General features: G+C 47.0%; 36 protein-coding genes and 1 tRNA gene (1 of these 37 cut by a window edge). 24 read left to right on the top strand and 13 right to left on the bottom strand.

The window, feature by feature from the left end; all coding sequences use genetic code 11:
* Positions 1–135: 135 nt before the first annotated feature.
* On the top strand, positions 136–819 hold the full coding sequence (locus H8K52_RS04830; protein ID WP_186921746.1) for a hypothetical protein: 684 nt from the start codon (positions 136–138) through the stop codon (positions 817–819).
* 54 nt (positions 820–873) lie between these two features.
* On the top strand, positions 874–1,176 hold the full coding sequence (locus tag H8K52_RS04825) for a hypothetical protein (RefSeq protein WP_186921745.1): 303 nt from the start codon (positions 874–876) through the stop codon (positions 1,174–1,176).
* A gap of 115 nt (positions 1,177–1,291) precedes the next feature.
* Here H8K52_RS04825 and asd read toward each other — a convergent pair whose 3' ends face one another.
* On the bottom strand, positions 1,292–2,131 hold the full coding sequence (gene asd / locus H8K52_RS04820) for an archaetidylserine decarboxylase (RefSeq protein WP_186921744.1): 840 nt from the start codon (positions 2,129–2,131) through the stop codon (positions 1,292–1,294).
* A gap of 608 nt (positions 2,132–2,739) precedes the next feature.
* Here asd and H8K52_RS04815 point away from each other — a divergent pair.
* From H8K52_RS04815 to H8K52_RS04785, 7 genes are all read left to right on the top strand, one after another.
* A complete protein-coding gene (locus H8K52_RS04815) occupies positions 2,740–3,288 on the top strand; it encodes a peroxiredoxin (protein WP_186921743.1) in 549 nt (182 codons plus the stop codon).
* Between the two features lie 250 nt (positions 3,289–3,538).
* On the top strand, positions 3,539–4,063 hold the full coding sequence (locus H8K52_RS04810) for a carboxymuconolactone decarboxylase family protein (protein ID WP_186921742.1): 525 nt from the start codon (positions 3,539–3,541) through the stop codon (positions 4,061–4,063).
* Positions 4,064–4,276: 213 nt separating this feature from the next.
* Complete coding sequence (locus H8K52_RS04805) at positions 4,277–4,963, top strand: phytanoyl-CoA dioxygenase family protein (protein WP_186921741.1); 687 nt, start codon at positions 4,277–4,279, stop codon at positions 4,961–4,963.
* Between the two features lie 123 nt (positions 4,964–5,086).
* Positions 5,087–6,094 carry an SAM-dependent methyltransferase gene (locus H8K52_RS04800; protein ID WP_186921740.1) on the top strand — a complete coding sequence of 336 codons (1,008 nt, stop codon included), beginning with the start codon at positions 5,087–5,089 and terminating at the stop codon, positions 6,092–6,094.
* A gap of 27 nt (positions 6,095–6,121) precedes the next feature.
* Positions 6,122–7,933, top strand: a complete 1,812-nt coding sequence (locus tag H8K52_RS04795) for a tetratricopeptide repeat protein (RefSeq protein WP_186921739.1) — start codon at positions 6,122–6,124, stop codon at positions 7,931–7,933.
* Between the two features lie 668 nt (positions 7,934–8,601).
* Positions 8,602–9,633, top strand: coding sequence for an isopenicillin N synthase family dioxygenase (locus tag H8K52_RS04790; RefSeq protein WP_186921738.1), 1,032 nt, complete (start codon positions 8,602–8,604; stop codon positions 9,631–9,633).
* A complete protein-coding gene (locus H8K52_RS04785) occupies positions 9,621–10,289 on the top strand; it encodes a LysE family translocator (RefSeq protein WP_186921737.1) in 669 nt (222 codons plus the stop codon). Before H8K52_RS04790 ends, H8K52_RS04785 begins: the two co-directional genes overlap by 13 nt.
* 69 nt (positions 10,290–10,358) lie before the next feature.
* On the opposite strand, the gene H8K52_RS04780 is transcribed toward H8K52_RS04785, so the two are convergent.
* Together H8K52_RS04780 and H8K52_RS04775 are read right to left on the bottom strand one after the other, a co-directional pair.
* Positions 10,359–10,724, bottom strand: coding sequence for a VOC family protein (locus H8K52_RS04780; protein ID WP_186921736.1), 366 nt, complete (start codon positions 10,722–10,724; stop codon positions 10,359–10,361).
* Between the two features lie 24 nt (positions 10,725–10,748).
* Entirely contained in the window at positions 10,749–11,243 is a 495-nt protein-coding gene (locus H8K52_RS04775; RefSeq protein ID WP_222613676.1) for a response regulator, read from the bottom strand.
* 230 nt (positions 11,244–11,473) lie between these two features.
* On the opposite strand from H8K52_RS04775, the gene ybiB reads away from it, so the two are divergent.
* The 5 genes from ybiB (at position 11,474) to dnaG (ending at position 16,600) form a co-directional block, all read left to right on the top strand.
* The gene (gene ybiB, locus H8K52_RS04770; protein WP_186921734.1) at positions 11,474–12,457 is read left to right on the top strand and encodes a DNA-binding protein YbiB; all 984 of its coding nucleotides are present in this window, start codon (positions 11,474–11,476) and stop codon (positions 12,455–12,457) included.
* Positions 12,458–12,525: 68 nt separating this feature from the next.
* Positions 12,526–13,746 carry a BaiN/RdsA family NAD(P)/FAD-dependent oxidoreductase gene (locus H8K52_RS04765; protein WP_186921733.1) on the top strand — a complete coding sequence of 407 codons (1,221 nt, stop codon included), beginning with the start codon at positions 12,526–12,528 and terminating at the stop codon, positions 13,744–13,746.
* Positions 13,747–13,890: 144 nt separating this feature from the next.
* Positions 13,891–14,103: a 30S ribosomal protein S21 gene (gene rpsU / locus H8K52_RS04760; RefSeq protein ID WP_186891961.1), complete on the top strand. Its 213-nt coding sequence runs from the start codon at positions 13,891–13,893 to the stop codon at positions 14,101–14,103.
* A 169-nt stretch (positions 14,104–14,272) separates the two neighbouring features.
* Entirely contained in the window at positions 14,273–14,719 is a 447-nt protein-coding gene (locus H8K52_RS04755) for a GatB/YqeY domain-containing protein (RefSeq protein ID WP_186921732.1), read from the top strand.
* A gap of 84 nt (positions 14,720–14,803) precedes the next feature.
* A complete protein-coding gene (gene dnaG / locus H8K52_RS04750; RefSeq protein WP_186921731.1) occupies positions 14,804–16,600 on the top strand; it encodes a DNA primase in 1,797 nt (598 codons plus the stop codon).
* Positions 16,601–16,822: 222 nt separating this feature from the next.
* Here dnaG and H8K52_RS04745 read toward each other — a convergent pair whose 3' ends face one another.
* Positions 16,823–17,689: a hypothetical protein gene (locus tag H8K52_RS04745; RefSeq protein ID WP_186921730.1), complete on the bottom strand. Its 867-nt coding sequence runs from the start codon at positions 17,687–17,689 to the stop codon at positions 16,823–16,825.
* Between the two features lie 85 nt (positions 17,690–17,774).
* Here H8K52_RS04745 and rpoD point away from each other — a divergent pair, with 85 nt between their 5' ends.
* Complete coding sequence (gene rpoD / locus H8K52_RS04740) at positions 17,775–19,943, top strand: RNA polymerase sigma factor RpoD (protein WP_425507524.1); 2,169 nt, start codon at positions 17,775–17,777, stop codon at positions 19,941–19,943.
* A gap of 218 nt (positions 19,944–20,161) precedes the next feature.
* Positions 20,162–20,239 (top strand) — tRNA-Ile (locus H8K52_RS04735).
* A 297-nt stretch (positions 20,240–20,536) separates the two neighbouring features.
* Here the strand turns inward: H8K52_RS04735 and H8K52_RS04730 are convergent.
* From H8K52_RS04730 to H8K52_RS04710, 5 genes are all read right to left on the bottom strand, one after another.
* Entirely contained in the window at positions 20,537–21,580 is a 1,044-nt protein-coding gene (locus H8K52_RS04730; RefSeq protein WP_186921729.1) for an arginine N-succinyltransferase, read from the bottom strand.
* The gene (locus tag H8K52_RS04725; protein WP_186921728.1) at positions 21,577–22,587 is read right to left on the bottom strand and encodes a GlxA family transcriptional regulator; all 1,011 of its coding nucleotides are present in this window, start codon (positions 22,585–22,587) and stop codon (positions 21,577–21,579) included. The genes H8K52_RS04730 and H8K52_RS04725 overlap by 4 nt, the downstream gene beginning before the upstream one ends.
* 68 nt (positions 22,588–22,655) lie before the next feature.
* Positions 22,656–23,774 carry a succinylglutamate desuccinylase/aspartoacylase family protein gene (locus tag H8K52_RS04720; protein ID WP_186921727.1) on the bottom strand — a complete coding sequence of 373 codons (1,119 nt, stop codon included), beginning with the start codon at positions 23,772–23,774 and terminating at the stop codon, positions 22,656–22,658.
* 8 nt (positions 23,775–23,782) lie between these two features.
* Complete coding sequence (locus H8K52_RS04715) at positions 23,783–25,033, bottom strand: M20 metallopeptidase family protein (RefSeq protein ID WP_246464275.1); 1,251 nt, start codon at positions 25,031–25,033, stop codon at positions 23,783–23,785.
* A 74-nt stretch (positions 25,034–25,107) separates the two neighbouring features.
* Entirely contained in the window at positions 25,108–26,373 is a 1,266-nt protein-coding gene (locus H8K52_RS04710) for a cyanophycinase (RefSeq protein WP_186921725.1), read from the bottom strand.
* A gap of 305 nt (positions 26,374–26,678) precedes the next feature.
* On the opposite strand from H8K52_RS04710, the gene H8K52_RS04705 reads away from it, so the two are divergent.
* From H8K52_RS04705 to H8K52_RS04690, 4 genes are all read left to right on the top strand, one after another.
* On the top strand, positions 26,679–29,435 hold the full coding sequence (locus tag H8K52_RS04705; RefSeq protein ID WP_186921724.1) for a TonB-dependent receptor: 2,757 nt from the start codon (positions 26,679–26,681) through the stop codon (positions 29,433–29,435).
* Positions 29,436–29,524: 89 nt separating this feature from the next.
* A complete protein-coding gene (locus H8K52_RS04700) occupies positions 29,525–30,943 on the top strand; it encodes a transporter permease (protein WP_186921723.1) in 1,419 nt (472 codons plus the stop codon).
* Positions 30,944–30,954: 11 nt separating this feature from the next.
* Entirely contained in the window at positions 30,955–32,115 is a 1,161-nt protein-coding gene (menC, locus tag H8K52_RS04695) for an o-succinylbenzoate synthase (protein ID WP_186921722.1), read from the top strand.
* A gap of 238 nt (positions 32,116–32,353) precedes the next feature.
* The gene (locus H8K52_RS04690; RefSeq protein ID WP_186921765.1) at positions 32,354–33,802 is read left to right on the top strand and encodes a DEAD/DEAH box helicase; all 1,449 of its coding nucleotides are present in this window, start codon (positions 32,354–32,356) and stop codon (positions 33,800–33,802) included.
* Between the two features lie 89 nt (positions 33,803–33,891).
* Here H8K52_RS04690 and gluQRS read toward each other — a convergent pair whose 3' ends face one another.
* The 4 genes from gluQRS to H8K52_RS04670 all read right to left on the bottom strand — a co-directional run bounded on the left by gluQRS (position 33,892) and on the right by H8K52_RS04670 (position 37,185).
* Positions 33,892–34,773 carry a tRNA glutamyl-Q(34) synthetase GluQRS gene (gluQRS, locus tag H8K52_RS04685; protein WP_186921721.1) on the bottom strand — a complete coding sequence of 294 codons (882 nt, stop codon included), beginning with the start codon at positions 34,771–34,773 and terminating at the stop codon, positions 33,892–33,894.
* 100 nt (positions 34,774–34,873) lie between these two features.
* Positions 34,874–35,662, bottom strand: coding sequence for a DUF2145 domain-containing protein (locus tag H8K52_RS04680; protein ID WP_186921720.1), 789 nt, complete (start codon positions 35,660–35,662; stop codon positions 34,874–34,876).
* Positions 35,662–36,144 carry a hypothetical protein gene (locus H8K52_RS04675; protein ID WP_186921719.1) on the bottom strand — a complete coding sequence of 161 codons (483 nt, stop codon included), beginning with the start codon at positions 36,142–36,144 and terminating at the stop codon, positions 35,662–35,664. Before H8K52_RS04675 ends, H8K52_RS04680 begins: the two co-directional genes overlap by 1 nt.
* 159 nt (positions 36,145–36,303) lie before the next feature.
* Positions 36,304–37,185: a sulfurtransferase gene (locus H8K52_RS04670; RefSeq protein WP_186921718.1), complete on the bottom strand. Its 882-nt coding sequence runs from the start codon at positions 37,183–37,185 to the stop codon at positions 36,304–36,306.
* Between the two features lie 449 nt (positions 37,186–37,634).
* On the opposite strand from H8K52_RS04670, the gene H8K52_RS04665 reads away from it, so the two are divergent.
* From H8K52_RS04665 to H8K52_RS04650, 4 genes are all read left to right on the top strand, one after another.
* Positions 37,635–39,761 carry a serine/threonine-protein kinase gene (locus H8K52_RS04665; protein WP_186921717.1) on the top strand — a complete coding sequence of 709 codons (2,127 nt, stop codon included), beginning with the start codon at positions 37,635–37,637 and terminating at the stop codon, positions 39,759–39,761.
* Between the two features lie 40 nt (positions 39,762–39,801).
* Positions 39,802–41,136 carry a hypothetical protein gene (locus H8K52_RS04660; protein WP_186921716.1) on the top strand — a complete coding sequence of 445 codons (1,335 nt, stop codon included), beginning with the start codon at positions 39,802–39,804 and terminating at the stop codon, positions 41,134–41,136.
* An 88-nt stretch (positions 41,137–41,224) separates the two neighbouring features.
* On the top strand, positions 41,225–41,581 hold the full coding sequence (locus H8K52_RS04655) for a hypothetical protein (RefSeq protein ID WP_186921715.1): 357 nt from the start codon (positions 41,225–41,227) through the stop codon (positions 41,579–41,581).
* Positions 41,582–41,698: 117 nt separating this feature from the next.
* A protein-coding gene (locus H8K52_RS04650; RefSeq protein WP_186921714.1) for a phosphotransferase crosses the window boundary here: on the top strand, positions 41,699–42,271 show its 5' portion. The gene runs 522 nt beyond the window's last position; only the first 573 of its 1,095 coding nucleotides appear in the window; the start codon lies at positions 41,699–41,701; its stop codon lies beyond the right edge, outside the window.

Below are 42,271 nucleotides of genomic sequence, written 5' to 3'. Positions count from 1 at the left end.
CAATTCGCATACAATCCCCTTAATCAATCGACTCACAGTCGGTTCAGTCCAACAAGGTTTATCCGCCGCAATGATCGCGGATTCTTATTTTTGCGTTTCCGGTGCGGCGGATAAACGCTATTCGTTATGCATCTTATGCTTAGAAAATTACTCGCTGCCGTTGGCCTTAGCTTTGCTGCTTCTGGCGCAGTCGCGGGCACTCATTATTCGCCATACTCCAACGAAGCTATCAATGCAATTTACAACTTACTATTTTGCGACAACGCAGATGGGTTTAAGAGTAAACTTGGCGAGACGCCCACTCGTTGGCAATCAATTTTATTTTCTTCGCCATCTGATTTCGCAGCGCTGGAAGCGCTAGCTTCTGACGCGTCGGCGGAGGGACGTGTTCGATTTTTGGCTTATTCGCGTCTTCGTGAGCAAGGAAAAATTGTTCAGCCAAAAATTTTGCTTGGTGTAATTATTGAAGTACCATTCACAGGCGGTCTCGATACACTCGCCGCGTTCTCGGAGGGTGGTGTGCGTTATATTAATCAGTCTGGCAAGCTCGTTGTCATAGAAGGTGCTGAGAGTTTTCTGCCAATGGTAAAGAAATTATTTTCCGTTTCAGAACCAGTTGTGTCACAGATAGGGCCGTGGGCCAAACCTCGGTTAGCCCCCCCAAAACAGGGGAACGTACGATTAACATTTTTGGTCTCGGACGGTCTCTACTTTGGCGAGGGCCCGATGTCCATGATGCAGAGTGAGGCGATGGCGGGTCCGATAATTAATAATGCAGCTGAGTTACTTCAGGCTGTTGTTGCAACAGGCTCGAAATGAAAATGCATAACTTAACAATCGACTGGGACGCTTCGCGCCGGTCATTTCGGCGTTATGCGTCCTGAAATTAAACGCTTGTTGTTGCTCGGACCGTTGCCTTCGGAAGATGATGCAACTGTAGATCATCTTCGCTTGATTGAAGATATTTTGAAGACTGTGAGCAAGCCTTTAACGAATGACGAAGCTCGCGCATTGGTTAGCCTTTTTGGTTCTGATGGATGTTTCGGTGTGGCATGGTCATTTCTGCACTTAATAGAAACCGCTCCTGGTTGGCCGCTACTAGATTGTTTAGTCAATCTGGAAAATGAATGGATTGCATCACTTCGGGATCGCGCTATTCGAGGTGGAGTTTTATGAATTTCTTGTCTAACGAAATGAGCACTTGGCATAACTTGATGGTCGACTGGGAATCGCCAATGACAAATTCTTTATTTAATAATTTTCCGGTGACGGCGATCGCGACACTTCAGCGTTAAGCCCCCATCTCCTCACCCAAACGCACAGCCCCCGCAGGTTTCCAGCTAGGATTAAATTGCATACTATCCTTAGCAAACAACATGACGACGGTTGAGCCCAGTAGGAAACGTCCCATCTCTTCGCCTTTTTTCAATTCTATCGTTTGATCGGCGTAAGTCCATTCGCGGACTTCGTGTGTGCGTGGTGGATTGACGATGCCGTGCCATGCCGTTTGCATGCTGCCGACGATGGTTGCGCCTACCAACACCAATACAAATTCTCCATGCGGGCAATCAAACACGCAGACTACCCGCTCATTGCGCGCGAACAAGCCAGGCACGCCGCGAGCGGTGGTTGGGTTGACCGAGAATAATTCACCAGGCACGTAAATCATGCGCTTTAAACGACCATCGCAAGGCATGTGAATGCGGTGATAGTCGCGCGGGCTCAAATAGATATTGGCGAATTGGCCGTCGTGATATTTTGCGGCAAGACTCGCGTCACCACCGACTAAGGCGGTGGTGGAAAAATAATGGCCTTTGGCTTGAAAGATTTGTCCTTGCTCTATCGTGCCAAATTCACTGATCGCGCCATCGACAGGGCAGGCGTATTTTGAGGCTGTGATAGGGCGCGCGTCGGCACGAAGTGGGCGGGTGAAAAATTCGTTGAAGCTGGCGTAGCTGGCGGTGTCAGGATTCGCGGCTTCTTGCATGTTCACATTGTATTTTTTGACGAACCAATTGATCAGGCGGGTCGTGCGTTTGCCCCCGCGATCATTGGCAACCAGACCGGCGAATGCGGTCAATAAATATTTAGGCAAAAAATATTGAGGGAGAACGGCTAAACGATCAGACACGGCAAACTCGTCAAATAAATAAAGATCCGCGATTATAGCGGCTTAGTGCGGTAAAGCCGTGGTTTTAGGGGCTAATATTCCCTCTCCCGCATGCGGGAGAGGGTTAGGGTGAGGGGAGTTCAGAAACTGTATCGCTGTTTTGTAACTCAAAGTGGTGAAAATATGGCGCTGTTTAAGTTTCTAATTCTGGTCAATCAAATCTGAAACACCGTCAAAGCATGCTTTGACTCCCCGCCGCTGTATTTCCAATTTGCCGCTTGCGGGAGAAGGGGGATTTAAACCAAAGCTGTGGAGAAATCCATTTGGGTTAGTGGTGGGACCTAATGACATAAGTATTGTGCGCGGCTAGCTTTAAACGCGATTCAACACGCAACCCATGTCATACTGCCTTCATGAAAGCAATTCATGATGCGTTGTTGCAGTCTGTCTTAGGCGTAAGCTAAAGGTGGTTTAGTAATAATCTATTGGATTTGATGAATTGATAGTGATAAGCTTCGTCCCAGTTGTGAATTTAAACCGAATTCGTCGATGAGTGAATTGCGCAGGACTTGAAAAATCGCTCTTCGGCAATAAATGAAATACTCATGTTAATTTTTCTGGAGAAATCAATGAAAACAGTTGGACAAAAACTCGATGCATTCAGCGTACCAGCAACAAAGCCAGGCTTTAATCATCACGAAGAAAACGGCGTATCCGCTTTCGAAACGATTACTGAAGCGTCTTTCCCAGGTAAATGGAAAGTTATCTATTTCTATCCAAAAGATTTCACATTTGTTTGCCCAACTGAAATCGTCGAATTCGCAAAATTGACAAATGATTTTGCTGATCGCGATACCGTGTTGATGGGCGGTTCTACAGATAATGAATTCTGCAAATTGGCATGGCGTCGTGAACACAAAGATCTGGACAAGTTGAATCACTATGCATTCGGCGACGCGACAGGTTCTTTGGTTGATATGTTGGGTGTACGTGATGTGAATGCTGGCGTGGCTTTGCGCGCAACGTTCATCGTGGATCCAGACAATGTCATTCAACACGTTTCTGTGAACAACTTGAACGTAGGCCGTAACCCAACTGAAATCTTGCGTATTTTGGATGGTTTGCAAACGGATGAGTTGTGCCCATGTAATCGTACAGTAGGCGGTTCGACACTATAAATTCAATTGTAGGGGACATGGCGTTGTTGCTTGTCCTCGCAATACTTGTGTATTGCTGTGGGAAGCGCCTTGCCCTGTCCTCCTAAAATTGAATTTCTAGTTGCCGAACAGGTCTAGCTTTGGCATTCATTACGAAGAAGTCTTCGACAATGTGCAGTTACGAAGCACTTACTTTTAGCGGTTGCTTCAGCTAAAGTACAGTCAACCCGCTCCGGCGGGTTTTAAAAACGCTTTTTGATAGGTGAAAACTATGGAATTTCTTACTTCAATTAAAAATAGCATTCCTGATTATGCTAAAGATATTCGTTTGAATGTGGACAGCACGATTGCGCGTTCTAGTTTGGAAGGTAACGATGCTGTAGCGGTTGCCTTGGCGGCGGCGTTTGCGACGAAGAATAAAACTTTGATCGACTTGATCAAAAACTCGGGTCATATCGCGCCAGAAGAAGTGCAGGCGGCGATGACGGCGGCGGCTTTGATGGGTATGAATAATGTCTGGTATCCGTTTGTGGAAATGGCCGACGATGAAGATTTGAAATCGCAAGGCGCGCAATTGCGCATGAACGCTTATGCGACCAACGGTGGTGTCGATAAGCGCCGCTTTGAAATGTATGCGCTGGCAGCGTCTATCGTTGGTAAATGCCATTTCTGCGTGAAGTCGCATTTTGATTTGTTGCGTAAAGAAGGCATGTCAACGACTCAGTTACGTGATGTTGGTCGGATCGCAGCGGTGATCAATGCTGCGTCGCAAGTGATGGCGGCAGAAGGTCTCTAAATTTAGTTTTTCTCTACTTCGTTAGGAGCTACTCAGATGAAATCAGATTTCGTTCATGTTGTGCTGCAAATCTTGGTTGAGATGGGTAGTGCAAAGTAAGTGATGACACAAAGCCGCCATGTGCGGCTTTTTTATTTGATCTTGCAGTTCATACAAATTGACAGCATCCCTTGCTTGGATTGTTTTACACTCTCAGTTTTTGACTGATCCTGTATGTTCAACAGTGAATTCAAAACTCAGGGATTTTTTGTTACGCCGCCATTATTGAGCGAGATTGAGTTAGCCCAGCTTTCTGACCATCTAGCAGCAATCATTTCCAACTCGGCTACGCCTAAAGCAGGCGACCGTCATTTACTTGGTAACATGTGGTGTTCGCAACTTGCGCAAGTCATCGGGCAGCATGCTTTGTTGCGCGATGTCTTACCTGCGTATTATCGCGCGGTGCAATGCAGTTTGTTTGAAAAATCTGTTGATAATAATTGGCTAGTCGCTTGGCATCAGGATTTAAGTATTCCAGTTGCAGAAAAAGTGGACCATCCCGCCTTGAACGCTTGGTCAAATAAAGATGGATACTGGTTTGTACAAGCACCAGTTGAGGTTTTGGAGCAACTCGTTGCAGTGCGTCTGCACGTGGATGTTTGTACCGAGTTTGACGGTGCTTTGAAATTGATCCCCGGTTCGCATCAATACGGCAAACTCGATACAACGCAGGCCAATATTTTGCGTGCATCAAGCGGAGAACGTCTATGTGCGGTCGAGCGCGGTGCTGCCTTGGTGATGCGTCCCCTGGCATTGCACGCTTCATCAAAAGCGAGCGGGCACAGTCGACGTCGTGTGTTGCATTTTGTTTTTGGCCCACAAGATTTGCCTTATGGTCTTCATTGGCATTATGCTGTTTGACTTGCGCGGAGAATAATTGTTCAGCGCGAGGTGTATTTCATTGCATCGACTACTTCACACAACCCCAATCAAACTTTTGAAGCCCTTACATTGATGTCAAATAAAGACACTTTGATCCAGCTTGTGGACACTATTCGAAGTCCAGACAGACCCGCATCAAGTTTATATCAGCAGGTCAATGCTTTGGCCGATTTGTTAGAGAGTATGGGGCGATATCCACGACACCTAGATGATGATATTGCGAAAGGTGAGACACGAACAGAGCACGGATTAGCTTTGTCGCCTCATGCGGCTGCCTTGTGTGCGAAAGATTTTGTGCGAACTGTGCAATTCATGCGTGGCGTTTATCGAGCCGTCTGCGCGCAAAATTTGACGAATCTCGCGCGACCGGTGAATTTGCTTTACGTGGGTTGTGGTCCGTATGCTTTGTTAGTGCTACCTTTGATGCTGCGTCTGACGTCACAACAGGTACAGATTAGTCTGATCGATATCCATGTTGATTCCATGGAATCCGTGTTGCGCATAGTCGGACAATTAGAATTGCATCTGCATATTGTAGAAACCACGATCATTGATGCCGCGACCTATCAGATCGACAGCACACGAAAACCCGACATCCTCTTGTTGGAGGTGATGCAAGCGAGTTTAGAAAAGGAACCGCAGCTTGCTTTGACCCGGCATTTGATGCGACAAGTACCTGATGCCTTATTGATACCTGAACAGATTGAGGTGTCACTTAGCTTTTTGAATCCACGTAAGGAATTTTCATTGCAGAACGTGGATCAGCCATTGAGTTCTTTAGATCGCCATCGCATTCATGTGGGATCGATACTGAGTGTCGATTGTCACTCTATTCGTACTTGGGAAAGCTTAGGAGGCTCGCATTTGCCCACTGGGCGTTTGCAAATGCCTTTGGAAATTCCAGATGGATACAGACCGAGGTTGTTAACGACCATTACTGTCTATCAAGACATTGTGATTGGAATTTATGATTCTGGGTTAACCTATCCACGCAGCCTGAACGTGGTTTTTCGTGCTGGTGATTATTTGAATTTTATTTATGAATTAGGCGCAAGTCCAAAATTGGTGGTCGAAGTCGAGTCAAGTCTCGGTTCTGCAAATAACACTTAAATCTGATGGAGTAGAAAGGGAAAAATAATGCAGCATCCGGATTTTGACGAATTTAAGAGAAGTTATCGAGCAGGAGAATACGCGCAAGCTTTGTCTTTCATAGATCGCTTGATGTCGAGTTTTCCGCAATCAGCCGCCTTGTTTTGGCATCGGGTTAACTGCTTGGAAAAATTGGAAAGATATGCTGAGGTGCCACCGGCATTAGACGGCGTTTTACAGCGTATGCCCGATTATGCTGCAGCCTTAATGAAGCGAGTTGACTATACAGACTGGTATTTGGATCAACAGGCTCCATTACATGGTGATGATGAGGATGATCTGGGAGATGAAAGTGTCTCAACCGCGGTAGCGAATGCAAGAACTGCACGCGCTGCAGCTCAGCTTAATTTGGAACACCGAAATATTGCAGATTTGCGCAAGTTATTGAATCGCACCGACGCGTCTGGAGCAGCTGAGGGAAAAACTGCTTTGAGCAATTCCGAGATTGCACAGGCCAATTTTTTATTGGCGAACGTTTTGCGTAATCGCGAATCAGGGGATGTCGGTCAACATGAATTAGAGGAAGCACGTGACTTGCTGAACAAAGCAATTACATTGTGTCCTGCACAGATTGATTATCGATTGGCGCGTGCTGATGATGCCAGAAGACTGGCTTGGGTTGACGTGCAAGATGACGTGGCGCGACTCGATACCGATTCTGCACTGGTTCGTACTTATTCAGGCATCTATTTCAAGCGAGCAGAATTGGAAGCTGCCGTAGTCGATTATCGGTATTGCTGGGAACAAGCAAAAGTGCCAGGTCATGCGATGAAGTTGGCAACTATCTTGCATGATTTGGGACGCTATGACGAAGCCCTGCAAGTTTATGATCAGGTTTTGACGCAGATGCCAATAGATGCGCCGCATCGTGAATATTTTATCGAGAAGCGTAAACTCTCCGAAAATAGTGGTGCTGGCGAGCGTGAACATATGGCGCAGTTACTACTCAACAGCCTCGATGACGATGGTAAAGACCGGAGTCTCCACGATAGTATGGCAGCGCAAGCCATGGTAGGTGCAGCAGAGGCGATCCGTCATGGTGCTTCGGTATCAGATGCACTGGCAGCACATATCAGCGACGATCCTGATACCATGCAAGCGATGAATATAGCGCGCCAGATTTTGAGTGTCGCCCATGAAGCAAAGCCAGAGCTGGTTGCGGTAGATGCCAGCGATTATCCTAGGTATCAGCAAAAACATTGCCAACGAGCCGAGAAAGCGGCGCAGGCAATAGGACTGATTAAGATTGCGGATGCGGAAGCGATGGGTTTATTTACGATGTTAGGTCAGCACGTGATGCTGCGTTTTTTTAGGGATGACAGCGGTGAATTAGGTTTGGCATCTTTTACGATGAAACCCAAATGGCCAGGACTGATAGGTTTTTTATTGATGTTCTTGAGCGGAAAATGGAAGCAGCACCGGATGATAGAGTGTGTCACTACGTTTGATGACGGTGGAATGATCACCACACAGCCGCATAGTATTTCTCCATTCGAATACGGCGGAAAAATCATACAGAACAAATTACCTGCAAAGGCGAGTCTGGCCGATTTGGTGACCGCGCATCGAGGAAGCGTTGCGAGTTATTTGCAACAAAATCCATCGGTGAAAAGCGTCCGCGTAACAGATTTGGCTGGTGTCGAAGCACGCTGGATCGCTGGGCAAGAGGCCAAAGCAGCGTATCGAGAATCAATCAATTATGTCAGCGATGCGGAGTTGCAAATAATGCTGGGCTCACATTATGAGCGTTTTGCTGACAAAGTACGTGAACAGCTACGTTTAATGACCGTGTATTCCTGAAGAGAAAAGCGGTCAATGTAAGATCTTATAAATCAGCATCAGTGATAACAAAGCTTCTTAGAGAGAATCGTGAATGCCACTGATGTTGGTTTATGAAAATTAGTTCATCTAGCCCTTATGTGCTTTCTAAGCGCCGTCATGGCTTTCAGTAAATTACCTTGCGCGTCATCCCCATCTAAAGCCCAGCTAAAATAATCCATCTAGCACCTGGGTTTTGGCATAACTCGATTTGGTGCTGATGAGGCTAGGAACGTCATAACTCTATGGTTGTTTGATGACAGTATTGGTGTAACGTGTGGTGCGTTTTGTCCCCGAACTCTATCGTCTTCAAGGTCAGCCTCGTCATTATCTGAAGCTGTGGTAGTACACTGTGATGCAGGCCATCATCTTTAGAATCTGCTGTCACATCCTCCCAAGCGCGACTATAAAATGGAATGTCGATCACAATTTTGGCTTTTGGCATACCACTGGCAATGAGTGTTGTGACCACGTTATCGCCGTTATATTTGATTAAATCTGGCCATTGAAATGAGTTTTGTAATCTCAGCGTTATGAGTATGAATGAGCCTTAATGGGAAATTGGATGAAAACACAACATTAGCATTTTATGCTTTCTATATTTTTTCTCTTTTTGATATCATGAATTTTTTTCAAGTGGGAGAACTTATATGGTTCCAATCATCGACCTTGCGGAAGTGCGGCGCTATCCGAATGATGCTACTTTGGTTCGCTCACTCGATTTAGCCCTAGCGCAAACAGGCTTTTGTTACCTCAAAAATCACGGTATAGGTGCAGACCTGATCGCGGCGGCTCAAGCCTCTGCCATGCATTTTTTTTCGATGCCAGAAAAAATTAAGTGTCAGTACGATATTGCCAATGCACCACGCCATTCTGGATACGTAGGCTTCGCTGAAAGTGGCTTGTATGCCGATGAAGCCTCGCGCTTATATGAAGCTTACGATATAGGCTTGGAATTGCCGGCGGATGATCCGGATTTTTTGGTTGGTAATATTTTTTATGGACCCAATACCTGGCCAGATTTGTTAGGCTTTAAACAGACGGTTTATGCTTACTACGAAGCGATTAGTCAGTTGGCAAAATTGCTGACGCATACGATAGAGGCTGCGTTAGGGCTGCGTATGCATACATTGACAAATATGATGCGTAAGCCAACTGCGCAACTGCGCTTAATTCACTATCCAGAAAATCAAATTGCCTGCCGTGAGGCTGATAGTCACAGCATGATGGGCGCGCACACGGATTATGAATTTTTCACGCTCTTGCATCAAACGATGCCAGGCTTGCAAACAATCAATGTCAGTGGTGAATGGCTAGATGTCCCACCGATTCCGGGAACGCTAGTGATGAATGTCGGCGATATGGCGGAAGTGATTTCTGGTGGTCGCTATCGTTCCAACCCCCATCGCGTTTTGAATACCGGAAGCCAACGATTTTCTATGCCATTTTTTGCGGCATTTGATTACCAATCAGTGATACGACCTATGGTGAATGAGCACAAAAATGATGGAACAAGTTTGATTGCGGGGGAACATTTATTGCAACAAGTTTCGCAGGATTTCTCGTATCTGCGCTTGAAGGGGAGTGAAGAGAAACAGTCCAAAATTCTAGAAGCAAAAATAGTGCAGGCACAACAAACGCGAAATCCATTTTTGGAAGGAAAAATAACATGGACCAATTAAGCATTGCGCTCACTGTGATCGGAGCAGGTTTATTACTAAGTGCATCACCGGGGCCGTCGATGGCATATGTGCTCTCGCGTAGTGTGCAGTTTGGGTCTAGCGGTGGACTAGCATCCTCATTGGGATTGGCAGTTGGTGGCATGATACATGCCTTGTTTGCCGCTTTAGGTTTGAGTTTGGTCGCGATGCAGTTTCCTTGGTTGCTGCAGCTGATTAAATACGTAGGCGCCGCGTACTTGGCTTATTTGGCCTACGACTCTTTGCGCGCAGCATTTGCGAAATTAGATAATTCTGCTTCGACCGATAATCCGATAAGCGACGCCGATGCGATAGTTCAAACTAGAGAAGAATTTTCTCGTCAAACGTTTTGGCGCTTATTTTCCAATGGTGTATTAATTGAATTGAGCAATCCGAAAACCATCATTTTCTTTTTGTCTTTTATGCCGCAATTTGTTAGCCAGCATTCGACGATAGGTATGTTCCTTTTGTCGTCTCTGATCCCCATCACCGCCATTCCAGCTGATTTGTTAGCGATATTTGCAGGGGGCGTAATTGCCAATCGTGTACGGTCACACTATTGGTTAGTGCGAGGAGTGAATATTGCTGTCGCACTCGTGTTGGCGGGAATCGCTTTGATGGTTTTATTTCTCGATTAAACTGACGTTTTTCGCTTTTGCCAATGAATCAATGTGCGCGGTGTGCTGAGAGATTTGACAGTTTCTCGTTTAGCGCACTGCACTAACATCAAAATGGGAATTTTGAATGATGCCGAAGCGATTCCCAAATGGATCTTGAACCGCTGCTACCAAGATGCCACCACCAACTTCGGTGACTGGCTCAAGTTCTTGTGCGCCTAGCTCTAGTAATTTTCGCATCGCAAGAGTGGCGTCATCGACTCCCCACAAAGCCTGTGCGCCATGAATGCCTGGTATGCCGTCGGGAATTAAGCCGAGTTCAAATCCGCCGACATTAAATCCTACATAAAAAGGCTCGTCAAAATAAGGTGCCTGGCCCAAAACTTGGGAATACCAGTCTTTGCCTGCGGCTAAGTCTGCGACGGGGTAAATGGTAGTACGTAAGCCTAAGATCATTTTGTTCCTAGCGAATGTCTGAGTTTAATTTGATGCGCTGATGGCGCTTGGTTTGTTCGAGGCGACTACGACGTCAAGCATCTCAATGATCTTTTCGCGCGTGATGGGTTTTTCAAAACTAGCATGGACTTTTAAGCCCTGAATCCGGGCGATTTTTTCTGCCAAATTGAGTATCGGGCCATTGTAATTCGCCAGTGCCCAGTGATTATCAATAGGCGGGATTAAATTGTGGCCTGAGATAATTAGTATGTCTGCTTGGCAGCCATCTAAGGCCAAATGGCTTAATAATTCCATGCCGCCTAATTGTGGCATACATAAATCGCAAATAATTAGATTCGGACGCGGTTGTGTTTGTCGATAGGAGTTTAAGCCTTCGAAACCATTTAAAGCCAAAACAACGGATGCAACGCCGAGATCACGTAAAGTGACTTTCATTAGTTCTAGTAAAAATTCATCGTCGTCGACCAAAAGTACATGCAATTTGGCGTAGTCTGCATTTGCGCCAGGATTTTTCGTCATCATGATGAGGTGGGCATGTGGTTAGGATAGTGTCAACAAGTATAGCGAAACTTGATCAAAAACGACAATGATTTCCCTTTTTACTTCTGCTTATTGTCTGTCTGTCGTGGCGTCGAGACAGATTCTGAGATTCCTGAACAGGCAACCGATTGTGATTGAGGCTATTCGGAAAAATTCGATAGTCCGCGTAGTGTTTGATATCGAAGGTGGACTCGGTGTAAGCTTCGCTTATGAAAAATACACAAGATAAATTGAGCGCTCAGCCCTTTGCAGCTGCCGCGTATATTAAGGAAATTGGTCGCGGAAAAGAAGGTGCACGTGACTTGTCACGAGAGGATGCTTATCAACTATATGCAGCCATGTTGGATGCACGTGTTTCGGATTTACAGATGGGTGGTATTTTGCTGGCAATGCGAATCAAGGGCGAATCAATTGAAGAAATCGCCGGTTTTCTTGATGCCGCCGAGGATCGGATGCAGAAACTGGATGCGCCCACTGATAGAGAATATGCGCCGATTGTGATCCCTAGTTATAACGGTGCGCGTAAACGTCCAAATTTGACTCCTCTGCTCGCAATGCTGCTGGCACGCGAGGGTGCGCCAGTGTTGGTGCATGGACTGACCCAAGATCCAGGGAGGGTTAGCAGTGCTGAGATATTTGCAGCATTAAATGTCGATTTGGCACAAAGTACGGAGCAGGCACAGCAACACTTGATGCTGCGAAATTTAGCTTTTGTTCCAATTTCGGTGTTGGCACCATCGATGAATACCATTTTACTGATGCGTCAGGTATTAGGTTTGCGAAATTCTACGCATACTCTGGTGAAGATTTTGCAAGCATTTAATCAAGTCGCCTTGCGCTTGACTTCATACACACATCCTGAATATCAAATCATGCTGGATCGCTATTTTCGTGAGTTGGCTCCGCACGATCGGGGGGCTGTATTGCTGATGCGTGGTACCGAAGGTGAGACGGTGGCAAGCACCGGTCGAGCCCAGCAAATCGATAGCTACCATCTAGGTGTATGCAAGACGGTGCAAATGACCGCCTCGCAATTGATTGCAGAACCAGAAAGTTTGCCTGAGTGGTTGGACGCGACCAGTACCGCAAAGTGGATTGTCGAGGTATTGGAAGGGAGTATTCCTGTGCCCGCGAATATCGCGCAACAAGTGCAGCATTGTTTGCAACTCGCTAAAGCACTTAAATCTGGATGATCATGTGAGGCACGATTTTTCTATTACAATGCGCGCCTGATTTACATCTTTAATTTTGAAAGTGCATGATGCTTGTTGAAAATGGGCTGCAATATGATGTCGTGGTGATTGGTGCTGGTGCTGCTGGCATGATGTGTGCAGCCGTCGCAGGGCAAGCGGGGAAGCGTGTGTTAGTGATCGATCATGCCAGTAAGCTCGCTGAAAAAATTCGAATTTCTGGCGGCGGTCGTTGTAATTTTACGAACCTACATGCGACGCCCAGTAATTTTTTGTCAGAGAATCCCCACTTTTGCAAAAGTGCGCTGTCACGTTACACCCCACAAGATTTCTTATCTCTGGTAAAACGCTACAAAATCGCTTTTCATGAAAAGCATAAAGGCCAATTATTTTGTGACGATAGCGCCGAAGACATTATCCGCATGCTGAAAGCGGAGTGTGATGTTGGTAAGGTTGAATGGCGTATGCCCTGCAGTATTCGTGAGCTGACGAAGACAGAGCATGGTTTTCTGGTTCACACCGAACGCGGAGTGGTGAATGCTGCCAATGTGGTGATTGCAACAGGTGGACTCTCTATCCCTAAAATTGGCGCGACCGACTTCTCGTACCGAATTGCCAAGCAGTTTAATTTGAAAATCGTCGAGCCTAGACCTGCATTAGTACCGCTAACGTTTGATGCGACAAATTGGGAGCCATTTGTGCCTATGGCTGGAATCTCACTGGAAGTGGATGTCGAGACCGGGGTGAAGAAAAGCAAAATGGTGTTTCGTGAAGATTTGTTATTTACGCATCGTGGCTTATCAGGTCCGGCAATCTTACAAATATCAAGCTATTGGCAGCCTGGACAAACTATTCGCGTTAATTTACTGCCTGAATTGGATGTTGCTGAAGAATTAATATCGGCAAAAAGCACAACAAAAAAGAATCTGGCGAATTTTTTAGCGAGTTATTTGCCAGCGCGCTTGGTGGATGGTCTATTAGCGGCACACGGATTTGACGGGAATCTGAAAATCGCCGATACGCAAGATAAGCGTTTACGTCTATTAGGTGAAAAGATGAATCGTTGGGAGTTGCTTCCCAATGGTTCCGAGGGATATAGAAAGGCGGAAGTGACCCGTGGTGGGGTTGATACCCGTGAGTTATCTCAGCAGTCGATGATGGTGAATAATGTTCCAGGCTTATACTTCATTGGCGAAGCGGTCGATGTTACCGGGTGGCTTGGTGGCTTTAATTTTCAATGGGCTTGGGCATCTGGTGTGGCAGCTGGCAAAGCAGCGTCGGCTCGTGTTTAAGCTGGGATTTACTCATTAGGCATTTAGTTATGCGGACATTTCGCCACACTTTTTTGCATAAGTTTTCATCACTTGACTTCCCAATTCAAAAAAATCCTGTTATGATTTCGGTCTTCCTATAATTTTAACTGGTTCCGAACTTACATGACCACAATTCGCCTTAAAGAAAACGAGCCGTTCGAAGTCGCCATGCGTCGCTTCAAGCGCACCATCGAAAAGACCGGTCTGTTGACCGAATTGCGCGCTCGCGAGTTTTATGAAAAACCAACTGCAGAACGCAAACGTCGTTTAGCAGCTGCTGTTAAACGTCACTACAAACGTATTCGTAGTCAGCAATTGCCTAAGAAGATGTATTAATTCTGTTTGGCATTGAGTGTTGCACGATAGCTTAATGTCTGACAGTTTATATCTGTTTTAGGTTTGCATGCCCGCTCCGGTGTACCGCAGCGGGCTTTGTTATTTTCATCATTTCTTTTTCTTGCGTTGTTTGTTGCAGGAAATTATCTTTTCAGAGGATATCAATATCATGGGCTTGAAAGAACAAATCACCGAAGATATGAAGGCCGCAATGCGCGCTAAAGATACTGCTAAGCTTGGTGCGATTCGCTTGATCACGGCGGCGATGAAACAAAAAGAGGTAGATGAGCGCGTCGAGTTGACCGACGCTATGGTGTTGGCAATTATTGAAAAAATGATCAAACAGCGTAAAGATTCCATTACGCAATTTGAGGCTGGTGGCCGTCAAGATTTGGCGGATATTGAAAAAGCGGAAATGGCAATTTTGTCGGCATATATGCCAGCTGGTTTAAGTGAAGCCGAAATGCAGGCTGCTGTTACAGAAGCTGTTGCTGAGGTTGGCGCGACAGGCCCACAAGATATGGGTAAGTTGATGGCGGTGTTAAAGCCAAAATTGGCTGGCCGTGCTGATATGACGGTTGTTTCTGCTATGGTTAAGGCCGCCTTAGCTAAGTAATCAACATTTGTTGTTATCTTATTGCGGCTTCGGAGTGACTTCTTTCCGAGGCCGTATTTGTTTATATTGCTTGAGAATGTTTGCGTGATTCCACAAAGTTTTATTCAGGATTTACTTGCCCGCGTTGATATCGTTGATGTGGTGGGTAAGTATGTGCAATTGAAAAAAGGTGGCGCCAATTACATGGGTTTGTGCCCTTTTCATAACGAAAAATCCCCGAGTTTCACAGTCAGTCCGACTAAGCAGTTTTATCACTGTTTTGGTTGTGGTGCGCATGGTACTTCCATTGGTTTTTTGATGGAGTATTCGGGTATGAATTTTGTCGATGCCGTAAAGGATCTGGCTCTCAATAACGGCATGATCGTTCCTGATGATGATCGTATGTTGCCGGCGCAGCGTGCCGAAGTCACCGCAAAGAGTCTGGCGTTAAGTGAAGTGATGACGAAGGCCTGCGATTTTTATCGACAGCAACTGCGTGGCGCCGAGACGGCAATTCAATACTTGAAACGCCGTGGGGTAACGGGGGAAATAGCCGCCCGGTTTGGGCTTGGATATGCGCCGGATGGTTGGGATAGTTTGCGTGCAGTATTTTCCGACTACAGCGCACATGCGCTTGCGGAAGCCGGCATGGTGATCGATAAAAGTGATGATGAAGGGGCGCATCGTAAGCGTTATGATCGTTTTCGCGATCGCATCATGTTCCCGATTCGCAATACCAAAGGTCAGGTTATCGGTTTTGGCGGTCGAATTTTGGATCAAGGTGAGCCAAAATATCTCAATTCACCGGAAACACCTCTGTATCAAAAAGGCTTAGAGCTGTACGGTCTGTTCGAGGCGCGTCAGGCGATCCGTGATGCTGGCTACGTACTTGTTACTGAGGGGTATATGGATGTAGTTGCCCTAGCGCAACTAGGATTTCCACAAGCTGTCGCTACCCTGGGAACTGCTTGTACTCCAACCCATGTTCAGAAATTATTGCGTCAGACCGACCATGTGGTGTTTAGTTTTGATGGTGATAGTGCTGGTCGCCGAGCGGCGCGGCGTGCGCTTGATGCTTGCTTGGCGCATGTGAATGATAATAAAATTATCAAATTCTTATTTTTACCCATTGAGCATGATCCGGATAGTTTTGTACGGGAATTCGGCGCCGATGCTTTTGCGGTTGAAGTGCAAAATGCGATGCCTTTATCTCAATTTTTTATTAAAGAAGTCAGTGCGGATAACGATTTGAGTACTGCGGAAGGTCGAGCAAAAACACAATTTGACGCCAAACCTTTATTGCAGCAAATGACACCTTCAGGCCTCCGATTGCAGTTGGTGCGGAATTTGGCTCAGATTACTCAATCGACCGCTTCGGAAATTGAAGCCTTATTTGAGTTAATTCAGCCAGTGGCACGCGTCAAGATTGCGCCGCCGAAAAGTCGTCGAAGCGCACCTGTTGGTTTAGAGCGACAAGTGATGCGAATTTTAGTCGCACATCCATCCCTAGCTGTCATGATGACTCCAGCAATGCTCGACTGTGCCGCCCGAATAGCTCCCGATGGTGCTGAAATGTTAATGCATTTGGTGTCAATAGCGCAGCCTATGGGAGATCAGGCCAATTTTGCAGCATTGGCGGAAAACCTGCGAGCGACTAGCGCTGACTTTGATCCCTTGATTGCCGAGATTGCTGAACAGACCGAGTCTGAAATTGATGTTGTTCGCATGGAGTTGGCTGGTGCCTTAAGGCAAATGCGAACACAAGTGCTAAAAATGGAAATGGAACAATTGGCTCAGCGAGGCTTGCGTGATCCTGCAGATGTGGCGCGTTATCGTGAAATTATGCAATTGCAAGACGCGATACGTCGTGAAGCTGAAGTTGAATCTGCTGGTGGTCCTTAGTTATTTGCAATAACGAGTGGTCGCGTATATTTGCGATGTAATTAGTAAAATGAAAATGGTTTTATGGTATTGACTTAGGCATATGAGATTAATTTCTTGCTGCTGTGAAATGCTTTGTTTGGAAGTGCTTACTCTTCTGTTTGATTGAGTAAAAAGGTGGCAAGTGATATAATTAAAGGCTTTCGATTCAAGGTCTTAGGTTGTTTTCATTCTTTGTCGCGGTCATCGCATGGTGATTGTTGATAACAGGAATGTGTTGTTTAGGTGAGCGTCTGCTCCTCCGAGTAACCCAAAACTCCGACGCAAGGAAAAAGGTTTGTTTGAATTTGGAAAAGCGCACTGTTTCTTGGTTCTTATTGTATGCAGTGATTTGCTTTTTTCGTGTTTCAAATGACTTGTTTGCTTCGGTTGGTTTGATTCAATGGCTAGTGCAATGAAGAAACCCGCGAAAAAACTAACATCCGTAGTGACGAAGAGTTCGACAAAAATTGCTGCTGCGAAAAAGACAGCAAGTACGCTAAGTTCGCCAAGTAAGGCTTCCATAAAGCCTGCCGCCAAATCCACCGCCAGTACTACTAAGGCCGCAGTCAAATCTACCAGTAAGTCAGTTGTAAAGGTCGTTGCAAAACAAAATGTTAAACCGGCCATAAGTTCGATTGCAAAAGCGAATCCTAAGAAGGCCAGTCCTGTTAAGTCAGCGCCGCAGGGCGGCAAAACTAAGTCAGTAGAGAAAGTCCTGGTAGCGCCAATAAAGAAAAGTGCAACGAAATCACTGGCTGATGTGAATCTCAAGGCGCAGACTGTCGAGAAGAAAGTCCTTGCGAAAGACGCTAAACCGCCTAAAGTAGAATTGAAATCAGTAAAATTGGCTGGAAGCAAGATTCCAGGTAAAGTTGTAAAATCGACGGTGAGTAAAAAGGAAGTTGAAGTGCCAAAAACACGTGCCACAAAAAATGAATCAAAAGTCGAACCAAAGTTGAGCAAAGATGTCGAAAAAGCTGCAACGAAAGTCGTAAAGCCAACTGAAACACCGTCAGCCGCAAAGAAGAAAGCCTCTGTGATTACTAAAGCATCGAACGCCAGCAGCACTGAAAAAACCGAAAAAGCGGAAAAAGACGAATTGAAATCAGAAAAAAAATCCGCTAAGTCGGCGAAACCTGAAAAAGCACCTGAAGTGCAAGAGATCAAAACAGGTTCTGCTCCGACAGTGAGTCAAACAACCGATGCTGCGCTATTGGCGAGCATTGACACGTCTGGTTATGTGCTGCCGGGTGTGAAAGTGCCGGGTCGTCGTGGTCGTAAACCAAAAGAATATCAACCAGAAAACGAAGAAATGGCAGCGCTTAACGCGGTTGAGCGCGCTGAAATGAAGGCATTGGATAAAGCCAAAGCGAAAGACCGAAAAGCCAAAGAAAAAGCGCTTCTGAAGGATGCATTCTCTGCCGATCCCGAAGCGACTGCTGAAGAATTAGAGCGTCGCCGCCAGCGTCTGAAAACCCTGATTAAAATGGGTAAAGATCGTGGTTATTTGACCTTCGCGGAAATTAACGATCACTTGCCGGAAAACGTTGTCGATCCAGAAGCGATCGAAGGCATCATCAGTACCTTCAACGACATGGGTGTTGCCGTCTACGAGCAGGCGCCAGATGCTGAAGCGTTGTTGTTATCTGATAATGTTGTCACCGTCACTAGCGACGATGATGAAGTTGAAGCGGCTGCAGAGGCGGCACTGTCAACTGTGGATTCGGATTTCGGACGCACCACGGATCCTGTACGTATGTATATGCGCGAGATGGGAACGGTCGAGTTACTGACTCGCGAAGGTGAGATTGTCATTGCTAAGAAGATTGAAGAAGGTCTTAAAGACATGATTCAAGCGATCTCGGCATGCCCAACCACGATTGCGGAAATTCTCGCACAGGCTGAACGTATCGCCAGCGAGGAAATCAAAGTGGATGATATGGTGGATGGCTTGGTCGATCCAAACGCCGAAACCGAAGAGGAAAAAGCGCCTGTCGTCGTTGCAGAAAGTGATGATGAAGAGGAAGAAGAAGACGACGAAGAGGAAGAAGAAGAGGACGAAGAGGATACTGCAGCTGTTGCTGCCGGAATCTCAGCGGAACAGCTTGAGCAACTTAAGCGCGATTCTTTAGCTAAGTTTGCCATCATCTCAGAGAACTTTGACAAAATGCGTAAAGCCTTCGAGAAGGAAGGCTACAACTCAAAGAATTACATCAAGGCGCAAGAGGCAATTTCTAGTGAGTTACTAGGTATCCGCTTTACCGCAAAAGTCGTTGAAAAACTTTGTGATACCTTGCGTGGTCAAGTTGATGAAGTCCGTCACGTGGAGAAACAGATTTTAGATGTGGTGGTCAATCGTTGTGGTATGCCACGTTCGCATTTCATTAAAGTTTTTCCTGGTAACGAAACTAATCTTGCTTGGGTCGATGGTGAAGTCAATGCAGGACATTCGTATAGTGCGATTTTGGGACGTAACGTACCGACTGTGCAGCAGTTACAACAAAAATTGATCGACTTGCAGGCTCGCGTCGTCTTGCCATTGCCTGATCTACGTGGCATCAATAAAAAGATGTCCGCAGGTGAAATGAAAGCACGTAAAGCGAAGCGTGAAATGACTGAGGCGAACTTGCGTTTGGTGATTTCTATCGCGAAAAAATACACGAACCGTGGTTTGCAATTCTTGGATCTGATCCAAGAAGGCAATATCGGCTTGATGAAAGCTGTTGATAAGTTCGAATATCGTCGTGGTTATAAGTTCTCAACATATGCAACGTGGTGGATTCGTCAGGCGATCACGCGTTCGATTGCAGATCAGGCGCGCACAATTCGTATTCCTGTGCATATGATAGAGACGATCAACAAAATGAATCGTATCTCGCGTCAGATTTTGCAAGAGACCGGCGCAGAGCCAGATCCAGCAACTTTAGCGATCAAGATGGAAATGCCGGAAGATAAAATCCGCAAAATCATGAAGATCGCCAAAGAACCGATTTCGATGGAAACACCAATCGGTGACGATGATGATTCGCACTTGGGTGATTTCATTGAGGATAATCACACCTTGGCGCCAGCGGATGCAGCGTTGCATGCGTCGATGCGCAATGTCGTGAAAGATGTATTGGACTCGTTGACACCACGCGAAGCAAAAGTATTGCGCATGCGTTTTGGTGTTGAAATGTCGACCGATCATACTTTGGAAGAGGTTGGTAAACAGTTTGATGTCACACGTGAACGGATTCGCCAAATAGAAGCAAAAGCCTTGCGTAAGCTACGTCATCCATCACGTTCTGATAAATTGAAGAGCTTTTTAGAAGGTAACTAAGTTTAGTTGTTGCCAGAGTTAAGTGAAGTTTTCAGAAAGCCGCGCACTCGAAAGAAGGCGCGGTTTTTTTATTTCAACTGATGGTCACTATGTTTATAGTGAATGCATAGTATTCCCGAGGCTAAACACGCATTTAAACTCGCTAAGCCTTGTGCCAATTGTGTCCGATGTAATACAATAGTCGCTCATTTTGCGATGCATGATTGTTTCGACAAATAGGGCCTCTAGCTCATGTTGGTTAGAGCAGCGGACTCATAATCCGTTGGTACCGTGTTCGACTCACGGGAGGCCCACCAAAATTTATGTATTTTGAAATCAAGCTCTTACAAGAAATTGTAAGGGCTTTTTTCATTTTTGTGGCTGCTTTCATTCAAGAGTCTGACTTTGAAGGAGGCATCTAGATTAAATGAAATCTTTTTCACTGAATTGCTGAAAATTTTCTGCTTGTTCCTTCGCTTTTTTTTAAGATCGAACTGCATGTTGTGACATCAGAAAAGTGTAAGCAGCACGTTGCTATCCAAGCAAATCTGATAATTGCTGGCGGATTGAGGATGCTCTGGCCGTCGTCGTTGCGATGTTAGTTGTTTAGGTAACTACACAGCTAATGACAACTCATTAGCACGTACAGCACATGCACGTGAACCTGCAGTCAATTTGAGTCGCTCAATTGCAGAGGGACTCAGTTGAAGGGTGTTGTCAATGAACTCGCCGAGTGCCAATGTTGCGCAAAATCCTGCATGTTCCATATTCGCTACTAAACAGGCTTCGCCTTTCAAATCATGTGCTGTCCGCAACTCCACATCTTGCGCGGACACGACCGTGTTTAGCATTGCCACGCGTGCCTCGGCAATCGGTCCACCATCAAAAATATCGATGAAGGAATCTACATCAAATCCTTCTGTCACCAAAATTCCAAATGGTAACTCTCCATCAGGATGTAATTGTCCCATCGCCCATTGCGCATCTTCGGCGAGTAAGGAAACGTAAATTGGTGAACGTGGCATTAATTCGGCGATGAAACTCTTGGATCTTCCACCAGTGCGTTGCTCAGCTTCAGGAAATGGCATTTTCAAGAAACGCCCACCTAATGCATTCCAAAATGGACTATTTCCAGCTTCGTCGCATAAGCCAGGATTTTCCGCGCCTATTCTTTCTGCAAACAAATGGGGAAAGTTTCTGACGAAAAGTAAGCGTCCGCGAGAAAGTAGTTGTGGTGCTAGCGTCGCACCATATTCTGGTTCGATGTAAAACGAGCTAAGCAAGGTGTGACCAGACAAGTCTTCGCACAGGCGCAGAGTATGTTCTCGATTGCTGATGCCGAGTTCTTCACTGGCATGTACCGAGAATTCATTTCGATAACAGTAAAAACGCCGGTTGGCGCTTGCGCTAGTGACGATGCCACTGGTGCCGACGACACGACCTGCTCGGAGATCTTCGAGAACGAAGTGGTAGATTTCATCGCCGCGCACTGGCTCGCTGCCTGCAAAGGCTTTCAGCGATCGTTCAAGTCGTTCCGCCAATCGTGTTCGGCCTGGTTTTAATGTATGAATGCCGAAAGTACTAGCTTTCGAGAAGCGCTCGATGGCATCGAGATCATCTAGTGTTGCGGGGCGTAACAGATAGTCCATGTGATTCATTGAATGTCCTCTTCGGCGTTTTTCGTCACGACTTGCGGCATGCTGTGGCGGGCGCGCTCTTCGCGCGGAGTGTAACCAAAATAATTACGGTAGGTGGTGGAAAAATGCGGGCCTGAAGTAAAACCACAAGCAAGCCCGACTTGCAGAATTGATTGCGTTGTTTGCTTCAATTGGCGACGTGCATGTTTGAGTCGTAACTCGAGATAATAGCGTGATGGAAATGTGTCCATATGCTGGCGAAATAATCGTTCTAATTGTCTGCGCGACACACCGACTAATTGTGCGATATCTTCCGCTTGCAAAGGTTCGGCCAGATTGGCTGCCATCAGTTCTAACGCCTCTTTTAAGCGCGCCGATCCAAGTGCAGGTTGCGCTGATGCTGGTACCGGCTGACGTTCGTCGCTGCCACGTAATCTATCCAAACCTAAGCCTGCTGCTACTTCAGCGGCAAAAGTATTGCCATGACGCAGTTCAAGCCAATGCAAGAGTAAATCAAGCACTGCAGCACCTGCACCAGCACTGATTCTATTTCTATCGATTTCGAACAAACCCGGGGTGAAAACGGTCACAGGGTAGCGTTTTATTGCATCTGCCAGAATCTGCCAATGAATTGCGGCACGATAGCCATCCAATAGGCCGTGTTCCGCGAGGATCTGTGCCGCTGTGCCACATGCACCTAGCACGACCTCGCCAGTATATTGAGAGCGATGTAATCCTTGTACGAGATGGTCGCCGACGACATGGGAAATATGTTCATCGACACGTTCGTCAGCGATCAGCATGACCAAGTCGACCTGTTGGTAATTCAGTTTGTCGATTGATTCAGCTTCCAGTGAAATACCGCATTGCGTAAGGGCTTGCGCGCCATCTGCCGCATATTGTTCGATCTGATAAAGCAGCTCGCCACTTACTTCGTTAGCTGCCGCAAATACGCTACGCACCGCACCTAAGGCGAACAGTGAAAAACCGGGAAGCAATATCAAGGAAACAGAAAAAGGCGTCGGCATGGATTCTTTCTTGGGAATGCTAGCTAGATTCTATATTCAACGACGACATCATGGGCAATTCGATTGTGTTAAGCCGACAGCAGTGATCCGCGCCGCACCGCTTGATGGCCTGCGACTTTGCTCAGACGGGTCCCGGGCGGCACATAACGACGATTTTCGCGGGCAAAGTAAATTCCATCCACTGGCGACAACAATTGTTGCACCTCACCGCTCACCGGATCAATCAGATCGATCAGTGGGTCTCCGGCTTTGACGGTTTCGCCAAGTTCTCGCAAGTAGACGACTAGTCCTGCTGACGGTGCGACCAACGGTATGCAACCAGCTAGCGGAGTCGGTTCGCAGGCGGGTCGTATGGTTTGTGATAAAGGGCCAGCAATGATGTCTTGTAAGCGCAGAAAGTCGATTAATGCATTGGCATCGCGTTCAGCGATGTCGTGACTGACGTCGGTAAAGCCGCGTAACTCAACAGTCACCGCGAGACAGGCTAAAGGTATCGGAAATTCATTCCCAACCAAGGCAGCAATGTCCCACCAAATTCGTGAACAAGCTTCATCAAAAGGGTCATCGCCAGAATTCGTCTCCAGTAAGGCGACCTGCGCATCGAGCAATCCTGCCAATGGTGCAACGCGATCCCATAATGGCGTTCCGGTATAGATATGTAGCACCGATTCACAGTCGCAATGTAAATCGAGTACCACATCGGCATCGGCCGCGAGACGCATTAGCGCTAGTCGTTGTGCAGATAACTCGTCTATAGTGGTTTGTTCTCTCAGATAATCGCGAATCGCTGTTCGTATCAGTTTCTGATTGGCGTGTGGATCAGAGCTTAGTTGGGATCTGACGCGTTCTAGTACCTCTTCCGATAAATTGTGAAACAGGCGGTTGAAATTTTGTCCAGTTCGCAGATCAAAGCGGCCTTGGCTGGTGCCCAGCAAGGTTTGTGCGAGTCCGATCGGATTTGCAGTTGGTACTAAGATCACTTCACCAAGTAGCTGACCTTGTTGTTCAAGCTTGGTAAGCTGATTTCTCAGATGGTGAGCGACCAACATGCCGGGTAGTTCATCAGCATGAAGTGATGCTTGAATATAAGCCTTGCGGCCAGTTCCTTCTTTTCCAAATCGCAAAAACGACAGCGCCCGACTAGTGCCGGCGGCAGGCGAGGGGAGGGGAATTGATATGAGTTCCATGAGAGGTTTCAGTTCCCTGTCAAATAATCAGCGGCCAGGCTAGCGAGTGCGCGTACGCCAGTCAGTAAGGCACCTTCGTCAGGGTTGAAACGAGGTGAATGGTTCGGTGCCCAGTCAGCAGGGGGCGTGCCAGGCGGATTGACACCGAGAAAAAATAGCATTGTGGGAATACGTTGTCCGTAAAAAGAAAAATCCTCAGAAGTCGTGGTTGGTGGTATGTCCGTCAGTACCGCAGCACCTGCTACACGGCGCAAACTTGGCAGCATTTTTGTGGTGAGGTCTGGATCGTTCCATGTCACCGGGTAACCAGCATCAATGCTCACTTCTGCTGTCGCGTTGGAAGCAAAAGCAAGGTTCTCTGCGGTACGCTTAAGTTGTACCAACATCTGATCGCGCATGGCGGGATCAAAACTACGCAGAGTGCCACTCATTTTAACTTCGCCCGGAACAATGTTCGCTCTTTGCCCACCATGTATAGTGCCAACGGTAATGACAGCAGGCGCAACTGTGAGATTGGTTTGCCTGCTGACGATAGATTGCAGTCCTAAAACGATCTGCGCCGCGACCACTACCGGATCGACGCCATTCCATGGTAATGCACCATGCGTTTGTCGACCCTTGACGACGATATCAAAGGTATCACTGCCTGCCATCAGGCCGCGTGTTCGTAGCGAAAGTGTGCCGGTTGATTGGGGCGTGATGCCGACATGCAAACCGAACATGGCATCCACTTTAGGATTGTCGAGGACGCCAGCTTTCACCATGCGCTCTGCGCCATTCGGCGCATTTGCGACACCTTCTTCTGCTGGTTGAAATATCAGTTTAACTGTACCGGAAAGCTGTCCACGCAGATCGGCGAGTACACGCGCCGCACCTAATAGCATCGCTACATGCATGTCATGACCACAGGCATGCATTAAGGCGACTTCGGTGTTGCCTTGTTTGATTCTTTGTTTCGACGCAAACGGCAGACCAGTGTCCTCCGCAACAGGCAGACCATCCATGTCCGCGCGTAAAGCAAGCACACGGCCTGGTCGGCCAGTATTGAGTAAGCCAACAACGCCAGTTCCTGCTACCCCACGATGGACTTCGTAGCCCATGCGCGCAAGCTCAGTTGCGACGAGGTTCGCAGTCCGATGTTCTTGAAATGCGAGCTCTGGATGTGCGTGTAAATCGCGTCGCCAGTTGATTACTTCAGGTAATCCGCGTGCTGCAGCGACATCCAGCATTGCGTGATCAAGCAAACGCTGTTGTGCCATGAGGCTAGCGCTCTGCGCGCATAGTGCGGCGGAAAGTATGAGCAGACAGAATCGTCGCAAGTTTCGCATAGCCATTACCATGATTTGTAGTGTGGAGTGTTCATACGTATTGGTCGCACGTCGAGTCGCGCATCAAATACTGAATAGTCTTTGCCGTCGATGCCTGTACTCTCCCAAGCACGTGTACGTTCATCCCGCCGTAACAAAAACTCAAAGCCGAGATCAGGTGCGGGATCGTCCTTGGCGGGAAGCAGGCTGAACGCAAAACCAATGACGTGATCGAGATTGCCATCCACCAGTTGTGATAAGGCACGTTGAATGGCGTTTTCACCCAAGATGTCGGGGAAATCGCGACGTGGATTTTCCAGTTCAGGAACAAAACCGGGCTGTCTGAATTTTAGTTCCCCTTTGCCGCGTTTAGCGGGAAAAACACTGGCTTGTGCATTGGCTAAATCATAATGGTCGCCATTATCCAGATAGGAAATGCGAATATTGCTCACATTGACGGGACCTGGTGTTATCGTCGCATCACGCAGATCAATTAAAAGTGCACCGGTAGCGCCGACAATTTCGACATCGCTGCCGCGAATCACGGCTGCGGTATTTTCATCGATGCCTAAACCAATCTTATAACCTTTGGCGAGCATCGCAGCGAGCAGGCGACCAATTCTTCCGCGTTTGAGAAAATGTTGATCAATAAAAATTTCTTCACCAGCAAATCCTAAGCCGCGTTCTACTTCTTTACCATCTCTCAACAAGCCTTTGAGCACTAATAGTGGATTGAGTGCATCACGAAACATGACATTGCTCATAATCGCGGCACCCGCGCTCGTTCCAACTACCACACCACCACGTGCTTGTAATTCACGTACAGCTTGCAGCACTGGCGATGCTACGCCATTTGGATTGAGCACATCGGCATAACGTTCTTGCGCACCACCGGTAAAGTACACGCCATTCGCCGCGCGAATTTTTGCGACATTGTCAGGATCAGCTGCGGCGCGGCGCGCTGACTCGAGATTTTCTCCCGGCCATTGCGGTGCGATTTTCAGCAATTCTACTTGCGCACCACGGCGTCTGAGTTCATGTGCGGCGTTTTCACCTGTTGCAATGGGATTTCCTGAGGAAGTCGGAATGACGACGAATTTCGCCCCCTTACCGCCAGCAAGATCCACCAAGCGTTGTCGCAACTCGTCATTATCACCACGCACCGCTCCCCCCATAGGAACAACGATTCCTGGTATTGGCTGGAACGAAGGTTTTGTTGAAGTTTGTTCGGCGTGGACAAAAGTAGTTGTCAAATTCGCTGCGAACAGCGCCAATATAGTTAGGGATTTCAAAGGATAGGCCTTTCGCTAAGAACTCATTGAAGCGGATGTTGCCATCAATCTGCCCTCTTCTGACATGTAGGGAGTGATCTTTGCGCACATTAGTAAATGCATGTCGCACTGTCGGAAGTTTGCAACACTCTATACCGAACAACATTGCAAGAATGCGACACCAGCTTCTCACTGTGCGACGCAATCGAATAATAGGAAACTCAAGAAACTGAACACTGCTTACACTGAAGACGTTCCAAAGTTGCGCAGGGGCACTGCAAGCACGGTGCTTGCGTTTAATACACACATTTTCGAGGATTTTTCGCATGAAACTAGCCAGCAAGCCTGCGGCGTTGGTATTCCGCCGCTCCCGATGCACCCATGCAGTATTACTCGCTCTGAGCGTCTTGAGCACGAACGTTGTCGCGCAATCTTTGCAGCGTGTCGAAGTCACAGGTTCCAGTATCAAACGTATTGAAGGCGAAACAGCATTGCCAATCGAAACCATCAAACGCGAAGATATTGACAAGACCGGTGTGACAACGGCTGCTGAATTGCTGCAGAAGATATCTTCAAATGTGGGCGGACTCACGGATGGCACTAGCGTCAGCGATGTGATGGGTGGGCAGCGTGGATTTAACGGCGCTAATCTGCGTGGACTGGGTGTCTCTAGTACCTTGGTGTTGCTCAATGGTCGCCGACTCGCCAATTTTGCCAGCCCTGGTGATAACTCTGGTGTTGATCTAAATAGTATTCCCGCTGGCGCGATTCAGCGCGTGGAAGTGTTGAAGGATGGTGCCTCAGCGATCTACGGTACGGATGCGATGGGCGGGGTGATTAATTTCATCACTCGCAAGGATTATCAAGGTGCGGACATCAATGTTTATGCGTTAAATACAGCTGAAGGTGGTGGTGGTAAAAAAACCGCCTCTATTTCTGGCGGCTTCGGTGATCTTGGAAGAGACCGTTTTAATGTATTTGGTGCTTTAGATGTTCAGCGAATGGAACGCCTCGCTACTTCAGAGCGTAAGTTTATGCAGGAATATAGCCTGCCTGATCGTTTATCACCCCAGTTATCGAGCACCTCTTTTCCAGCCAACGTAGATTTAAGCGCAGCCCAGCTTGCCACACTCAATAACTCTTCTTACTTGTTTGGTTCTGGACCTGGCGGTAAGTGGTTGCCTTCACCAGGCCGACGCGTTAGTTTTGGTAAAGCTGCCTGTGTCGATGGCAGCCCGAATGTTGTTCGTCCACTTGGACCAGGCGGTACGGAGGGCTGTTCGTTTAATTACATGGGGGATTCGGAAGTCTATCCAAAGAGTGAAAAACAAAGTTTTATTGGTCGCGCGACTTTCTTGGTGTCGGATGATCACCAACTATTTTTCGAAGCCTTGAAGAGCAAAGCGGTGACAGCATATGCTGCGTCGCCTGCGACCTCAGGTAGCATCAACGGCACCAGTACGGGTATTTATTTGCCTAAAGATCTGCAAGCCAAAACGGGTATCACGACGCCTGTCAATTTCCGCTTTCGCTTAACCGACGCAGGACGTCGCACCACTGAGGTCACCAGTGAAAGTTCTCGTATTGTATTGGGTGCCAATGGTCGTATTGGTAGCTGGGATTACGATACGGCTTATAACCATAGCGTCAACGAAGCGACAGATCTTGATATCGATGGTTGGGTATCCCGTTCTAAACTGCTGGATGGTCTCGCCAAAGGCTTATATAACCCGTTCGTCGCGCCAACTGATGACTCTGGCAAAAAATTTATGAACTCGATTAAAATTTCGGGGGCTGCGCGTATTTCTCAAGGTACGAGTGATAGTTTTGACGGTAAATTGACTCGCCCCTTGATGTCTATGGCGGGCGGTGATGTCATGCTGGCTCTCGGTGCGGAATTACGTCGTGAAAAAACGGAATTCACATCGACTGCGGCGTTAAAAACGAATGACGTGCAAGGCGACCGTTCCAGCTCCGACGAATTGCTCGCAGATTCATCGAATTCACGAGACATTGCTGGTTTTTACGCAGAAGTAAATGCGCCATTTACCAAAGAATGGGAAGGTCAATTTGCGGTACGTTACGACCACTACAAAGGTGTCAAAGATCCACTGTCAGGATTGACTTCACAAAATCTCGATACGACCAATCCCAAGATCGCTCTTAGCTATCGTCCAAGCAAAGCGATGTTAGGTCGCGCTTCTTTCGGTACTGGTTTCCGGGCGCCTTCGATTTCTGAAATGTTCTTGCCAGTACGTTCCGGTACGATCGCGAGTTTTGTGAAAGATCCGGTTTCAGGTGAAATCGCACAGTTCGATCTGGATCGTTATGGTAACCCTTTGCTCAAACCAGAAAAATCAAAACAATTCTCGATTGGTTTGGTTCTGGAGCCTAATCAAAACTGGAACGGTAGTATTGATTATTGGATGATTCGCAAGACCGACATTATTTCAGAAATTGGCGAGCAGACTGTTTTTGATAATCCGGTTTACTACAATAATCCGAACATCGTTATTCGTGAATCCGATGGATTTGTGTCCTATTTGCAGTTTAAAAAAGAGAACCGTGGCAAATTAAATACCTCGGGCTTTGATCTGGCACTCAACTGGCGTGGTGATGCCACTTCGATTGGTCGCTTCAGTGCCAATCTCGGCGCCACCTATCTGACTGAGTATAAGTTCCAGTCCGACCCAAATTCACCATTGACGAATGGTCTTGGTGTATTTCGTGACGATAAGGCCGTCCAGCGTTGGCGTCATAAGCTCAATCTTGATTGGGCATATGGTCAACTCAATCTGACTTTGGGCAACACTTACTTTGCTGGGTATCGTGATCAGAATATTCCCGGTCTGGCAGATGCTGGTTGGAATGATCGTGATGTCGAAGCTTATTCCTTGTGGGACTTGTCTGGCAGCTATGCGTTCACTAAGAACTTGAAGTTGCGTGCTGGTGTGATCAATCTGTTAGATACACCGCCGCCATTCACGAATCAGTCACGTTATTTCCACGTAACTTGGGATCCGACTTATGGCGATCCGCGTGGACGTTCATTCTTTGTTAATTTGCAGTATAAATTTAAGTAGATCGAATTACCCCCGCAGCCTTTTGCGCCCCACTCAGGTGGGGCTTTTTTATAAGAGGGCTGCCTGAACTGTTAGCCGGAGCTACAAGCATGAGCAACAAGCCAAGTACATTTAAAGTTCCAAACACCCTGATCATCTTGCTCTTTGGCGCGCTATTGATTGCCTTGGTGGTACCCTGGGTATCGGCAGGTTATTTTGAAAAAGGTGTTCCAATTTCACTCGAATCTTATCGGGTCGCAGACCATAACATCAGTATTTCGGTGTTTGGTACAGGTAAGGAAATTGGCTTTCTCAACGCGCCGTTTGAAGGTATGACATCAGGTAGTCGTGGTGGTTCTGCGATTGGTGTGATCGCTTTCATTCTGTTGGTCGGTGGTGCATTTGGTGTCATCAATGCAACCGGCGCAGTTGATCGTGGTTTGTTACGTCTGATTGCGATTACCGGACATCATCCACGTTTGTTGTTGGGATCTTTATTTGCTGCTTTCGCCACGGGTGGTGCTGTATTTGGTATGGGTGAGGAAACCATCGCCTTCCTGGCCTTATTGTTACCGCTGATTTTGCGTATGGGGTATCCGCCCGAAGTTGGGGTGATGATTACTTATGTCGCCAGTCAGATCGGCTTCGGTACCTCATGGATGAATCCGTTTGGAGTCGCTTTGGCGCAAGGCATCGCCAACGTGCCGCTACTGTCAGGCGCCCCTTTGCGCATTGTCATGTTTTTTATATTTGTCAGCACTGGGATCGCATTTACACTTTGGTATGCGCAACGTCATCGTACCGAGGTTGAGTTGGGAGTCGATGGAAAAATTGCGATTCCATTGGATACACCACCACTTGGATTTGCGGATCGATTAATTCTTGTTGGTATCGTTGCGACTATCGTCTGGATCGTTTGGGGTGTCGTCACTGCTGGTTACTTTATTCCAGAAATTGCGACTCAGTTTGTCAGCTTATGTTTCTTCGCTGCGATTGTCGCCATTATTGCCAAACGTTTGACCGCCGATGCAGCAGCCGAAGCTTTTGTTGGTGGAGCGCAGCAACTCATGTCGGCGGTCATGGTAATTTCTTTGGCGAAAGGGATCGAATATTTATTGGGGGGCGCGAATCCACACGCGCCTTCGGTTTTGAATACCTTTTTGCACAGCATGGGAACCATGTTAGAAACTTGGCCTGCGCAGATGGCAGCGCAAGGTATGTTGGCGGTACAAACGATGTTCACCTTTGTGATCCATTCTGGTAGTGCGCAGGCAGCGATTAATATGCCCCTGATGTCTGGTCTTTCCGATTTGGTCGGTGTGACCCGGCAAACAGCTGTGTTGGCCTACCAATTAGGTAATGCCATGGCGAATATGAGCGTGCCGACTGGCGCAATTTTGATGGCATCTTTAGGCGTTGCTGGTGTGCCTTGGACGCGATGGTTTGGCATTATTTGGCGTTTCCAATTATTGATCTTGCTGATGTCGATGGCGATGGTGGCTTTTGCCGTAACGATTGGTTATGCCTGAGGAGTTTGAAAATGGATCAACAATTTCTGCATTGTTCAGTACCGATTTCTCCAGCAGTTGATGCGCACATTCCGGTTCTGCATCGCATCGACCTGATCACAGTACGTTTACCGTTTGTAAAGCCTTTTGCCACCAGCGTCCATACTTGGGCTGTAAAAGAGGCGTTGTTGTTACGACTGGAATCGGATGGCGTAGTGGGGTGGGGCGAATGTGTGGCTGATCCCGATCCTTTTTATGCCAGTGAAACGACACAAACCGTATGCCATATTTTTAAAGAATTTTTATTACCATTGCTGACGCCAGGGCAAACCATCGGTGAGTTGCTAAAACGTTGGAGTCCTGTGCGGGGACATGGCATGGCAAAAGCGATGGTCGAAAACGCTTTGCTGGACTTGATCGCACGGCAGCAAGATCGCCCTTTGCACGCCTTATTGGGATTCTCAGAACGGCGCATACAGTCGGGCATCAGTTTGGGCATTCAAGAATCAATTCCAGCATTGCTAGAGGCAGTGGCAGAAGCGACAAGTCGACCCTATCACCGTGTGAAGCTGAAGATCATGCAAGGTAAAGATATTGAGTGGGTGGGCGCTGTCCGCGCTGCCTATCCAAAGCTGACGCTGATGGCCGACGCCAATGGTGACTATGGCCTTGAACACGCAACACACTTGCGCCAACTTGATGCTTTTCATTTGACGATGATAGAACAACCCTTGTCCTACAGCGATATCGTCCAACATGCTGCGCTACAACGTGAGCTGGCTACGCCACTGTGTTTGGATGAATCGATTCACAACCTTGACGATGCCCGTTCGGCGCTGGCATTGAAGGCCTGCGGTGTCATTAACATTAAGCAGGGACGAGTCGGTGGCATGATCGAGTCGCTGCGTATTGCCGCTTTGTGCCAGCAGGCAGGCATCGCTGTTTGGTCTGGCGGCATGGATGAAACTGGCATCGGTCGCGCTTTCAATCTCCAACTACAGACTGCACCGGGCTTTAATCTGCCAGGAGACACTTCAGAAACGGCACGATATTTTGACCAAGACATCGTTGCTCCATCTGTAGTTTTGGCAGATGATGGTTTCATCGATTTACCCAAGGGGCCTGGCATAGGTGTCACCGTACTGGAAGACCGTGTGGCACGCTTTACTTTGGCGCGTGAGTCAATTCTTTAAAAAGTTCTCGACCTCATGTGGGATCCCTTGGGTAGATCCCACACTAAGTGTTTATTCAGCTAGATATTTTTTGGAGTAGGTTTTTTGATAATTATGATCGAAAAATAGTTCTGGACATGCATGGTGTTATAATGCGCCCTGTTGAATTTCTTCCACGCCTTACTCTTTGCTGACGCAACATCACAAATTTCCACCTTTGATGCAGTGTTAGACCCGCGGGAGGCACACTATGCATAACATGACCGAAACCTCTGTTCCAACGATTGCCGAACTGGCTGCTGATACTCTTCGATTTGATTCTTTTGGCTTGGCGCCAGAAATTTTGCGCGCACTGAATGATCAGGGTTATGTGCATCCGACGCCAATTCAGGCACAGGCAATCCCTGTTGTCTTGCAAGGTCGAGATGTCATGGGAGCCGCGCAAACCGGGACGGGTAAGACGGCTGGTTTTTCTTTGCCGATCATTCAGCTTTTGATGGCGCATGCTAATACCAGTGCGTCACCGGCGCGTCATCCAGTTCGTGCTTTGATATTGACACCAACCCGCGAGTTGGCGGATCAGGTCGCAGAGAACGTCAAAGCCTATTCGCGTCATACGCCTTTACGTGCGACAGTCGTATTTGGTGGCGTTGATATGGCTCCGCAAACTGCCATATTGCGCAATGGTGTGGAGATCGTTATTGCGACGCCTGGTCGTTTGCTTGACCACGTGGCGCAAAAGTCGGTGAATTTGTCTCAAACACAAATTTTGATTATGGACGAGGCTGATCGCATGCTCGATATGGGTTTTTTACCCGATCTGCAACGCATCATCAACTTGTTGCCTAAGCAGCGTCAAAACCTAATGTTCTCGGCGACATTTTCACCCGAGATCAAGAAACTATCTGCAAGCTTTCTGAACGATCCGGTCACCATCGAAGTGGCGCGTAGTAATGCCACAGCTGAAAATGTGACGCAAGTTCTGTATAAAGTGCAGGAAGATGAAAAGCGCGATGCCGTTGCTTTCATTATTCGTGAACGTGGATTAAAGCAGGTCATCGTATTTTCAAACACGAAAATCGGCGCTTCTCGTGTCGCTGTGCATTTGGTTAAGCAAGGTATTAAAGCGACCGCGATTCACGGTGACAAATCTCAGCAAGAACGCATGGCGGCCTTAGAGGCATTTAAGCGTGGCGAAGTCGAAATTTTGGTGGCGACGGATGTCGCTGCGCGTGGATTGGATATTTCAGAAATGCCGTGTGTGATCAACTTTGATCTGCCTTACAACGCCGAAGATTATGTCCATCGTATTGGTCGTACTGGACGAGCTGGTGCGAAAGGTGATGCAATTTCCTTGCATACCGATAAAGATGAACGCTTATTAGTCGATATTGAAAAATTGATTAAGCAAAAGATCGTGCGTTTGCAGTTGGCGGGTTTTATCGCGACGTCTTTGCATACCGAACGGAAAACCAGCTCTTTTGCTGAGCGTAGTGAACGTACGCCTAATCGCTTTAACGACAAGTCAGCCGAGCGGCCAGCTCGTAGTTATCAAGCGCCACGTGAAAAAGTGGATCCTTGGTTCCTTAAGCCTTATGAGCCAAGCGCAAGTCAGGCGTCAGTCAAGCCAGACTTAACGACTAAAGCTGACCCAAGCAAGCCGCAAAAGAAAGCAGCTTTATTGGGTGGTCTTGTAAAGTCGACTTAAAAATAGTCTGCAAGAAGCAACACCTTTGGGCGCATAAAAAAAGCAGAAATCCTAGTCGGTTTCTGCTTTTTTGATTTTTGAGAGAGCAATCACAGATTGAATTTTGCGGCCCATGCAGTGGTCGCAGCTAGCCAAAAATCGTCAATATTGTCAGGGCGAGTGTTTAATGGCAATTCTAGGAATGCCGCAGCAGGTAATAGCGCTTCTTGCAAAACATCGTTATCACCGCGATCAAATGCGAGTGCACCCGTTTGTTTGGAAAGTTTTTCACCTTCAGCATTGAGCACGACCGGCACATGCATATAGGTCGGCGTCGTCAAACCGAGTAGCTGCTGTAGATAAATTTGTCTCGCGCTTGAGTCTAAAAGATCTGCGCCACGCACAATGTGGGTGACACCTTGCGCGGCGTCATCGACCACGACCGCCAATTGGTAAGCCCAAAAACCGTCCGCGCGTTTCAACACAAAATCACCGACTTCACGACTCAGATCTTGGCTTTGTCGACCTAGGATACGATCTTGAAACTCAAAGATGGCAGCATCACCAGACGGTACTCTGAGTCGATAGGCGCGCGCTGCCTTATCCTGCGCGATACCGTTACGACAGGTGCCAGGATAAATTTGATGATCCGATAATCCGGCGCGTAAGCGAGAGTCTGCGATTTCTTTGCGTGAACATGCGCATGGAAAGACGTGATCGCCTAATTTTTCCAAAGCAATCTGGTAGTTCGATGTACGCTGACTTTGCCACACGACCTCATCGTCCCATCGCATGCCGCAACGTTTTAAGGACGCGATAATGTGTAGATCTGCGCCTGCCACGTTGCGATCAAAATCCAGATCCTCGATGCGTAATAGCCAGCGCCCAAAATGGGCTTTGGCATCCAAATAACTAGCCATCGCGGCGACTAGCGATCCCATATGTAGAGGGCCAGTGGGCGAGGGAGCAAAGCGACCGCAATACCTGGACATAGAGAAGATGTAAAAGAAAAATACGAGGTGAATACCAGCTGACGAATGATCAGTTTATCAAAAAAAGCAGAATAATCACAATGCAATTGGCATGTACACTTTACGGATACGTGACCGTAATACGCCGTAACTGCGCATCTCGCTGCTGCAAGAAATGATCTATCGATTCCACCGTCACGGTGTCAATTTTACCCGCCATTCGTTTTCCCATAGGATGGTCGTCAAAGGCAATATTGGCGCGAAACATACGTCCGCCTAAACGACTTAGCATAGAGATTTCTAAAGTACTGGGTTGATAAGCCATCATTGCTAGCCAGGCCTGCGCCTGTTCACGCTGTTGAATCACGACATCATTCGCAAGTGCTGCCGCAAGAATTTCCAATGCCCATTGATTCGAATTTTGATATCGCGTGGAGTAGGGATAAGACACCATGTTGTAATGCGCTTCATGTAGTTGGCGCGGACTGGGGGAGTTGAGCGTCTTTAGAATTTTCGTTTGCAGATCGGCAGCGGGAATCAAGAGCAAGGATGCAAAACGATAGGGGTCATCCATAAAAAAATTCGCTAATCCTTCGTTGAATAAATCAGAATTAGCGGTGCCACATTGATTCAACTCATGCATTACGATCCAACGGCCATCTTCATCTCTGCGGACGATGCCGAGATGGGAATAGTGCAAATGATATTTTGTTAAATCTTGTCCGGCTCGGGCAATGATTGCCAATTCTGCCTTAGCGTCGTCCAGTTGCTGTTTGACTTTGCGCGCCAATTCAAAACCTTGCATGATTCGTTGTGGATTAACTGGTTTCTCTTCACAAGTTTGTCCGGCGAATGTTGTCTGCGTCCAAAATGCCGCGCACAGACCGATGGTGATGAGGCAGCATCGCATCACTTCACCCGAGCATGGTGGAGTAAAGCTTTGCCAATTTCGTTAGGAATGAAGGCGATGATTTTGCCAGCTGAGATGAGGATGTGGCCAGTTGAGACCGCCGTTGCATGCAAAATGGCACCGCTAACTAAGCCAAGTTGACGTAGGCCTTCACCAGATAATTGTACAGTCACACTGGCAGCATCCGATGCGCCTTTCATGACGATGACGACGCCACTGGCGACCACGACGCTACTTTCCACTACAAATTCTGCAGAGCCTGTAACACCCAATAAGGAGCCTTGCACCACCATACTTCCTGCGCCAGAGATTGCCTCAGATGATCTAGATACACCACACGATGGGCAATCAGGATTGTTTGCATTTTCCGCTGCAAGGGTCAATGTTGTATTGGTAAAGATTGAAAGGAATAGAGTGAGGGCGATGAACAAACGATAGCTGACTGACATACTTACCTCGGCATCAAATAAATGAGTCGCCATTATTGATGAAGTCGGTCGAATCGATAAAAAAATACCGAAAGGCGCAAATTTTATAGAGAAAGGTCGCTAGTGCTGATACTTTGCCGAGACGTAAGATTGAAAAAAAAGCCTGCCGACATCAAGTCAAGCAAGCTTTCGATCGTAAAAAAGATCAATTTGTTAGTTGGCGTGTGGCGAGCTACTAGCGCTGTCACGAGTCGCTTTTTGACAATGCGGGCAGGACTTGCCCTCGATGTACCACGGTGATAATTGCTCACGCGGTGTGACTACGGCACGGCAGGCATAGCATTGCGTTGTATCCGTTGCTTCTAATTTTGGATTTAGGGCCGTACGGTAATCGAATACAAAACAATCGCCGTGGTAATGATCGCCACCGACTTCTTCGAAGTATTTCAAAATGCCGCCTTCGAGTTGATAGACACTTTCAAAGCCCACATTCTGCATGTGGATCGCCGCCTTTTCGCAACGTATACCGCCAGTGCAAAAAGTCACCACGGTTTTATCATTGAGCGCATCGCGGTTTGCCTCGATCACGGCTGGGAATTCGGTGAACTTGCTAATCCGATAGTCGATAGTGTTATCAAAGCTACCGACATCAACTTCAAAATCATTGCGGGTATCGACCATCACGACTGGCTTACCGTTGTCGTCATGACCTTGATCCAACCAACGCTTCAAGGTTTTCGCTTCGACAAATGGTGCGCGACCGTCTTCAGGTTTAATCAAAGGCATGCGCATGGTAATAATCTCTGGCTTCAATTTCACTAGCAATTTGGTAAAAGGCTGGCGATCAGAAAAACTTTCTTTGGCAACCACATCCGCAAAGCGCGCGTCGCTATGCAACCAATCCATGTAGGCATCAATCTCATGGCGTAGGCCTGCTAAAAACATATTGATGCCCTCAGGTGTCAATAGCACCGTGCCTTTCAAGTTCAGTTCTTGGCACTTGGCGATAAACTCAGGACGTTTTTCTTCAGTGTCATTAAAGGTAATGAATTTATAGGCGGAAATATTGACGTAAGGTGTAGCGGCAGATTGCATGGGAGACTTAAAAGAAAGAAGAGTTCGGTTACTAATTCATACGATGACTTAATGAACGACTACGATGGATCGAAAGTCGTTGAGTAAGTCTTTGATTTGCCAGCATTATAGGTGAAGTCGCTGTGCTTTTCATGGTGCAGGGCTGGCTTCGTGTAGAAAATTCATAGGAAGCTGCAGTGCAGTTTAGAAATTGCTTGGGTCAAGCTGCTTAAAAAGGTCTTCGTTGAAGTGCTTACATGTCAATATAAAAAAATTAATTTGTAAAAAACACACTTGACATGTAAAACGTGGCATTTCTGTATGAATCAAAGACCACTTTAATGGTAAAGTCGAAAATTGATTCAAAACAACAATCAACGACATTTGCGCGTCACTAACTACTAATGAGCTCGATTCCAACGAACATCAATTTATCGCCAAGCCAGGCGCTAACCGAGCCTGCAGATTTCATGCACTATGAAATCCGTCGTTGTCTCGACACGAATTCTTTGTCGCCCGTCTATGAGGCTTGGGATACAAAGTTACATCGACTGGTCGTGATCAAACAGTTGCATCATCTTGGTAAAGACTTTGATGTCGTATTGGCGCAAGCGCGCAAAGTGGCTGCCTTAACGCATTCTGCTTTTGTCAAAATTCATGCTTTAGAAGAAGTCGATAGCAAACTCTATATCGTGATGGAAGCTGTTCAAGGCAAGGGTTTATCTGCTTGGATAGACGAGCATCAGGGGCAAGAAAATCTCGCTCTAGTCCATATCAAGCAAATCGCGACAGCCATGCTCGAAGCCCATGCTGCCGGTTTACTGCACGGCGATCTCAAGCCTGCAAATCTCATCGTTGATGTGGCCGGGCGGATTCGTATTCTTAATGTGGGTGCGACTTCGCACTTTAATCCACATGCCGTGAGTAATGTGGCAGAGATCGACACACATGACAGTATTGCCTACTTAGCGCCAGAGCGGTTTGTGGAAACCACACCGACGCCTGCCAGTGATGTCTTTGCGTTAGGGACGGTCTTGTATGAAATGTTGCTTGGGCATACACCTTACGTGCATTTGAGAGGCATCGCCTTAGTGGCGGCGCAAGCGCAAGCTGCATCCACGCAATGGGAATGGCCAGAAAAATTGTCGCCAGAGGTTCGCAGTTTAATTCTGGCGATGACCATAGTTGATGCCTCCAAAAGACTGCGTTTGCAGCAGGTACAAGAAGAATGCAAAAAGTTGACTGTGAGTGAGCTTAACTCTGGTAGTGCCAGTGATCTCAACATAAAAGCCCTGCAGACTCAGCTCGTTAGTGCCGCGCGTCGACGTCGATATCTACTAAGCATTGCCTGTTTCTTTTTGTTGAGTGTGGGAGCGATTGTGATTTGGCAGGCCAAGCCTAACTGGACCCATATCGTCAAAATGTTTAAGCCTTATTCTGAGTCGCGCGAGTTAGAGCAAGGCATGCAAGCGCTGGCTATGTATGACAAACCAGGTATGTTGGATAAGGCGACAACACACTTTAATACGGTATTGGAACGCGATTCGAATAATGCACGCGCAGTGGCGGGGCTTTCTATGGTTTATAACTATCGCTTCCGTAGTAGTAGTCGTGATGAAGTCTGGCGCGAGAAAGCTTTGGCAAGTTCTCAACGGGCTTTGCAATTAAACCCCGACTTAGCATTGACGCAGGTGGCTCATGCCTTGTCTTTGGATCCGCATCAGCAGTTTGATTTGGCAATGACAGCAGTTGCTCGTGCAAAAAAAATGGAGCCAAATAGTTTATTAGTTTGGCAAACCGAATTACGCATTTTTTTGCTGTCGCGTAAATATGAAGACGCGATCCGTACTGCCGACGCCGCATTAAAGTTGTTTCCGAATGATTGGTTGATTCTGAATTTAAAGGGGATTGTCTATCTAAATCAAGCGCAATTTTCAATCGCAGAGCAACTCTTTCGGGCAAATATTCTCCATAATCCAGATGTGATCCTTTCCTATATTTTCTTGACCAATGCCTTAGAAGCGCAAGGACGGACAGATGAATCGCTACAAGTTTTGCAACAGGGATTACAGATCCGCTCTGATGCCCTGTTGTATAAGAGCCTAGGGCAAATTAAATATTCTCGTGGCGAGTATGCATCTGCTGTGATCGCACTTGAAAAAGCGGTTGATGCAAATCCTCAGGAATATGAAAATTGGGCTTATTTAGCAGATGCCTTAAATCAAATTGGCTCCAGAGTCGATGAGGCTCGCCTGGCTTATGAGAAGGCACGGGAATTGCTAGAGATCAGAATTAACCGTCGTCCAAACGATGGCTGGTTCATCGCGCAATTAGCGACATTTGAAGCCTCTTTGGGACATCAAGCGAAAGCGCTAAGCCTGATTGAGCGTGCATTGAAGCTCAATGCTGGCAATCCAAATGTGCACTTGCTTGCGGCGCGCGTATTTGAGCAAATAGGGAAACGAGGTGATGCGTTAGAGGCCATTCAGAAATCGAAGAGCTTGGGTATTACAGAGGCGCAAGTAAATGCGGAACCATTTTTAGTTAAATTGCGTAAAGATCCTCAATATGAGGATTCGAAGAGTACGCAAAAATAAAATTGTGAATAAATTGGATAATTGAACTCGATAAACGACTATGCCAACAAATTATTTTTCTCAATGCCGCTTCATAGGTTATGCCATTCCAACCGGACCTAGCCAAGATAAATTGATACTGTCAAAATATTTGGTCGGGAATTATTTAGGGGCAGACGACTTGGAGCAGGATTTGCGGGCACGTATCAGCATTCTAAAAAATGCAGTCGATACTGCCAAAAAAGCATTGCCAGCCAATGATACGCAGCTCGTCAATAATATTTTTATGGCACCTGAATTTTATTTTCATGGTCCGCTTGGCGCGTACGTTTATCAAAGTGAAGAAGATGATCCGGCGGTAAGAGCCTTAGCGCTATTAGCTGAGACTTTTAATGCCGAGGAATACCCAAATTGGACTTTTGTTTTTGGCACCATGATCAGTGCCAAAGTCGCGAATATCGATGCAGTATTTGCATCGCCATCAGTACAAATGCGTAAGAGACTGGTGGAAAGTTTGGCTTTTAATGCGCAGGCGGAGTTTGGAAACGCACGCAGTATTACTGAACAGATTTTGAATGAGACTATTGCCGATTTGCGGGTAAACCCCGCAGTGGAAGTGCGTGATCGGGCTCTGATATTCAGTAATATCGATTTGCAAATACAGGGCAAATCTGAGACATTTAACAAAATGACTTCCGAGAAATATTTCCTTTCCCCAATTGATTTCGTCTTGTTTGAAACGAATAATCAAAATGTGATTACTGAAGAAATGGTTGGCTATCCCCATATTGATTTATCTGATGGTGATGTAAAAAAAGCTCCTTACGATCCCCTTGCCATTTTCCGACAGAATTATGGTGAGGATAATGTTCCAGCCTATGTTGATTTTGGATTGGAAATTTGCCTAGATCATGATGATGCGCGCTTACGTAAGACGATGAGTCGTGAATGTCCCTCAAATGTTAGCGATGCTAGCGACTTGGTGCACATCCACTTAATACCGTCGAGCGGTTCTGCGATTGTGCAACAATGCGTGGTCGCTGGTCATAATGGCTTTGTGTTTAATGTTGACGGTTGGTGTGCCTATGATGAAAGTTCCACGCCGCAGCAGGGAGATGTCAACGGGGTGCAATCACTCTATGCCAGCTACCATTCTTTGGACGGATGCACACAATATGCCGCGCATTCTCAATTAGCTCAAGTGAATAATCCCGCCAAGGGAAACGATCCCAATTACAACGCAGCCAGCTTTAATGAGCTGAATGTGGACAATGTTGCAGTGCTGACTGTGCCGCTACCGACTCTCGAGTGCGGCGAATTCAGCGATTACTTCGCAGGTGGAACTGGCGCATTGCATGTTTTTGGAATCAAGCAAGCTTACCCTTTGACTATTTGACTTGTTTGCTTGTCGGAAGTCCTCAGAATGCTCGCGAGTTTTGAGGTAATTGTAGTTTAACTTTACTGAATCAACGGAGATGAATAAAATGAATAATTTGGTTTTTGAAATGACTGGTTCTGCTACAGCCATTTGCACGCAGGACAGCTGTGAAGCGACTGGTCCTGCTACAGCCATCTGCACGCAGGACAGCTGTGAAGCGACAGGTCCTGCTACAGCCATCTGCACGCAGGACAGCTGTGAAGCGACAGGTCCTGCTACAGGCAATTGCTCGCAAAATGGTTGTGAAGCGACTGCTATTTGTACGCAAGATAGTTGTGGAGCCGATGTTGCTGGTTCTACTCAGCAACATGTTAAAGTCGCTTTGGGTCATAATCAAATCGCACCTCCTCAATACCAATATACACAGCAATCATTTCAGTCTGCGCCGGCATTTTTGTGCTGATTGGTTTCATTATGCAGAGTAGTTAAGTTAGACGATCATCTGTTCCTTAATTACGTAAAACCCGAAGGATTCCGCTTCGGGTTTTTTTTATAGCAATTCTCATTCACTGAATAAATCATGTTTCTAACAGCAGCCAATTTGGCGCATTATTTACTGGATAGTGGCCTTGTCGATGTAGCAGATATTGTTGATGGCGACTTTAAAGTGATTGAAGCTGGGCAAAACAATCGCAATTTTAAAGTCGTAGTTGGAAACAATCGCGGTAAATTTTTAAAACAAGTACAGTCTTTTCAAGACTTGCATCGCAGCTCGATACAACGAGAGGCGGATTGTTATCGCTGGGCACAAGGGTTTCCGTTGTGGGCAAATCTGATGCCTACCTTAGTTCGTTATGATCAATCGCGGTATTGCCTAATTTTGGAATTGCTATCAGCGAGTGAAAATTTACGCGAATTTTATAATAAACACAGAGAGTTCCCGGAATCGATAGCCGGTTTGTTAGGCGATGCTTTGAGTGTTTATCATAGTATCAAAATTGACCTTGATAGCACTGAGACCAACTTGCCAAAATTGTCGAATAAAGTGCCATGGATTTTTACCTACCACAAAGTATCTTATTTTCCTGCGAATTCATTAAGTGGCGGGGCTGTGCAGTTTGGTGATGTTTTGCGTAGTTTGCCAACTTTGCAA

The sequence above is a fragment of the Affinundibacterium seohonense genome (assembly GCF_014284305.1).
GTDB lineage: Bacteria > Pseudomonadota > Gammaproteobacteria > Burkholderiales > Burkholderiaceae_D > Undibacterium > Undibacterium seohonense.
The sequence above is the reverse complement of the archived record's forward strand: the minus strand, read 5'-3'. Positions and strand labels throughout refer to the sequence as shown.

What these genes read in the sequence shown, in the direction of transcription:
- H8K52_RS04720 (WP_186921727.1), bottom strand. Translation starts at nt 23,774, where the DNA reads ATGGAACTCATATCAATTCCCCTCCCCTCGCCTGCCGCCGGCACTAGT.
- H8K52_RS04700 (WP_186921723.1), top strand. Translation starts at nt 29,525, where the DNA reads ATGAGCAACAAGCCAAGTACATTTAAAGTTCCAAACACCCTGATCATC.
- H8K52_RS04775 (WP_222613676.1), bottom strand. Translation starts at nt 11,243, where the DNA reads ATGACGAAAAATCCTGGCGCAAATGCAGACTACGCCAAATTGCATGTA.
- H8K52_RS04665 (WP_186921717.1), top strand. Translation starts at nt 37,635, where the DNA reads ATGCACTATGAAATCCGTCGTTGTCTCGACACGAATTCTTTGTCGCCC.
- H8K52_RS04825 (WP_186921745.1), top strand. Translation starts at nt 874, where the DNA reads ATGCGTCCTGAAATTAAACGCTTGTTGTTGCTCGGACCGTTGCCTTCG.
- ybiB (WP_186921734.1), top strand. Translation starts at nt 11,474, where the DNA reads ATGAAAAATACACAAGATAAATTGAGCGCTCAGCCCTTTGCAGCTGCC.
- H8K52_RS04725 (WP_186921728.1), bottom strand. Translation starts at nt 22,587, where the DNA reads ATGCCGACGCCTTTTTCTGTTTCCTTGATATTGCTTCCCGGTTTTTCA.
- H8K52_RS04730 (WP_186921729.1), bottom strand. Translation starts at nt 21,580, where the DNA reads ATGAATCACATGGACTATCTGTTACGCCCCGCAACACTAGATGATCTC.
- H8K52_RS04785 (WP_186921737.1), top strand. Translation starts at nt 9,621, where the DNA reads ATGGACCAATTAAGCATTGCGCTCACTGTGATCGGAGCAGGTTTATTA.
- H8K52_RS04670 (WP_186921718.1), bottom strand. Translation starts at nt 37,185, where the DNA reads ATGCAATCTGCCGCTACACCTTACGTCAATATTTCCGCCTATAAATTC.
- H8K52_RS04705 (WP_186921724.1), top strand. Translation starts at nt 26,679, where the DNA reads ATGAAACTAGCCAGCAAGCCTGCGGCGTTGGTATTCCGCCGCTCCCGA.
- H8K52_RS04805 (WP_186921741.1), top strand. Translation starts at nt 4,277, where the DNA reads ATGTTCAACAGTGAATTCAAAACTCAGGGATTTTTTGTTACGCCGCCA.
- rpsU (WP_186891961.1), top strand. Translation starts at nt 13,891, where the DNA reads ATGACCACAATTCGCCTTAAAGAAAACGAGCCGTTCGAAGTCGCCATG.
- H8K52_RS04655 (WP_186921715.1), top strand. Translation starts at nt 41,225, where the DNA reads ATGAATAATTTGGTTTTTGAAATGACTGGTTCTGCTACAGCCATTTGC.
- H8K52_RS04795 (WP_186921739.1), top strand. Translation starts at nt 6,122, where the DNA reads ATGCAGCATCCGGATTTTGACGAATTTAAGAGAAGTTATCGAGCAGGA.
- gluQRS (WP_186921721.1), bottom strand. Translation starts at nt 34,773, where the DNA reads ATGTCCAGGTATTGCGGTCGCTTTGCTCCCTCGCCCACTGGCCCTCTA.
- H8K52_RS04680 (WP_186921720.1), bottom strand. Translation starts at nt 35,662, where the DNA reads ATGCGATGCTGCCTCATCACCATCGGTCTGTGCGCGGCATTTTGGACG.
- H8K52_RS04690 (WP_186921765.1), top strand. Translation starts at nt 32,354, where the DNA reads ATGACCGAAACCTCTGTTCCAACGATTGCCGAACTGGCTGCTGATACT.
- menC (WP_186921722.1), top strand. Translation starts at nt 30,955, where the DNA reads ATGGATCAACAATTTCTGCATTGTTCAGTACCGATTTCTCCAGCAGTT.
- H8K52_RS04660 (WP_186921716.1), top strand. Translation starts at nt 39,802, where the DNA reads ATGCCAACAAATTATTTTTCTCAATGCCGCTTCATAGGTTATGCCATT.
- H8K52_RS04815 (WP_186921743.1), top strand. Translation starts at nt 2,740, where the DNA reads ATGAAAACAGTTGGACAAAAACTCGATGCATTCAGCGTACCAGCAACA.
- H8K52_RS04790 (WP_186921738.1), top strand. Translation starts at nt 8,602, where the DNA reads ATGGTTCCAATCATCGACCTTGCGGAAGTGCGGCGCTATCCGAATGAT.
- H8K52_RS04715 (WP_246464275.1), bottom strand. Translation starts at nt 25,033, where the DNA reads ATGGCACAACAGCGTTTGCTTGATCACGCAATGCTGGATGTCGCTGCA.
- H8K52_RS04765 (WP_186921733.1), top strand. Translation starts at nt 12,526, where the DNA reads ATGCTTGTTGAAAATGGGCTGCAATATGATGTCGTGGTGATTGGTGCT.
- H8K52_RS04755 (WP_186921732.1), top strand. Translation starts at nt 14,273, where the DNA reads ATGGGCTTGAAAGAACAAATCACCGAAGATATGAAGGCCGCAATGCGC.
- H8K52_RS04830 (WP_186921746.1), top strand. Translation starts at nt 136, where the DNA reads ATGCTTAGAAAATTACTCGCTGCCGTTGGCCTTAGCTTTGCTGCTTCT.
- H8K52_RS04675 (WP_186921719.1), bottom strand. Translation starts at nt 36,144, where the DNA reads ATGGCGACTCATTTATTTGATGCCGAGGTAAGTATGTCAGTCAGCTAT.
- H8K52_RS04810 (WP_186921742.1), top strand. Translation starts at nt 3,539, where the DNA reads ATGGAATTTCTTACTTCAATTAAAAATAGCATTCCTGATTATGCTAAA.
- H8K52_RS04780 (WP_186921736.1), bottom strand. Translation starts at nt 10,724, where the DNA reads ATGATCTTAGGCTTACGTACTACCATTTACCCCGTCGCAGACTTAGCC.